The 52,282-nt window shown below is 60.1% G+C and carries 49 protein-coding genes; 30 read left to right on the top strand and 19 right to left on the bottom strand.

Going from position 1 to position 52,282, the window contains the following annotated elements; genetic code table 11:
- Positions 1–528 precede the first annotated feature (528 nt).
- Both AB5Y73_RS12075 and fabR read right to left on the bottom strand, forming a co-directional pair.
- Complete coding sequence (locus tag AB5Y73_RS12075; protein ID WP_019444675.1) at positions 529–894, bottom strand: YijD family membrane protein; 366 nt, start codon at positions 892–894, stop codon at positions 529–531.
- A gap of 19 nt (positions 895–913) precedes the next feature.
- A complete protein-coding gene (gene fabR, locus AB5Y73_RS12070; protein WP_005339921.1) occupies positions 914–1,534 on the bottom strand; it encodes an HTH-type transcriptional repressor FabR in 621 nt (206 codons plus the stop codon).
- A gap of 147 nt (positions 1,535–1,681) precedes the next feature.
- Between fabR and AB5Y73_RS12065 the strand changes: the two genes are divergently transcribed.
- A complete protein-coding gene (locus AB5Y73_RS12065; RefSeq protein ID WP_107682257.1) occupies positions 1,682–2,800 on the top strand; it encodes a fatty acid desaturase in 1,119 nt (372 codons plus the stop codon).
- A gap of 344 nt (positions 2,801–3,144) precedes the next feature.
- Here the strand turns inward: AB5Y73_RS12065 and AB5Y73_RS12060 are convergent, their stop codons facing one another.
- The gene (locus AB5Y73_RS12060; protein ID WP_107682256.1) at positions 3,145–3,300 is read right to left on the bottom strand and encodes a hypothetical protein; all 156 of its coding nucleotides are present in this window, start codon (positions 3,298–3,300) and stop codon (positions 3,145–3,147) included.
- A 175-nt stretch (positions 3,301–3,475) separates the two neighbouring features.
- Between AB5Y73_RS12060 and AB5Y73_RS12055 the strand changes: the two genes are divergently transcribed.
- A complete protein-coding gene (locus AB5Y73_RS12055; protein ID WP_107682255.1) occupies positions 3,476–4,102 on the top strand; it encodes a lysoplasmalogenase in 627 nt (208 codons plus the stop codon).
- Between the two features lie 77 nt (positions 4,103–4,179).
- Here the strand turns inward: AB5Y73_RS12055 and AB5Y73_RS12050 are convergent, their stop codons facing one another.
- Together AB5Y73_RS12050 and AB5Y73_RS12045 are read right to left on the bottom strand one after the other, a co-directional pair.
- Positions 4,180–5,733 (bottom strand): DHA2 family efflux MFS transporter permease subunit, encoded by a 1,554-nt coding sequence (locus AB5Y73_RS12050; RefSeq protein WP_118854370.1) that lies wholly within the window; start codon positions 5,731–5,733, stop codon positions 4,180–4,182.
- Positions 5,733–6,785, bottom strand: coding sequence for an HlyD family secretion protein (locus AB5Y73_RS12045; protein ID WP_118854369.1), 1,053 nt, complete (start codon positions 6,783–6,785; stop codon positions 5,733–5,735). The genes AB5Y73_RS12050 and AB5Y73_RS12045 overlap by 1 nt, the downstream gene beginning before the upstream one ends.
- 96 nt (positions 6,786–6,881) lie before the next feature.
- On the opposite strand from AB5Y73_RS12045, the gene AB5Y73_RS12040 reads away from it, so the two are divergent.
- Positions 6,882–7,784, top strand: coding sequence for a LysR family transcriptional regulator (locus AB5Y73_RS12040; RefSeq protein ID WP_019444678.1), 903 nt, complete (start codon positions 6,882–6,884; stop codon positions 7,782–7,784).
- Positions 7,785–7,793: 9 nt separating this feature from the next.
- Complete coding sequence (locus AB5Y73_RS12035) at positions 7,794–8,108, top strand: DUF2007 domain-containing protein (protein ID WP_005339933.1); 315 nt, start codon at positions 7,794–7,796, stop codon at positions 8,106–8,108.
- 11 nt (positions 8,109–8,119) lie between these two features.
- Here AB5Y73_RS12035 and AB5Y73_RS12030 read toward each other — a convergent pair whose 3' ends face one another.
- Positions 8,120–9,403: a dicarboxylate/amino acid:cation symporter gene (locus AB5Y73_RS12030; protein WP_040069539.1), complete on the bottom strand. Its 1,284-nt coding sequence runs from the start codon at positions 9,401–9,403 to the stop codon at positions 8,120–8,122.
- A gap of 209 nt (positions 9,404–9,612) precedes the next feature.
- Here AB5Y73_RS12030 and AB5Y73_RS12025 point away from each other — a divergent pair, with 209 nt between their 5' ends.
- Both AB5Y73_RS12025 and AB5Y73_RS12020 read left to right on the top strand, forming a co-directional pair.
- Positions 9,613–9,858: a YecH family metal-binding protein gene (locus AB5Y73_RS12025; protein WP_107682253.1), complete on the top strand. Its 246-nt coding sequence runs from the start codon at positions 9,613–9,615 to the stop codon at positions 9,856–9,858.
- A gap of 99 nt (positions 9,859–9,957) precedes the next feature.
- Complete coding sequence (locus tag AB5Y73_RS12020; RefSeq protein WP_013724175.1) at positions 9,958–10,557, top strand: YhgN family NAAT transporter; 600 nt, start codon at positions 9,958–9,960, stop codon at positions 10,555–10,557.
- A 76-nt stretch (positions 10,558–10,633) separates the two neighbouring features.
- Here AB5Y73_RS12020 and AB5Y73_RS12015 read toward each other — a convergent pair whose 3' ends face one another.
- Positions 10,634–11,602 carry a LysR family transcriptional regulator gene (locus AB5Y73_RS12015; RefSeq protein ID WP_005357635.1) on the bottom strand — a complete coding sequence of 323 codons (969 nt, stop codon included), beginning with the start codon at positions 11,600–11,602 and terminating at the stop codon, positions 10,634–10,636.
- Between the two features lie 276 nt (positions 11,603–11,878).
- Between AB5Y73_RS12015 and tatA the strand changes: the two genes are divergently transcribed.
- From tatA to AB5Y73_RS12000, 3 genes are all read left to right on the top strand, one after another.
- The gene (gene tatA / locus AB5Y73_RS12010) at positions 11,879–12,040 is read left to right on the top strand and encodes a twin-arginine translocase TatA/TatE family subunit (RefSeq protein ID WP_005339944.1); all 162 of its coding nucleotides are present in this window, start codon (positions 11,879–11,881) and stop codon (positions 12,038–12,040) included.
- A 16-nt stretch (positions 12,041–12,056) separates the two neighbouring features.
- A complete protein-coding gene (locus tag AB5Y73_RS12005; RefSeq protein ID WP_005339945.1) occupies positions 12,057–12,359 on the top strand; it encodes a YfcZ/YiiS family protein in 303 nt (100 codons plus the stop codon).
- Between the two features lie 229 nt (positions 12,360–12,588).
- Entirely contained in the window at positions 12,589–14,010 is a 1,422-nt protein-coding gene (locus tag AB5Y73_RS12000; RefSeq protein WP_021231555.1) for a lytic transglycosylase F, read from the top strand.
- On the opposite strand, the gene AB5Y73_RS11995 is transcribed toward AB5Y73_RS12000, so the two are convergent.
- Positions 13,988–14,164, bottom strand: a complete 177-nt coding sequence (locus AB5Y73_RS11995) for a hypothetical protein (RefSeq protein WP_005339947.1) — start codon at positions 14,162–14,164, stop codon at positions 13,988–13,990. The two genes, AB5Y73_RS12000 and AB5Y73_RS11995, sit on opposite strands and share 23 nt — an antisense overlap.
- A gap of 73 nt (positions 14,165–14,237) precedes the next feature.
- Between AB5Y73_RS11995 and AB5Y73_RS11990 the strand changes: the two genes are divergently transcribed.
- Positions 14,238–15,491 (top strand): phosphatidylserine/phosphatidylglycerophosphate/cardiolipin synthase family protein, encoded by a 1,254-nt coding sequence (locus AB5Y73_RS11990; protein ID WP_181497663.1) that lies wholly within the window; start codon positions 14,238–14,240, stop codon positions 15,489–15,491.
- Positions 15,492–16,011: 520 nt separating this feature from the next.
- Here AB5Y73_RS11990 and AB5Y73_RS11985 read toward each other — a convergent pair.
- The 6 genes from AB5Y73_RS11985 to AB5Y73_RS11960 all read right to left on the bottom strand — a co-directional run bounded on the left by AB5Y73_RS11985 (position 16,012) and on the right by AB5Y73_RS11960 (position 24,097).
- Positions 16,012–18,567, bottom strand: coding sequence for a TRAP transporter permease (locus tag AB5Y73_RS11985; RefSeq protein ID WP_005357644.1), 2,556 nt, complete (start codon positions 18,565–18,567; stop codon positions 16,012–16,014).
- 103 nt (positions 18,568–18,670) lie between these two features.
- A complete protein-coding gene (locus AB5Y73_RS11980; RefSeq protein ID WP_005339950.1) occupies positions 18,671–19,642 on the bottom strand; it encodes a TAXI family TRAP transporter solute-binding subunit in 972 nt (323 codons plus the stop codon).
- A 412-nt stretch (positions 19,643–20,054) separates the two neighbouring features.
- A complete protein-coding gene (locus tag AB5Y73_RS11975) occupies positions 20,055–22,208 on the bottom strand; it encodes a S9 family peptidase (RefSeq protein WP_162895414.1) in 2,154 nt (717 codons plus the stop codon).
- 234 nt (positions 22,209–22,442) lie between these two features.
- Positions 22,443–22,874, bottom strand: a complete 432-nt coding sequence (locus AB5Y73_RS11970) for a DUF411 domain-containing protein (protein ID WP_005339953.1) — start codon at positions 22,872–22,874, stop codon at positions 22,443–22,445.
- A 46-nt stretch (positions 22,875–22,920) separates the two neighbouring features.
- Complete coding sequence (locus AB5Y73_RS11965; RefSeq protein WP_107682248.1) at positions 22,921–23,244, bottom strand: hypothetical protein; 324 nt, start codon at positions 23,242–23,244, stop codon at positions 22,921–22,923.
- Positions 23,245–23,374: 130 nt separating this feature from the next.
- Positions 23,375–24,097 (bottom strand): SDR family oxidoreductase, encoded by a 723-nt coding sequence (locus AB5Y73_RS11960; protein ID WP_181294842.1) that lies wholly within the window; start codon positions 24,095–24,097, stop codon positions 23,375–23,377.
- Between the two features lie 142 nt (positions 24,098–24,239).
- Here AB5Y73_RS11960 and AB5Y73_RS11955 point away from each other — a divergent pair, with 142 nt between their 5' ends.
- The 5 genes from AB5Y73_RS11955 to AB5Y73_RS11935 all read left to right on the top strand — a co-directional run bounded on the left by AB5Y73_RS11955 (position 24,240) and on the right by AB5Y73_RS11935 (position 29,361).
- Positions 24,240–25,082: a LysR family transcriptional regulator gene (locus tag AB5Y73_RS11955; protein WP_107682246.1), complete on the top strand. Its 843-nt coding sequence runs from the start codon at positions 24,240–24,242 to the stop codon at positions 25,080–25,082.
- 101 nt (positions 25,083–25,183) lie between these two features.
- Positions 25,184–25,780 (top strand): NAD(P)H-dependent oxidoreductase, encoded by a 597-nt coding sequence (locus AB5Y73_RS11950; protein WP_042081420.1) that lies wholly within the window; start codon positions 25,184–25,186, stop codon positions 25,778–25,780.
- 67 nt (positions 25,781–25,847) lie between these two features.
- Positions 25,848–27,704, top strand: a complete 1,857-nt coding sequence (locus AB5Y73_RS11945; protein ID WP_058056285.1) for a monovalent cation:proton antiporter-2 (CPA2) family protein — start codon at positions 25,848–25,850, stop codon at positions 27,702–27,704.
- Positions 27,701–28,087: a SirB2 family protein gene (locus AB5Y73_RS11940; protein WP_042081419.1), complete on the top strand. Its 387-nt coding sequence runs from the start codon at positions 27,701–27,703 to the stop codon at positions 28,085–28,087. Before AB5Y73_RS11945 ends, AB5Y73_RS11940 begins: the two co-directional genes overlap by 4 nt.
- Before the next feature lie 287 nt (positions 28,088–28,374).
- The gene (locus AB5Y73_RS11935; RefSeq protein WP_005339987.1) at positions 28,375–29,361 is read left to right on the top strand and encodes a YafY family protein; all 987 of its coding nucleotides are present in this window, start codon (positions 28,375–28,377) and stop codon (positions 29,359–29,361) included.
- Positions 29,362–30,217: 856 nt separating this feature from the next.
- On the opposite strand, the gene AB5Y73_RS11930 is transcribed toward AB5Y73_RS11935, so the two are convergent.
- Together AB5Y73_RS11930 and rsmD are read right to left on the bottom strand one after the other, a co-directional pair.
- Positions 30,218–30,529 carry a DUF1145 domain-containing protein gene (locus tag AB5Y73_RS11930; protein ID WP_005348564.1) on the bottom strand — a complete coding sequence of 104 codons (312 nt, stop codon included), beginning with the start codon at positions 30,527–30,529 and terminating at the stop codon, positions 30,218–30,220.
- Positions 30,513–31,142, bottom strand: coding sequence for a 16S rRNA (guanine(966)-N(2))-methyltransferase RsmD (gene rsmD / locus AB5Y73_RS11925; protein WP_042081417.1), 630 nt, complete (start codon positions 31,140–31,142; stop codon positions 30,513–30,515). The genes AB5Y73_RS11930 and rsmD overlap by 17 nt, the downstream gene beginning before the upstream one ends.
- Positions 31,143–31,252: 110 nt before the next feature.
- On the opposite strand from rsmD, the gene ftsY reads away from it, so the two are divergent.
- From ftsY to hutH, 10 genes are all read left to right on the top strand, one after another.
- Complete coding sequence (gene ftsY, locus AB5Y73_RS11920) at positions 31,253–33,043, top strand: signal recognition particle-docking protein FtsY (protein ID WP_181497662.1); 1,791 nt, start codon at positions 31,253–31,255, stop codon at positions 33,041–33,043.
- An 89-nt stretch (positions 33,044–33,132) separates the two neighbouring features.
- Positions 33,133–33,801 carry a cell division ATP-binding protein FtsE gene (ftsE, locus tag AB5Y73_RS11915; RefSeq protein ID WP_005339995.1) on the top strand — a complete coding sequence of 223 codons (669 nt, stop codon included), beginning with the start codon at positions 33,133–33,135 and terminating at the stop codon, positions 33,799–33,801.
- Positions 33,801–34,754, top strand: coding sequence for a permease-like cell division protein FtsX (ftsX, locus tag AB5Y73_RS11910; RefSeq protein ID WP_005339996.1), 954 nt, complete (start codon positions 33,801–33,803; stop codon positions 34,752–34,754). The genes ftsE and ftsX overlap by 1 nt, the downstream gene beginning before the upstream one ends.
- A 451-nt stretch (positions 34,755–35,205) precedes the next feature.
- Positions 35,206–36,060: an RNA polymerase sigma factor RpoH gene (gene rpoH / locus AB5Y73_RS11905; protein WP_005339997.1), complete on the top strand. Its 855-nt coding sequence runs from the start codon at positions 35,206–35,208 to the stop codon at positions 36,058–36,060.
- A 125-nt stretch (positions 36,061–36,185) separates the two neighbouring features.
- Positions 36,186–36,845, top strand: a complete 660-nt coding sequence (gene can / locus AB5Y73_RS11900; RefSeq protein ID WP_042076162.1) for a carbonate dehydratase — start codon at positions 36,186–36,188, stop codon at positions 36,843–36,845.
- A gap of 11 nt (positions 36,846–36,856) precedes the next feature.
- On the top strand, positions 36,857–37,561 hold the full coding sequence (gene hutC, locus AB5Y73_RS11895) for a histidine utilization repressor (RefSeq protein ID WP_041202413.1): 705 nt from the start codon (positions 36,857–36,859) through the stop codon (positions 37,559–37,561).
- A 154-nt stretch (positions 37,562–37,715) separates the two neighbouring features.
- Complete coding sequence (hutI, locus tag AB5Y73_RS11890) at positions 37,716–38,951, top strand: imidazolonepropionase (RefSeq protein WP_181497661.1); 1,236 nt, start codon at positions 37,716–37,718, stop codon at positions 38,949–38,951.
- A complete protein-coding gene (hutG, locus tag AB5Y73_RS11885) occupies positions 38,944–39,906 on the top strand; it encodes a formimidoylglutamase (protein ID WP_107682242.1) in 963 nt (320 codons plus the stop codon). Before hutI ends, hutG begins: the two co-directional genes overlap by 8 nt.
- A 53-nt stretch (positions 39,907–39,959) precedes the next feature.
- A complete protein-coding gene (gene hutU, locus AB5Y73_RS11880; RefSeq protein WP_107682241.1) occupies positions 39,960–41,669 on the top strand; it encodes a urocanate hydratase in 1,710 nt (569 codons plus the stop codon).
- A gap of 4 nt (positions 41,670–41,673) precedes the next feature.
- A complete protein-coding gene (gene hutH, locus AB5Y73_RS11875) occupies positions 41,674–43,206 on the top strand; it encodes a histidine ammonia-lyase (protein WP_107682240.1) in 1,533 nt (510 codons plus the stop codon).
- A gap of 145 nt (positions 43,207–43,351) precedes the next feature.
- Here hutH and AB5Y73_RS11870 read toward each other — a convergent pair whose 3' ends face one another.
- Positions 43,352–44,449 (bottom strand): calcium:proton antiporter, encoded by a 1,098-nt coding sequence (locus AB5Y73_RS11870; protein WP_005357691.1) that lies wholly within the window; start codon positions 44,447–44,449, stop codon positions 43,352–43,354.
- 310 nt (positions 44,450–44,759) lie between these two features.
- Entirely contained in the window at positions 44,760–46,286 is a 1,527-nt protein-coding gene (locus AB5Y73_RS11865) for an EAL domain-containing protein (RefSeq protein WP_107682239.1), read from the bottom strand.
- Positions 46,287–46,790: 504 nt separating this feature from the next.
- Here AB5Y73_RS11865 and AB5Y73_RS11860 point away from each other — a divergent pair.
- On the top strand, positions 46,791–48,719 hold the full coding sequence (locus AB5Y73_RS11860) for an EAL domain-containing protein (protein ID WP_181294841.1): 1,929 nt from the start codon (positions 46,791–46,793) through the stop codon (positions 48,717–48,719).
- 76 nt (positions 48,720–48,795) lie between these two features.
- On the opposite strand, the gene AB5Y73_RS11855 is transcribed toward AB5Y73_RS11860, so the two are convergent.
- On the bottom strand, positions 48,796–49,719 hold the full coding sequence (locus tag AB5Y73_RS11855; protein WP_107682237.1) for a 1-aminocyclopropane-1-carboxylate deaminase/D-cysteine desulfhydrase: 924 nt from the start codon (positions 49,717–49,719) through the stop codon (positions 48,796–48,798).
- An 87-nt stretch (positions 49,720–49,806) separates the two neighbouring features.
- Between AB5Y73_RS11855 and AB5Y73_RS11850 the strand changes: the two genes are divergently transcribed.
- The 4 genes from AB5Y73_RS11850 to AB5Y73_RS11835 are packed head-to-tail and all read left to right on the top strand — an operon-like array spanning position 49,807 to position 52,232.
- Positions 49,807–50,670 (top strand): MSHA biogenesis protein MshI, encoded by an 864-nt coding sequence (locus tag AB5Y73_RS11850; RefSeq protein WP_107682236.1) that lies wholly within the window; start codon positions 49,807–49,809, stop codon positions 50,668–50,670.
- Complete coding sequence (locus AB5Y73_RS11845; RefSeq protein ID WP_107682235.1) at positions 50,670–51,263, top strand: PilN domain-containing protein; 594 nt, start codon at positions 50,670–50,672, stop codon at positions 51,261–51,263. Before AB5Y73_RS11850 ends, AB5Y73_RS11845 begins: the two co-directional genes overlap by 1 nt.
- Positions 51,263–51,910, top strand: a complete 648-nt coding sequence (locus tag AB5Y73_RS11840; RefSeq protein ID WP_107682234.1) for an MSHA biogenesis protein MshJ — start codon at positions 51,263–51,265, stop codon at positions 51,908–51,910. Before AB5Y73_RS11845 ends, AB5Y73_RS11840 begins: the two co-directional genes overlap by 1 nt.
- Positions 51,903–52,232 carry an MSHA biogenesis protein MshK gene (locus tag AB5Y73_RS11835; RefSeq protein ID WP_005342886.1) on the top strand — a complete coding sequence of 110 codons (330 nt, stop codon included), beginning with the start codon at positions 51,903–51,905 and terminating at the stop codon, positions 52,230–52,232. The genes AB5Y73_RS11840 and AB5Y73_RS11835 overlap by 8 nt, the downstream gene beginning before the upstream one ends.
- Positions 52,233–52,282: the final 50 nt, after the last annotated feature.

Here is a 52,282-nt window from a genome sequence, read left to right as displayed (position 1 = left end):
GGCCTGTCACGCCGGGGGTCGCGGGTTCGAGTCCCGTCCGCTCCGCCACTAATTTGAAGGCCTTCCCGATTGGGAAGGCCTTTTTGCTATGGGCGTTTTTGTCCATAAGACCCACAGGTTTGCATACCAGAACGAATACAAAAGCCCGGCTTCACGACCGGGCTTTTGTATTTTTAGCGCCTTAAACCACCAATATCTGGCTTTTCCCTGCCAAGTAAGAGTGCCAGATAGCCGGTTATTTCTACCATTTTCTGGCTATATCAGAGTCTTATCAGTTTCATTCACAGCAATTTGAACGACTCTGCAGGTGGTCAAATCAGGCTTCTGTCGCTTGCTGGCTACAGAGCAGTTCCATATTGACCACCCCCTCTTCCATTTGCACATCGATCTTGAAGCCCAGCAGCTTGGCTAGGTTGGGAATACCGAGATTGCCGGATTAATCAGGTACCGTTCAAGCAAAGAGGCCTTCCCGTCGGGAAGGCCTCTTTGCTTTATCTATCAACTGATTACCATCACTCGGTCGATTTATCAGCGCTTCTCTTTGTTGCCAATGCTCAGGCCGAGCTTGATGGAGAGGGCTGCCAGTAACAGCAGCATCATGATCAGGGAAAAGAAGTTGCTGCCAAGCTCCGGGTATTGCACCTTGAGCAGCGCGGAGTGGCCGAAGACACCGATAAAGAAGCAGAGCAGGGTACAGATGGGGGTGTTGCCCACCATGGGTTCATGGCGATAGTGCTGGAACAGCTGATAGGCCGCCAGCCAGAGGGCAATCAGCGGGAAGAAGGAGAAAGGCACGACCGAGTTGGTCAGCACGGCCAGAGAGGCATCGCCACAGATACCAATCAGCATGGCCATGGCGAGCGGTTTTTTCGGGATCATAAGCTGTTCAGTCATATCGTTCTCCATCCTGTGGTCATGGGTGAGGTTCACGGCGCTTCTGGTTTTGTACCTCGGCGCCCATGGCGATCATCCGCAGTTGGCGAATTGTTCGGTCGGAGAGTGCACGGCACTCTTCGCTGGTCATGTCGAGTGCATCGGCACCGGCACTGAAGACGATGGTGACCATGGCTTCTGCCTGGATGTAGGCATCTTCCCGTGGTGCTTCTGTGGTGGCTTCCAGATAATCGGTCAGCTCTGCGATAAAGTGCTGGATTTCGCGAGCTACCGCCTGACGAAAGGCGGCCGAGGTGCCGGAGCGTTCCCGCAGCAGCAGCCGGAAGATGTTGGGGTTGTTCTCGACGAACTCCATAAAGGTCTGCACCGAGGTGCTGATGACACTGCCACCACCGGCAATGCGCTGGCGTGCCTGGCGCATCAGTTGGCGCAGGGTGAGACCTCCTTCGTCAACCAGGGTCAGGCCCAGTTCCTCCATATCGCGAAAGTGGCGATAGAAAGAGGTGGGCGCGATACCCGCTTCGCGAGCGACTTCCCGCAGGCTGAGATTGGAGAAACTCCGATTGGCGCACAGTTGGCTGAATGCAGCATCGATCAATGTACGCCGGGTTTTTTCTTTTTGTTGAGCGCGAATACCCACGAAATCAGTCACCTTCAGCTTATTGAGGCCAAATGATAACCCGAAGGCGCCTCAGGATCAGGTTTGTATCCTACTTTTTTACCATTGACCGTGAGGAAATCACCATAGAAAATGGCTAACAGCTGTTCGCTGAAAGGATGCAATGAGATGGCCAGACCCCCCATTATTTTGACTAATACCTTGCTGTTCTCACTCTCCGGGATAGTGGCGTTGATTGTCGTACCCTGGTACGGCATGAGTCACGGTTACGATCTCTGGCAGTGGGCCAGTTTCCTGTTGTTGTTCTGCCTGAGTGGTCTCTCCATCACCGCAGGTTATCACCGGCTCTGGTCGCACAAGGCCTACAAGGCGCACCCCGCTTTGCAGTGGTTGTTTGCCATCGGCGGTGCGTTGGCGCTGCAGAATTCGGCCCTGCACTGGTCGGCCGATCACCGCCGTCACCATCGTCATGTGGATGACAACGATAAAGACCCCTACAGCGCGGGGCGCGGTTTCTGGTATTCGCACATCGGCTGGATGTTGCGGGAGCATCAGGGAGATCGCTATGGTGATTACAGCAATGTGCGTGATCTGCAGAACAACCGAGTGGTCGCGTTTCAGCACCGTCACTATCTGACGCTGGCACTGGCGGCTAATCTGGGGTTGCCGCTGCTGCTCGGCCTGTGGCACGGGGACTTGCTCGGCATGTTGCTGTTGGCGGGCGTGCTGAGGATGGTGATGACTCACCACACCACCTTCTTCATCAACTCGCTGGCCCACATCTGGGGCAGTCAGCCCTATACCGATCGCAATACCGCTCGCGATAACGGCATCCTGGCTTTTTTCACCTTTGGCGAGGGGTACCACAACTTTCACCACCTGTTCGAGAATGATTACCGCAACGGCATTCACTGGTGGCAGTTCGATCCGACCAAGTGGTTGATCCGGCTCGCCTCCTGGTGCGGTCTGGCGGGAGATCTCAGATCTTCGCCGGAGGAGCGTATCGAGCAGGCCCGGCTGCAGATGCAGCTGAAACGGGCACAAGCCAAGTTGCGCAAGCAGGAAGATCGCGAACTGTGGCAGGCGCTGCTGCAGGAGGAGTACGACAAGCTGAGCCAGCAGTTGCAACACTATTACGCCAGTCGCAAGCGGCTGCTGGAGCTGCGCAAGCGCAAGGCGCTGGCGCGCTATGACCGCCTCAAGCTGCAACTGGAGTATCGGGCCCTGCGGGACGGCTTTATCGCAGGTAAACGCAACTGGAGTCGCCTGCTGGCAGGTATTGCATGATGCCGCCCGGTTATCACAGAGACTAAAAGAGAAGACCGCCTGCTGGCGGTCTTCTCTTTTATGATTCAACTCAAGCTAGTCGGCTTGGCTCTGTTGTTGCTGCAATTGATCCAGTGCCTGTTGCTCCTGCTGGCTAAGACCCAGTTGTTCACAGGCCTGCTCAAAGCTGTCCCCAGATGGCACATCATGATATCCAATAACGGGAGGGCTTAGTTGGCTTGGCTCTGCTTTTGCTGCAGCAGAGCCAGTGCATGTTGCTCCTGCTGGCTGAGACCCAGTTGTTCGCAGGCCTGCCCAAAGCTGATCCCCAGATAGCGCATCATGATATCCAATAACGGGAGGGCTTAGTTGGCTTGGTTCTGCTGTTGCTGCAACAGATCCAGCGCCTGTTGCTCCTGCTGGCTGAGACCCAGTTGTTCGCAGGCCTGCTCAAAGCTGATCCCCAGATGGCACATCATGATATCGATGGCGGGCAGATAGTTCTTCATAGCTTCTTCCATGGTGATCCTCCAGACCCGTCACTTATGCCCTGAACCACTCGGTGCGGCAATTAGACTTTAGGCTTAGCCTGCCCATTTGATAAGCCCCCCTGCCACTGGGGGAGGGAATTTGTTACCCTGCACCATGATAAAAACGGTTGCCGTATGACTGCGAGCAACAGGTGAGGAGCAGGGCATGTTATTGAGTTTCTTGATCATCGCTTCAGGTTGGTGGCACATCCGTGCTGCCTACGGTTCAGACAGCCGCCAGTTCTATATCAGCAAGCCACTGACCATGTTGCTTATCATCGCGTTGGCGTTCGGCTACCAGAGTTATGACCACGACGGTTCACACGCCTGGATCCTGCTTGGCCTTTGTCTCTCGCTGGCGGGCGATGTGCTGCTGATGCTGCCAAGCGATCGCTTCATTCAGGGGTTGGCGGCATTTCTTGTCGCGCATCTCTGCTATATCGTCGGTTTTGCCCAAGGGCCATTGCTGCTCAATCTGGTGGATGGTTTGCTGCTGTTGCTGATCGCCGGCATGGTATTCGGCCTGTTGTGGGGCAAGCTTGGGGAGATGCGGATCCCGGTCTTCTGCTACATGCTGGTGATCATTGGCATGGCCTGGGTGGCCGCCGGTGCCTGGCACGCCTCTCTCACTGCTGGTTCTGCCGCCGCTCTGGTGGGGGCGCTGATGTTCCTCTTCTCCGACAGCATGCTGGCGCTCGATCGCTTCCGCTGCCCCTTTCCCCACGCCCGCGCCTGGGTGATGAGTAGCTACTTTGCGGCGCAATTCCTGATTGCGGGGTCGCTGGCGGGATAACGCCATGCGGTTGAGTACAGGCAACAGATAACGAAAAACGGGCGCTTGCCCGTTTTTCGTTTTATGCCCGGCGTTTTTCACGCCTCTAGCGGTTCGGCATCTGCTGCCCGTGGGGCGGGGGATTTGAGCAACAGCATCAGTGCGCTGGCGATCAGCAGGAAGATCCCCATGATGTAGAACACCTGGTTGTAGGCCATGATGGCCGCTTCCCGGTTGATGGTATTGGCCAGCATGGCGTGGGCTTGCTGCTGGGCAATCTCGGGGCCTGAACCCTGCGCCATCATGCTCTGGGCCAGCTGCAGCAGATAGCTCTGCCCCTCGATACTGCTGGCGGCCAGAGTGCTGCCAATCTGCAGCACATGGGTGCGGGTATCGTTATCGAGCATGGTCGCGATGATGGCGATACCGAACGCACCACCGAGGTTGCGCAGCACGTTGAGCAGGGTCGAGGAGGAGGGGATCTCGTCGTGGCTCAGGCTGGCGGTGGCGACCAGGGAGAGCGGCACCATAATGAAGGGCTGCCCCAGCGCTCGCACGATAAGCGACTGGATCAGCTGCGGCCCGGCGTAGTCAGCACTCATGTTGACGTTCATAAAGCAGCTGACGGCGAAGATCAGGAAGCCGAAGCTCACCAGATAGCGCGGGTCTATCTTGTGGGTCAGTTTGGGCACCAGCGGTAGCACCAGCAGTTGCGGCAGCCCCATCCACATCAGGACTTCGCCGATCTCCAGCGCGTTGTAGTTGTGGATCTGGGTCATGTAGAGCGGCAGTACATAGATGGAGCCCATCAGCGCCATGCCGAGGATCAGATAGGCGAAGCAGGCCAGCGCGAAGCGCGGGTTGTGCAGCAACCGCAGATTGACCAGCGGGTGACGGCGGATCAGCTGGCTGATGACGAAGAACAACAGCGCCACCGCCGAGATGACCGCCAGTCGCACGATGAAGCTTGAACCGAACCAGTCCTCCCGGTTGCCCTCCTCCAGTACCACCTCCAGCAAGCCGAGGCCAAGCGCCATGGTGACAATCCCGATGAGATCCACCCGCTTGATCACGGCCCAATCCACCGGTTTTTTATCAAGCCCGTGGGCCAGCATGGCCATCACCAGCAGTCCCGGCGGCACGTTGAGATAGAAGATGTAGTGCCACGACATCTGCTCGGTGAGCCAGCCGCCGAGGGTCGGGCCGATGGCGGGGGCGAAGGTGGCGCAGAGGCCAAACAGCGCCATGCCGGTGGCCCGCTTCTGTAATGGCAACAGGGTGACGATGAGGGAGAAGGCCATCGGGATCAGCGCCCCGCCAGTGAAGCCTTGCAGCGCCCGGAAGACGATCATGCTGGTGAGGTTCCAGCTGAACGAGCAGAGCACGGAGGCGGCGATAAACGCACCGGTGGTCCAGAGCAGGTAGCGGCGCACGCTCAGCCCCCGGCTTAACCAGCCGCTCAGGGGGATGGCGATCATCTCCGCCACCAGATAGGAGGTGGAGATCCAGGAGCTCTCGCTCAGGGTGGCCGACAGGGCCCCCTGAATATCCTTCAGGGAGGCATTGGTGATCTGGATATCGAGGATGGCCATGAAGGCGCCGATAAGCCCCCCCATGACCGCGATCCAGTTACGACGTGGAATGGGTTCCATCAGTTGGCAGCCACCACGGGATCAGGAGTGCGGGTATCCACGATCACTTCGGTGGAGAGACCCGGCAGCAGCTTGCCTGCCAGCGGGCCCGGCTCGGGGATGCGGATCTTCACCGGCACCCGCTGCACGATTTTGGTGAAGTTGCCGGTGGCATTCTCTGGCGGCAGCAGAGCGAACTTGGCGCCGGTGGCCGGGGCCAGGCTGTCGATGATCCCCTCGACCGGTTGATCCGGGTAGGCATCGAGCACCACTTCGACCTTCTGGCCCGGCTGCATATGGGCGAGCTGGGTCTCCTTGAAGTTGGCTTCGACCCACACCTGCTGCAGCGGCACCAGGCTGGCGACCTGCATACCGGACTGGACGTAGAGCCCTTCCCGCAGACTGCGCTTGCCAATTATGCCGTCAGCAGGCGCCCGCAGTTCGGTGTAGCCGAGCTCCAGCTTGGCCTGCTCCAGTTGTGCTTCGCTCAATGCCAGCTTGGCCTGATTCTGTTTACGTTCGGCATCCAGTACCAGCAGTCGCTCACGGGCCGCTTGCAGGGCGGCTTGGGCCTCCCGGGCTTGCGCCTGATTGACCTGCAGGCCGGCACGCACCTCGTCCAGACTGTCTTGCGAGCTGTAGTGGCGCTGGTTGAGCTGACTGATCCGGTTGACCTGCTGGCTGGCGCGCAGCTGTTCGGCCTTGGCGGAGGCGACCTTGGCCTCGGCCTGCTGGATCAGGCTCAGTTGTTGGGTGCGGGTGGCCGCCAGATTTTCGGCCGTCGCCTGATTGAGGCGCAGGTCGGCTTCGGCCTCCGCGACCTTGGTTTTGTATTCGCGATCATCGAGACGGGCGATCAGTTGGCCCGCTTTGACCGGCTGGTTGTCGGTGACCAGCACTTCGCGGATATAACCGGGCAGCTTGGAGCTGATCCCGGTCACTTCACTTTGCAGATAGGCGTTGTCGGTGCTTTCAAAATAGCGGCCGTGAAGATACCAGTAACCGGCGAACAGCAGACCGAGCAGAGCCAGTATCATGGCTGCCAGCAGGGGAATTTTCTTGTGTTGACTCATTTTTGTGATTCCTGAACTTAAGGGGCGCAGGCTAACACTGGTCAACTGTTTCGATTAGTATTGGTTCACGAGATATACAGTTTCACTGGTGCAACAATGGATCTCAATGCCGCGTTAATTCTGGTGCGTATCGTCGACAAGGGCTCGTTTACGGGGGCCGCCCGCGAGCTGGGGATGACCAAGGCGATGGTCAGCCGCCGCATCGCCGAACTGGAACAGCGGCTCGGAGTGCGTCTGCTCTATCGCTCCACCCGTCAGCTCACGTTGACCGAGGAGGGGGAGAAGTACTACCTGCACTGCAGCAAGGCGGTCGATGCTCTGACCGAAGCCGAGCTGATGCTGAGCGCCAGCCAGCAGGAGGTGACCGGCACCCTCAAACTGGCGGTACCCATCGAGACGGGGCAACTGGTGGTCGGGCGCCTGGTCGCCAAGTTTTTGCAGGCTTATCCCGCCTTGCAGGTGGAGCTGGAGCTGACCAACCGGGTGGTGGACCCCATCAGCGAAGGGCTGGATGCGGTGGTGCGGATTGGCGACATGAGCGACTCCAATCTGGCGGCGCGCCGACTCTGGAGCACCGGGCGGCTGCTCTGTGCCAGCCCGGACTATCTGGCCCGTAGTCCGGTCATCGAGCGGCCGGAGGATCTGGCCAACCACGAGCGAGTGACGGTGAGCAGCGGGTTTCTCGCCTCTCACTGGTGCTTCGAGCTGGATGGCAGAGAGGTGCTGGTTGACCCCCCATCCCGTTTTCGGGTCAATAATATTACCTGTGCCCGGGAGGCTGCGAAGGCGGGGCTGGGGTTGGCTTCGTTACCCGCTATGCTCTGTCAGGATGAGCTGGCCAGCGGCGAGCTGGTGATCCTGCTGCCAGAGTGGCAGCAACCCAGGGTGCCGATTTATTTGCTGTTTCCGGAGCGGCAACTGATGCCGCGCAAGTTGCGGGCATTCATCGATTTCATGATTGAAAATGGCGCCGAGTTTGGCATCGACAAGTTGTTGTAAGGGGGAGCTATGGATAACTGGATCAATCTCTATCGCGCCTCACACACCCTGGAGGCACACGCGTTGAAAGGGGCGCTGGAGGCGGAAGGGGTGCTGGTGCGCCTCAATGGCGAGGGGCTGTCGGGCGCCCTTGGCGAACTGCCGGTCGACATGTTGCAGGTGACCCTGATGGTGCGGGCCGAGGATCGCAGCAAGGCAGGACGGGTCATCGAGCGTTACCAGCAGCGTCAGGGTAATGGCTGGCTGTGCGGCCAGTGCGGGGAGGAGAACGGCGCCAACTTCGATGTCTGCTGGCGCTGTCACCACGATCCCCACGACAGCTGAGCTTTCTTCCGCTAGCGCGGCGGGAACTCGATATCTTCCCCTGCGCTGGCATCGTGATAGGTCGCCAGATCCAGTTCGTTTTCGCTGCGGGCGATCAGCACCGACACCAGAATATCCCCCGATACGTTGACCGTGGTGCGCGCCATGTCGAGGATCCGGTCAATGCCCGCAATCAGTGCCACCCCTTCCAGCGGCAAGCCCACCGCCGTCAGGGTCAGGGTCAGCAGCATCAACCCGGTGCCCGGGGTGCCTGCGGTGCCGATACTGGCCAGGGTGGCGATGCTGATGATGGTCAGGTAATCGACCATGTGCAGATCCACCCCGAATGCCTGAGCCACGAACAGCGCAGTCACTCCCTGATAGAGGGCGGTACCATCCATGTTGATGGTGGCGCCGATGGGCAGCACCTTGGCGGTGATGGCGGGGGAGACTCCCAGCCGCTTCTCGGCGCAGGCCAGACTGATGGGCAGGGTGGAGTTGCTGGAGCTGCTGGTGAAGGCCACCGCCTGAGCGTCAACGATGCTCTTGAAGTAGTGCAGCGGATTGAGCCGTGCCAGCAGGAGCAGCAGGGTGCTGTAGACCCCGAGCACGTGCAGCAGGCAGCCGAGGTAGACGGCGCCGATCACCTTGAGCAGCGGCAGCAGCAGGTCGAGACCGTACTTGCCGGTCATCCAGGCCATCAGGGCGCAGACACCGTAAGGGGCGAGCGCCATCACCATCTGGGTCAGCTTGAACATCCCCTCGGCCAGCGAGGTGAAGAAGAGGATGGCGGGGCGGCCACGGCGACCGCTGGCATTGAGGGCGACCGCCAGCGCCACCGCAAAGACGATCACTTGCAGGATCTTGCCATCCACCATCGCCTGTACCGGGTTGCTCGGCACCAGATGGCTCAGCACGCTGGCCAGGGTAGGTGGTTCCGACATACCGATCCGCTCATAGGGGCCCATGTCGGCACCCATGCCGGGCTCCAGCAGCCAGCCCATCATCAGGCCGATGCAGATGGCGATGGCGGTCGAGCAAAAGTAGAGGCAGATCGCCTTGCTGCCGATGCGATCGAGGGCCTTGCCCTTGAGCAGCGAGGTGAGACCGGCGATGACCGAGCAGAAAATGAGGGGCACCATCAGCATCTGGATGGTGTTGACGAACAGGACGCCAAGGGGCTTGAGCAACAGGGCTTGCTCTTCAAAGCCGACGCCCAGACCCACCCCTGTCAGCATGCCGATCAGGGTCTTGAGCCAGAGTGGTCGGCGGGTCCAGATCTGCCAGGGCTTGAGAGCCTCTCCATGGAACAGCATGACGCCAATATCCTTATACATTGTCTGCGATGGCCAAAAAGGGGCGCCAGTGTAGCGATCCCTGACGCGGGTTGCCACATTATCGACAAAGCGGTGGCGGTGACCACTCCCCTGACCAGGTAATGCGCAATTTATTGGCCTATATCAAGATCCCTCCGGGCGGGGAGATATTTAATTGGCATTAAATATGTTCATTATTGAGGTGAGAGATGTCGCAATCGGTTCATGGTCATGAAGTGATGGAGATGATGTTGACACAAGGGGGGCAATTTACCCGTGCCAGCCTGAAACAGGCGATGGCCGAGCGGTTCGGTGCCGAGGCCCGTTTTCATACCTGTAGTGCCAACGAGATGGATGCGGAGGCGCTGATCGACTTTCTGGCTGCCCGCGGCAAATTCATCGACTCGGCCGAGGGTTTCCAGACCCGCGCCGACAAGATCTGCAACCACGGTTAATCCCGCTGCGAGCGCATCATGGCGCTCGCTCAATTCTTCGCCCTTTGCTATATTTCGCCCCCTCTCTTTTCCCTATTCAGGGCGTAGCCCGGGCGTTGTATGGATACTTTCTCTGCCGCAGTCATGCTGTTTCTGATCATGGACCCGCTGGGCAACCTGCCGGTTTTCCTCTCTATCCTGCGTCATATCGATCCCAAGCGACGTCGCAAGGTGATGGTACGCGAGCTGCTCTTCTCGCTGGCCATCATGATGCTGTTCTTGTTCGTCGGTCAGCAGATCCTCGGCTTCCTCAACCTGCGGCAGGAGGCGGTCAGCATTGCGGGGGGCATTATCCTGTTCCTGATCGCCATCAAGATGATCTTCCCAAGTGAAGGGGGCGTGACCGGGCTGGCGGCGGGCGAGGAGCCCTTCCTGGTGCCGATGGCGATCCCGATGATTGCCGGCCCCTCGATCCTCGCCTCCTTGATGCTGCTGGCCAATCAGGAGCCGACCCGGATGGTGGACTGGTCGCTGGCACTCTTTCTGGCCTGGGCTGCCAGCGCGGTGATCTTGATGTTCTACGAGGTATTCAACAAGCTGCTGGGTGAGCGGGGACTCACTGCGGTGGAGCGGCTGATGGGTATGCTGCTGGTGATGATCTCGGTCCAGATGCTGCTGGACGGGGTACATCACTATCTGGCAGTGACCGGTCAGGGCTGAGCGGTTTACATCTTGAAGTGAATGAAACGGGGCTACGCAGAGCCCCGTTCTTTTTTGTTGACGAGAAGGCGTGCCGTCACCCGTGAGTGGTCGCTGCAGGTTCCAGTTTGCTCATGATGAGGGAGAGCAGCAGCTCCCGCAGCCAGCGGTGGCCCGGATCCTCGCTGTGACGCTGATGCCAGATGAGCAGATGGGAGATGCTGTCCAACCCAATGGGCAGCGGCAGCTGCAACAGCGGATAGACCTGGGTAGCGTGGCGAGCGTAGAGCCGGGAGAGCGTTACTATCATGTCGGAGTGCATCCCCATCCGCAGCGCCGCCTCGAAGGAGGGCACGGTTGCCTCGATACGCCGGTAGAGATCCTGCTCTGCCAGCTTGTGATCCAGCATCCAGCGGTCCCGCCCCTCGCAGTAAGTCTGTACATGGGGATAGCTGAGGTAGTGCTCCAGATTCCAGTTGGGCTCCCGCAGCGCGGGGTGGTGCTGCTGCACCAGACAGGTGAGATCATCGACCGCCAGCACTCGCTGACAGATGCTGTCGGGCAGGGTATCGAGCCGATAATCGGAGCTGATGCAGTTCTCTCGCACCGCGAAGGCGATGTCCACCTGTCCCTGACTCATCTCGGTCAGACTGTTCTCGGTCCACTCCTCGTAACGCAAGCGGATCCTTGGTGCCTGCCGCTTCAGCTCGCTCAGGTAGAGAGGGGCAAACAGGGTAAAGGCGCTGTCCATGCTGGCGATGACGAACTCCCGCTCCGAGCTGGCGGGGTCGAACTCGGGCGGCTGGATCAGGTTGTCCAGCGACAGCAGGATGGGTTGCAACTGCTGCTGCAGCGCAAGGGCTCGGCCGGTGGGTTCCAGCCCGTAGGCAGAGCGGATGAAGAGGGGATCATTGAAGGTATCGCGCAGACGGCCGAGGGCTTTACTGACCGCGGACTGGCTCAGATGAAGGCGGCGTGCCGCCTTGCTGCCGTTGCGCTCCTCCAGCAGCACCTGCAGGATAATCAGCAAATTGAGGTCGATGCGACCCAGTTGTTCCAGCAGCATGATATGAATCCTCTTCAATTCTAAGATGAATTTATACCATTTGTTTTCATATCTTGGCGATCTTATCCTCGAATGGTCTCAGGTTCGCATGAACCACTGGTACAGGATGTAGCGGTTGAGGGGACATGTAGCACAATCAATATGGCGACCTCAGGGTCGCCCTATTTTTTGGCTATGATTTATTTGCTCACTTGCACCTGCCTTGATTTTGCCCAACAATCCCTGCGCTCTATTTTGATACAAGTAACAGATATCTCTTTGTGAGGGAGTATCCCTATGGGACTCGGTGGAATTCATATCTGGCATATGTTGATCCTCTTGCTGGTTGTTGTGCTGGTCTTCGGCAGCAAGCGTCTTGCCAGTGCAGGTGAGGATCTGGGTACCGCCATCAAAGATTTTCGCAAGGCGATGCGTGACGACGCAAATCATCCGAAATAAGCAGTAGGAGTAGAAAATGTCTGTAGACGAGAAAGTTGAACTGAACGAAACCTGTGACAGCTGCGGCTGTTTTGCCGAGATTGGCACCATCATCGGCGAAGGCGACGATGTGATGGATCTGGTTATTGAAGCTGCTGCCGAGGCGGATGCCCGCGCCAAGCTGGCTGCCTATGAAGCACTGGCCAAACAGGTCACTGCCGAAGCTCAAGTGAGCAGCGAACTGACCCAGGGTGCCAACGGCGTGATCCTGAAAGCCCGCCTGCAATTCACCTGCACTGCCGAAAAACTGATTTTCGAAATGCGGGCCCGCTCTATCTGAGTTGTCTGATAACGCGGCAGGTTTGCCTGCCGTGTTGACCCTTCTGCTGTGGGTCGGCGTTCTATAGTTACTCTATCCCACAGACGTTTTTGCCCGGCGCGAGTCGGCCAACAGAAGGCGCAAACATCATGACGCAGCGATGGATCTCTGCCCCCAATCCCACCCTCTATCGTGATCCGTGCTGCCAACAGGCAGCAGGTGTGACGTCAGCACAGGGGCAGCCATCGTGATGCGACGCTGGATCTGGGCTCTGCTGGCCCTCTGCTGTTTTCCCCTGCTGGCGGCTGAACTCAAGCCACAGCGTCTGCCCCAACCCGGGGACCTCGAAAGCATTCTGCAAAAGCGCGAACTCAGGGCTCTGGTGGTCTATGAGCGCGGCTTCTACTTTCTCGATCGCGGCGCCCAGTACGGCATTCTGGTCAATCAGCTGCAAGGGTTCGAGCGCTGGCTGAACAAGACCTATCTCGCCAAAGAGAAGGTCAAACTCAAGGTGGTCTACATCCCGGTGCGCCAAGACAAGCTGCTGGACTATCTGACCGAGGGGCGCGGCGATCTGGTGGCGGCGACCATGACGGTGACTCCGACCCGGCGTGAACAGGTGGCCTTCTCCCGGCCGCTCATTTCATCCATAGAGGAGTGGGTGGTGAGCCAGCAGAGCCTGCCCGCCTTCAGCCGCATTACCCAGCTCTCCGGCAGGCGGGTCTGGGTGCGCGCCAGCTCCAGCTACTACGAGAGTCTGCGTCAGCTCAACTGGTTGTTTCGCGAGTTGGGGTTGCCCCCCGTCTATATCGAAACGGTGCCCGAATACCTGCAGGATGGCGATCTGCTGGAGATGGTGGCCGCCGGCATTATTCCCCTGACGGTGACCGACAGCTACAAGGGGCGGATCTGGCTGGGTGGGATGATCTCCGGCCTCAAGGCTCACAAGTTGATCCCCCTGCGCAGCAACGGCACCAGTGCCTGGGCGCTGCGCAAGAACAGCCCCGAGCTGCTCAAGGCGGTCAATGGCTATCTGGCGAGTGTCAGCCGCAACAGCCTTTACAGTGACATGACCCTGCGCCGGTTGCTGGTTCGCAGCGATCAGATGAGCAATATCCTGGCGCCGGATCCTATGGGGCGCCTCGCGACCATTCGCAAGGTGCTGGAGAAGTACGCCAATCAATACGATCTCGACTGGCTGATGCTGGCGGCGCTTGGCTACAAGGAGTCCGGCCTCAATCCCAAGGCGCGTTCGCCCAAGGGGGCCGTGGGTCTCATGCAGCTGCTGCCCAGCACAGGGCGGGAAGTCGGCATCAACGGCGCCAGACTCACCACGCTGGAGGGAAATGTAGAGGCCGCCTGCCGCTACATGCGGTTGATCCTCGATACCTACTTCAATGATCCCAAGCTGGATCGGCTCAACCGCCACCTGTTTGCCCTCGCCGCCTACAACGCCGGGCCGAACCGGGTGCAGGCGCTGCGAGGCAAGGCGGAGAAACTGGGGCTCGATCCCAACGTCTGGTTCGGTAACGTGGATCAGCTGGTGGCCAACGAAGTCGGACAGGGGCCGATCAACTATGTCGGCACCATCTACAAGTACTACGTAGCCTATCGTTTCAGCCTGCCTCAGATCGAGGGCAAGGCTGCCGCTATCGAAGCGGCTCAGCCCTGAGCCGGTTGACCGGCAGGGTCGCCTGCACGGTCGGCAATTGCCAGCCACCGTCCCTGTGTTGCAAAAACCAGTGAGCAGGGCCGGTGGCCGGGATGAGATCTGGCTGGCTGAGCTGGCCCAGATAGCGCAACATCGGGGTATCATGCAGTTCCATCAGCAACTCCTTTTGAATATGTGAAGAGGCTCGCCAGCGTTATGACACCCGGCCATGACAGCAGGATGACACCATGATCCCCGGATCCTTTGCCCTGATCGACGATCCCCTGCTGGCGCTCAAGGTGCGCTGCCACTGGATCCGTCATGCCCGCGAGCGGATCCAGGCGCAGTACTACAGCTGGGAGGAGGACAGCAGCGGCAAGCTGCTGCTGAGCGAGCTGCTTCACGCCGCCCGGCGTGGTGTCAAGGTGCAGCTGCTGGTGGATGATCTCTATGCCGGTGACAACCGCTTTCTGGAGATGGTGGCTCACTACCCGGGGATCGAGGTGCGGCTGTTCAACCCCTTCTGGCTGCGGGGCTGGCGCCCTCTGGCACTGCTGCTGGAGGGGTTGCTCAGCTTTCGCCGCATCAACCACCGGATGCACAACAAGCTGCTGCTGGTGGATGGCAAGCTGGCGCTGATCGGCGGGCGCAACATCGGCGATCGTTACTTCGGTCTGGAGCCGCAGGCTCCCTTCGTGGATCTCGATCTCGCCTGTCAGGGGGGGCTGTGCCAGCAGATGGCGCAGGGGTTCGAGCAGTTCTGGCACAGCCGCTGGAGTCACCCCATCCGCCATCTGCTGCGCCGCGAGCTGCTGCCCGCCGAAATAGAGGTGGTCAACGACTTCCTGTTCACCATGACGGATCCGGCGGTGGCGACGGTCTACGATCTGCCTGCGGCGCTGTTTGACGAGCGCGATTTGCCGCTGCAGTGGCATGAGGGGCGGGCCGAGGTGTGGTTCGACCGTCCCGGCAAGGGGCTGATCTCCCGCCCCACGACTGCCCGTCAGCTCTGGCGCCAGCTGGCTGACAATCCCGGCTCGCTGGGGTTGGTGACCCCTTACCTCATCCTTACTCGCGGGTTTCGGCACCGTCTGGCGCGGCTGCGCCAGCAGGGGGTCGCCATCGACATTCTCACCAACTCGCTGGCCAGCACCGATGTGCCGCTGGTCTATGGCGCCTATCAGCGTTATCTCGGCTGGTTGCTGCGGCGCGGGATCCGGGTCGCCGAGTTTGACCATGGCCACGGCAGCCTGCACGCCAAGCTGATCCTGCTGGGGGAGGATCGAGCGCTTTTTGGCAGCCTCAACCTCGATCCTCGCTCACTCTTTCTCAATACCGAGCTGATGCTGCATCTGCACTGCCCGCCGATCTGCGAGGCGCTGCGAACGTGGCTGGCTCGCTGGCAGGAGCAGGCGGGTGGATTGCCGCGCAAACCCGAAGGGTGGTCAAGGCGACTGATAGCACGCCTGAGTGACTGGTTGCCCCTGCGCCGTTGGCTGTGAGGCGGTCATTTTTTGTGCGAGATCTCGCAAAGCCTTGTAAGCCATTGCTGATACCCTTTGCGGGTGAATAACCATGCATGAATCTATCTTGCTGTTTTATAACAATTTAGTGGTGATGATAAGGCTGTTTTTTGTACTCTGATGTGAATGGAATTAGCATAAAAACGTTTTTTATTTTGTTTTTATGCGTAATATTTCAGTTGCAAGGATAAACACGGCGGCTTGTCTGCCGTGTGGACGAAGGTTGTAACGGGTTGCTGGCCAGTTGCATCGCTGCAATTGGCGCTCACTTCAGATGGGTTGCGAACTATCGGAAAGTGAAACAGAGACCCGGCGTGGCCGGACTCCAATATGGAACATGCTATTTGCGAGGGGGTGACATGGACATGTCACCCCACTTTTTTGGCCGCTCGCCACCGTTTACCTTTTCCATGACTGTTGCTCATCGCAAGAGCCACAGAGGGCAAGGCAATAAAAAGAGGGCCGCAATAGCGGCCCTCGGTCTCATCTGCTCGGTGGATTAACCGGCCTTGACGCTGCGGCGACGCTGCAGCCAGACGATCGCCCCGAACAGCAGGAAGCCTGGGATCCACATCCACTCCTTGGTCCAGCGCTCGGTCGGCGCCTTGACGGTGAGGATCTCCTGATCGAACTCCAGTCCCATGGTGGCGGCCGGGCTGCCAAAGGCGACGTTGTCGATCAGCGTCTTGCCATCCTGTTCATAGAGGCTCAGCCCTAGATTGGCCAGTCGCTCTTCGCCATTTGCCCCATCCGGTACGGCGACCAGCAGGGTGAACTTGCGTGGCTTGCCCACTGCATCTTCACCGAGGATCCGCAGCCGCAGGGTGCTCTCCGCTTCCACTTCACCCATGGTTTGGGCCAGCTGGGCAGGCGGGGTCTCGCGATAGGGGTCGTGCACCATGTCCATCCAGAAACCCGGGCGGAACAGGGTAAAGGCGACTAGCAGCAGCAGAACGCTCTCGTACCAGCGGCTCTTCACCAGGAACCAGCCCTGAGTGGCGGCGGCGAAGATCAGCATGGCGATGGTCGCCACGATGAAGATCAGCACCCCGTGGGCGAAGTCCACGTCGATCAACAGCAGGTCGGTGTTGAAGATAAACAGGAACGGCAGCGCCGCGGTACGCAGGCTGTAGTAAAACGCCGTGATCCCGGTCTTGATGGGATCGCCCTTGGAGACAGCGGCAGCAGCGAAGGAAGCTAGCCCCACCGGCGGCGTCACATCCGCCATGATGCCGAAGTAGAAGACGAACAGGTGCACTGCGATCAGCGGCACGATCAGCCCGTTTTGCTGCCCCAGCGTCACTACCACTGGTGCCAGCAGGCTGGAGACGACGATGTAGTTGGCTGTGGTCGGCAGCCCCATGCCAAGGATCAGGCTCAGCAGGGCGGTGAGCAGCAGCATCAGCAGCAGGTTACCCATGGAGAGGAACTCCACCAGATCCGCCAGCACCAGACCGACCCCGGTCTGGGAGACCGCACCCACGATAATCCCCGCGGTGGCGGTGGCAATGCCGATACCGATCATGTTGCGGGCACCGGCAACCAGCCCTTCCCGCAGATCCACCACGCCGTCAGCGACGGTGCCGTAGTCGTGCTTGCCGTCCTTGCGCAACCAGTTGAGCAGCGGGCGCTGGGTCAGCAGGATGATCACCAGCATCACGGTACCCCAGAAGGCCGACAACCCCGGCGAGAGGCGTTCCACCATCAGGCACCACACCAGTACCACCACCGGCAGCAGGAAGTGCAGGCCGGAGAGCAGCACGGCGCGGGTGTTGGGCAACTCGGTGAGCGGCTTGTCGGGATCTTCGGCAGGCAGCGGTTCATTGCTGGCGGCGATCTTCAACAGAGCCACATAGGTGGCAGCCAGCAGTACCGAGATCCCCGGCAGTGCGTAGTCACCCAGTGCAGGTTTGAGCCAGCCGAGGCCATAGTAGACCGCCAGTGACAGGCCGCTGATGAGGGCCGCGCCAAAGGCAAAGCCGGTCAGGCGGCGCAGCCAGGGTTTGGGTTGATGGTTGCCGATGGGCTGCATGCCCAGTTTTAGCGCCTCCAGATGGACGATGTAGAGCAGCGCTATGTAGGAGATGGCGGCAGGCAGGAAGGCGTGCTTGATGATCTCCACATAGGGGATGCCCACGTATTCGACCATCAGGAAAGCCGCAGCCCCCATCACGGGTGGCATGATCTGGCCGTTGACCGAGGAGGCCACTTCCACTGCCCCCGCTTTCTCTGAACTGAAGCCCACCTTCTTCATCATCGGGATGGTGAAGGTGCCGGTGGTCACCACGTTGGCAATCGACGAGCCGGAGATCAGGCCGGTCAGGCCGGAGGCGACCACTGCCGCCTTGGCCGGGCCGCCACGAAGGTGACCGAGCAGGCTGAAGGCGAGCTGGATAAAGTAGTGACCGGCACCGGCACGCTCCAGCAGGGCGCCAAACAGCACGAACAGGAACACGAAGCTGGTGGAGACGCCAAGGGCGATGCCGAACACCCCTTCGGTAGTGATCCACTGGTGGTTGGCCAGCGCGGTAAAGCCTACCCCGCGGTGTGCCAGCAGTCCCGGCATCCAGGGGCCCGCCAGACTGTAGATCAGAAAGACGATGGCGATGACCGCCAGTGCTGGCCCCAGGGCGCGGCGCGCCGCTTCCAGCAGCAGCGGAATGCCGATGCAGGCGGTTACCAGATCGGCGGTGGTGAGGGTGCCGGGACGCAGCGCGAGTGCTTCATACATCACGAACAGGTAAGAGGCGGCGCCAGCAGCGATCAGACCGAGGGCGATATCGCCGAGGGGGACCCGATCCCGCGGCGAGGAGCGAAATGCCGGGAACACCAGAAAAGCGAGCAACAGGGCAAAGGTGAGGTGAATGGAGCGGGTTTCGGTGTCATTGAGTACGCCAAACCCCACCATAAAGGGGAGTGGCGAGGCGATCCAGAGCTGGAACAGGGACCAGGCCAGCGCCAGTGCTGTGATGAGCCAGCCCATGATGCCCAGCGGCAGGCGAGCGCCCACATCCTGGGCGATCAGTTCCTCGGTAGAGAGTTGTTTATCTTGCATAGGGTTAACTTGTGCCAACGAGTACAACAAGAGCGACACCCGCCCCCGCAATCAGGCGGCAGACGGGTGTCGAAGAGAGTGACAAAGGCCCCGGGGCCTTCAATCAGAGCCAGCCGCGCTCTTTGTAGTAGCGGGCAGCCCCTTCATGCAGCGGTGCAGAGAGACCTACCTTGATCATGTCGGCCTCTTTCAGGTCGGCAAAGGCTGGGTGCAGGCGCTTGAAGCGATCCAGGTTGTCGAACACCGACTTGACCAGCTGATAGACCACTTCCGGATCGGTTTTGGCGCTGGTGGAGAGCACCGCTTTGCCACCGATGGAGGGGGTCGGCTTGTCGCTGCCCTTGTAGATGCCGCCCGGGATCTCGGCCTTGCTGTAGTAGCTCTTCTCGGCCAGCAGCTTGTCGATGTCGGCGCCGGTCACAGGTACCAGTACCGCATCTGTGGTGGTAGAGGCTTCCTGAATGGCGCCGTTCGGGTGACCGACGAAGTAGCTCATGGCGTCGATGTTGTTGTCACCGAGGGCGGAGGCCTGTTCGGCCGGCTTCAGCTCGGAGACCAGACCGAAGTCACCCTTCTTCCAGCCTTTGACCGCCATGATCTCTTCCATGGTGTCACGCTGGCCGGAGCCCGGGTTGCCGATGTTGACGCGCTTGCCCTTCAGATCGTCGAAGCTGGCGATCTTGGCATCGCGGCGAGCCAGGATGGTGAACACCTCGCTCTGCAGGGAGAAGACGGCGCGCATATCGTCCATGGCCCCTTCGGCCTGGAACGGTGGCAGCCCCTTCATCGCCTTGAACTGGTGGTCGGATTGCATGATGCCGAAGTTGAATTCACCGCTGCGGATGCCGTTGACGTTGGCCACACCACCGCCACTGGCCGGGGCGTTGCACTTGATCTGGTGATCGGCGGCGCCGCGATTGAGGAAGCGGCAGATGGACTGGCCAGCGACATAGTAGACGCCGGTCTGACCGCCGGTGCCTATGGTCACGAAGCGCTCCTGCGCTTGTACCGGACCACCGAATGAGACACCGACCAGAGCCGCCGACAGGGCGCATGCCAAAGTTAATCCTTTCATTTTTTCTCCCTTTTCTTTGATTTTGTTTATCCGATCCCCGGATAAATTGATGGCAATCCCGTTCTGCGCCGGGCTTGCCCGCTCTTCTCGTTGCGCGAAAGCGGGGGAGTTGATTACCCCCTTTCCGGCAGTCACCCCATCCTGTGGTGAGGCTACCGACCTCCTGTCGGTCGAAGATAAATTGGCCCCTGAGGGGCCAAATAAAAAGTTGCAAGCACTCCGATTAAGCACATTCACCCAACATAAATCAAACGAAATGGCAAAATAGCGGAGTTAAATCTTGAGAAACATGACCTCGATCATTCATTTTCTTGCCGAAGATTAATTTGATATGGAGGGAAATGGAAGAGGGAAAAACTACGAGAGGATTCTTATGCGGCCCTTGAATGACAAGGGCCGGAGTCATGAGAGATCAGTTGGCCGGGGTGGCCAGATCCAGGATAAAGGCGTATTCCAGCGCGATATCCTCGTAGGCTTTGAAGCGGCCGGACTTGCCGCCGTGGCCGGCGTCCATGTCGGTGTTCAGTAACAACTTGTTATCATCTGTCTTCAGTTCGCGCAGCTTGGCGACCCACTTGGCGGGCTCCCAATACTGCACTTGCGAGTCGTGCAGCCCGGTGGTGACCAGCAGGTTGGGATAGGCTTGCGCCTTGACCTGATCGTAGGGGCTGTAGCTCTTCATGTAGTCGTAGTAGCGCTTCTGGTTCGGGTTGCCCCACTCGTCATACTCCCCGGTGGTGAGGGGAATCGACTCGTCCAGCATGGTGGTGACCACATCGACGAACGGCACCTGCGCCACCACGCCGCGATAGAGTTCGGGCGCCTGATTGATGACCGCCCCCATCAGCAGGCCGCCGGCGCTGCCGCCCATGGCGTAGACCTGATCCCTGGCCCCGTAGCCTTGCTCAACCAGCGCCTTGGTGACATCGATAAAGTCATTGAAGGTGTTCTGCTTTTTCAGCAACTTGCCATCTTCGTACCAGTGACGGCCCAGCTCTTCGCCACCCCGGATATGGGCGATGGCGTAGACGAAGCCGCGATCCAGCAGGCTCAGGCGCGAGCTGCTGAAGTCGGGATCCATGCTGGCGCCGTAGGATCCATAGCCATAGACCAGCAGCGGATTCTTGGGCGCATCGGCCTGCTCTTTCTTGAACTTGTCCTTGCGATAGACCAGCGACACCGGCACCGATACGCCGTCGCGGGCGGTCACCCAGAGTCGCTCGCTGGCGTACTGGTCGGCCTTGAAGCCGGCCACCGGTTGCTGCTTGAGCAGGGTGCGCTTGCCGCTCGCCATGTCCAGCTCATAGGTGGAGGCGGGGGTGGTCATGGAGGAGTAGCCATAGCGCAGGGCGCTGGTATCCGGCTCCGGGTTGTAGGCGAGCCAGGTGACGTAGGCTGGGTCGTCGAAGGCGATCTCCTTCTCGTCGCCGCTCTGCCAGTTGATCTGGCGCAGTCGAGTCAGCCCCTTGTTGCGCTCTTCCAGTACCAGCCAATCCTTGAACAGGGCGTAGCTCTCCAGCAGCACGTCCGGATTGGGGGCGATCACCGCCTTCCAGCGATCGACCGGGCTCTCCTTGGTCTCGTAGAGGCCGAAGTTCTTGCCATCCTTGTTGGAGCGCACATAGAAGCGGCCGCGGTAGTGATCCAGGCTGTATTCGTGATCCACCTGACGGGGTAGGAACAGGCGGGGGGCGTGCTCCGGCTGGTTGGCATCGATCAGCCGTGCTTCGCCTGTGGTGGTGCTGGAGAGGGCGATGACGATGAAATCTTCCGAGGTGGTGGCGTAGAGGCTGATGTAGAAGGAGTCATCCTTCTCCTCGTAGACCAGCTTGTCCGTGGCCGGATCCGTCCCGAGCGTGTGGCGATAGACCTGATAGGGCAGCAGGGTCTGCGGGTGCTTGCGCACATAGAAGACGGTCTTGTTGTCGTTGGCCCACACCAGATTGCCGGAGGTATTTTCCAGTTTGTCGGTGGCCCACTGGCCACTCTCCAGATCGAGGAACTGGATCTGGTACTGACGACGGGAGAGGAAATCTTCCGCCACCGCCAGCCAGCGGTTGTTGCGGCTCACCTCAAGGGCGCCGAGGGCATAGAACTCGTGCCCTTCTGCCCGCTGGTTGCTGTCGAGCAACAGACTCGCCTGCTCTTCACCGAGCTTGGTGCGCGAGTAGATCCCGTACTCCTTGCCCGGCTCATAGCGGGTCTGGTAGCGGTAGCCATTTTTCACATAGGGTACCGACTCATCCTGCTGGGGGATGCGGGCGACCATCTCTTTATAGAGTTGTTCGCGCAGGGGCTGGGTCGGCTTGAGCATGGCCTCGGTATAGGCGTTCTCGGCCTTGAGATAGTCCAACACCTCGGGCTTCTGCCGCTCGTCGTCACGCAGCCAGTAGTAGTTGTCGATGCGGGTGTCCCCGTGCTTTTTCAGTGTGCGGGGATGTTTGGCGGCCACGGGCGGCTGGATTGGATGTTCGCTTGTCAGCATGGCGGGCTCTTCATTGGCATAAGTGGGGGGGAGAACTGTCAGAAAGGCTAGCAGCAGAACTCCTCGGGAAAAGGTAAACATGTCGCATCCTTGGCGCTGGAAAGGGTTGGTAGACCTGAGCATCGGCTCCATGAATTGGCGTTAAATCTGCCCCTTGTTGCCGGTGGTTGCAAGCAATCCCTTGTTATTGCAGGAAATGTAATCAAAAAAAGCCGCTATCTCGCGATAGCGGCCTTCTTTCTGGCCATGAGCGGCAAGAGTCCGCTCAGGTGTGCCTCACATGATATGGGAGTGCCCTCTCATGACCAGTTCTCGTCAGCCTGGGTAGCTCGACCAGCGGTTGGTCGCGCCCTCGTTGCTGATACTCAGTACCTCATAGGGATGGCCCGGAATATCCATGCCCGGCGCACTCTGGGGCATGCCCGGAATGGTCAGGCCACGGATCGCCGGTTTTTCCCTGAGCAGCTTCTGCACATCGGCGGCCGGTACATGCCCCTCGATCACATAGCCATTTACGATACCGGTATGGCAAGAGGCCAGTTCCGGCGCGATACCGTATTGCTGCTTCACTGCGCCGAGCTGCTCGGTTTCGATGACCTCCAGTTCGAAGCCATTCTGCTCCATGTGCTCGTTCCAGCTTTGGCAGCAGCCACAATATTTGGATTTGTAGACGGTCATCTTCTCGGCCGCGAGAGCCGAAAAGCTGACGGTACCGGCCAGCATGGCCAGTAACAGGGGTTTGTACATCACTCACCTCAGATTGAAAGAAAAGATGCCCGATACGGGATGCGTTTCAGGTCTGGGGGCGTGGGGGACGTTCGAGCCGCTCGCACGGAGCGTCCGGCATAAAGAGAGAGGGGGAGGCGAAGTCGGGGGTATCCGGTTCCAGCACGGCGACCGTCAGGCTGTCGCTGCCTACCAGCGTCATCGAGAGGGCGGTGGTAAAGCTGCCGCAGGGCATCGCTTTTTCCAGGGTACGCTCGCTCTGGCTGCAGTGGGTAGTCAGGGTACAGAGGTCGGTTGCGGCCCGGCTGCCAAACGACATCAACACCAGCACCAGACTCCACAAGGGGAGCCAGCGACGGGCGTGAGCGAGTTGGCGAGGGGTGAGAACCATGGAATGACTCGGAAAAAACAAGGGGCACATGGTAACCCTGTGCCCCGGGGGAGGGTCAAGCCCTCCCCATGTGGTAACCCTGTGCCCCGGGGGAGGGTCAAGCCCTCCCCATGGTGTCAGTCAGCCAGGATTAAGGTTGCTGACGGGTCGCCGCCAGCACGATCTCGCGCACGCAGACGTTGGCAGGCTGGTTCCAGGCGTAGAGCACGGCATCGGCGATCACTTCCGGCGCAATGACGCCGCCCATCTGATCTTTCCAGTCGTGGTAACCGGCCTTGATGCTCTCGTCAGTGGTGTGGCTGAGCAGCTCGGTCTCGACCGCACCCGGGGCAATGGTCACCATCCGCACGCCGACATCGGCCACCTCTTCCCGGATGTTCTCGGTCAGGGCGTGCACGGCGAACTTGGTGGCGCAGTAGGCAGCATGGTTCGGGAAGGTCTTGCGACCGGCGATGGAGCTGATGTTGATGATGGTGCCGCTGCGGCGCTCCTTCATGCCTGCCAGCACCGCGTGGACGCCGTTCAGTACCCCCATCACGTTGATGTTGAGCATCTGCTGCCACTCGGCGGGATCCTGCACATCGGCCTGACCCAGCAGCATGACGCCGGCGTTGTTGACCATGCAGCCGACCGGGCCAAATTTGGCTTCTGCCTGCTGGACGGCGGCCTTCATGGCGGCGGTGTCGGTGACATCGACACCGATGCAGAGGGTATTCGGCAGACCGAGAGCCTGCATCGGCTCGACCCGGCGGGCCAGCAGCAGCAGGGGATGACCGGCGGCAGAGAAGGCGCGGGCGATGGCGGCACCGATCCCGGCGGAGGCACCGGTGATCACGACGAGAGATTTGGACATAGGTCTTTCCTTCTGATTCAAGAGTCGGTTTGAGCAAACAGGTGGCTGGCCAGCACGGAACCCAATCACTATAGTCACTGTATCTATAAGTGATAAATATTGTTTTCCGCTGGTTATCATCTGAAAAAACTATGGTTGGTTTATGCTGGACTTGAGATTGCTGCGTTTCTTCATCGCCATCTATGAAGAGAAGAACATCACGGCGGCGGCCGAACGCTGCCACGTCAGCCAGCCCTCACTCTCGGCGGGGCTGCGCCAGTTGGAAGAGGCGCTCGGCGACAGCCTCTTCATTCGCGGCAAGAAGGGGGTGGAGGCGCGCGATCCTGCCCACTATCTCTATCCCCATGCGGTCAAGCTGGTGGAGGAGGCGCGTCGTCTGCCGGAGCTGTTTCGCCAGAAAGCGACGCGTGCGAGGCTCAATATTGCCATCATGCCCGACCTGAGCCGCCGTCGGGTGGCGGGGTTGTTGCAACGGGTACAGACGGTACTGCCAGAGCTGGATCTCACCCTCTCCGACTACGCTACGCCCGCTGACTGCCGCTTGACGCTGGATGCCTTGCGCCGGGAGGACGAGATCTTTCTGCCGTTGTGGGAGGAGGATTACGTGCTCTGCGTGCCGGTCGACCATCCCCTTGCCAGTCGCGAAAGGATCGAGCTGGCCGAGCTGCAACATTATGATTTTATTGAGTGCCCGCCCTGCGAAGCCCATCAGCAGACTATCGGCCTGCTGGCCTGTGACCGCCTTACCCTCAATCTGGTGGCCAAGGCCGAGAGCAAGGGGCTGGTGATGGCGCTGGTGCTGGCGGGGGTCGGCATCAGTTTTCTGCCGGACGGGCTGGTCGAGGATGAGGCGGGGCTTTGCACCCTGCCGGTGAGCGGACCGCGGATGTTTCGCCGGATTGGGCTCTGCTATCCCGCCCACCAGACCCTCAATCCGGCGCTGCGGGAGCTGATCCCCGAGTTGGCAGGCTATGGCGCTTCCTGATAAGGTCGCTTTCCTGTGCACCTTTACGATGCAGCTCCCCAGACTCCCCTTTTCTGTTTACCGCGCCTTGCACCGCAAGGCTTTGTTCGGGTGATTTGGTCATGAAACGCATTCTGGTTATTTTTTCCCATCCCGCGTTGCAGAGCTCGCGGGCCAACAAGCAGCTGTTGCAGGCGATTGAGGGGCTGGAGGGGGTCAAGGTTCACGACCTCTATCAGCACTATCCCGACATGTTTATCGATGTGAAGCGGGAGCAGGCGCTGCTCTCTGAGCACGATATCATCGTCTTTCAGCACCCGTTTTACTGGTACTCCTGCCCGGCCATCATGAAAGAGTGGATGGATCTGGTGCTGGAGTATGGCTACGCCTACGGCCCCGAAGCCCACGCCCTCAAGGGCAAGCAGTGGCTGAGCGCCATCACCACCGGCGGGGCGCCGGAGTCCTACTGCAGCGAGGGGTACAACAGCCGACCGCTGCTCGATTTTCTGCTGCCATTTCAGCAGGCGGCCACCTTGTGCGGCATGAACTGGCTGCCCCCTTTCGTGCTGCACTCCTTTCACAAGATCAAGGATCCCGCCGCCCTGCGCCGCTGTGGGCAGGACTACCGTCAGCTGCTTTGCGCCTTGCGTGACGATCAGCTGACTCCGGAGCAGCTGGCCGGGCGTCCTTATCTGCGCGACTTGCTGGAGGTGCTCTGATGACACACGGGCAGCTTGTTGGCCGAGCTCATGAGCCGGATCAGATGTTCATGCGGAGGGCCGACTGATGGGCCACGGGATCCTGTTTGATGCCTTTATCTACCTCTCCGCCGCCGTCATCGCGGTGCCGCTGGCCAAGCGCTGGGGGTTGGGCTCGGTGCTCGGCTACCTGCTGGCGGGGATCATCATAGGCCCCTTTCTGCTGGGGCTGGTGGGGGAGCAGAAGGATGTGATGCACTTCGCCGAGTTTGGCGTGGTGCTGATGCTGTTTCTGGTCGGTCTTGAATTGCGTCCTGCCCTCTTGTGGCAGTTGAAGGGGCCGATCCTCGGCACCGGCGGCCTGCAGGTGCTGCTCACCACGGCGGCACTGACCGGCGTGGCGCATCTGATCGGTCTGCCGTTGCAACAGGGGCTGGCCATCGGCCTCATTCTGGCGCTCTCCTCCACCGCCATCGTTCTGCAGAGCCTGCAGGAGCGCAAGCTGATGCAGAGCGAGAGTGGTCGCTCTGCTTTTGCTGTGCTGCTGTTTCAGGATATTGCGGTCATTCCGATCCTGGCGCTGCTGCCGCTGCTGGCCATGGCGCCGGTCGCCAGCAATGGCGGTTCCGAGCTGGCGGGGTGGCAACATGGTCTGCTGGTGGTCGCGGCCATCTCAGGCATCGTGCTGGGTGGCCACTATCTGATGCGGCCGGTGTTTCGTGCCATCGCCCAGTCCCACATGCGGGAGATCTTCGTCGCCGCCGCTCTGCTGCTGGTGATCGCCATCGCGGTGCTGATGGAATCGGTGGGGCTCTCGCCCGCTCTCGGCTCCTTCCTCGCCGGTGTGGTGCTGGCCGACAGCGAATATCGCCATGAGCTGGAGGCAGACATAGAGCCGTTCAAGGGGCTGCTGCTCGGCCTCTTCTTTATGTCGGTGGGGGCGGGGATCGACTTCGGGCTGTTTGCCGAGCACCCCTTCCTGATACCCACTCTCGTCGTTGGCCTGATGGTGCTCAAATGGCTGGTGCTGATGGCGCTCGGCTTCATCATCCGCATCTCGCCGAGTCAGCGCTGGACCTTCGGGCTGGCGCTCGCACAGGGCGGTGAGTTTGCCTTCGTGCTCTTTTCGTTTGCCGCGCAAAATCGGGTGCTGCCCGGTGAGACCATCTCGCTGCTGACGCTGGTGGTGGCGCTCTCCATGGCGCTGACCCCGCTGCTGCTGATCCTCAACGATCGGGTGATCCAGCCCTGGTTCGATTACCGTAACCAGAGCGACGCACCGCAGCATGAGCAACCTGAGCTGGTGGAGCATCCGGTGATCATCGCGGGCTTCGGCCGCTTCGGTCAGATCGTGGGGCGTCTGCTGCACGGTCACGGCATCGGTACCACCATCCTCGAGCAGGATGCCAGCCAGATAGAGACCCTGCGCAAGTATGGCTATCAGGTCTTCTATGGCGATGCCAGCCGGATCGACCTGCTCCATGCCGCCGGGGCGCACAAGGCGAAGCTGCTGGTGCTCTCCATCAACGATCCGGCTACCTCGCTGGCGGTGATCGAGATGGTGCAGAAGCACTTCCCGCACCTGAAGATCCTGGCGCGAGCGCTGGATCGACCCCATGCCCACGAGATCCTGCGCCACGGGGTCGAGAGCGTGCACCGGGAAACTCTGGGCTCGGCGGTCGATCTGGGGGTGGAAGCCCTGACCCAGCTCGGTTTTCGGGCCAACCAGGCCTGGCGGGCGGGGCAGACCTTCAAGCAGCACGATAACTGGCTGTTGCGTGAGCAGGTCAACTATCTGGACGACGAACACACTTATATCAACAAGAGCCTTCAATACCGGGAGATCCTCTCCGATCTGTTGCAAGACGACGAGGAGGGGCAGGAGCGTATCCATGCCCACAACTGGAATAGCGGGCTACCCGACGACGACAAGGAAGCAAAATGATTGCCTATTACCCTATGTTCAAACACCTGCATATGACGCTGGCGCTGGTCAGTCTGCTGCTCTTTATCTATCGCTGGAGTCTGGCGCTGGCCGGCAGCGATCGGTTGCAGCAGAAGTGGCTGAAGATCTTGCCGCATATCAACGACACCTTCCTGCTGCTGTTTGGTGTGTTGCTGGCGGTGGCCTTGCAGTTGAGCCCGGGTCAACAGCCCTGGCTGATGGCCAAGCTGATTGCACTGGTGCTCTATATCGGTCTGGGGGTCATGGCGCTCAAGCGCCCGGCCCGCGGTCAGAAGCTGGTGGCCGGTGTGGCGGCACTGGCGGTGTTTGGCTACATGGTCGGTGCGGCCATCACCAAGTCAGCCTGGTCGTGGCTGATGTGAGCAAAAGGGGAGAGCCATGCTCTCCCATGAAATCATATTCTGAGATGAATTAATTAATCGGAGTTTTATGCTGACAATAAATCGCAACATAGAACTTTCATTTGAGGGATTTTTGGCTAATTTTAGCCTCTAGCGGCTCCTTTTTTGAGTGTATTGTCTTTATAAATCAGTTGCTTAGTGTGTTTTGTATGAAAATGGCGACAGTTGTCGCAGCAAAACTTGCGACATAGACTGTCGCAAGTCACGACTAGCATACAGTCAACGCTAAACCAGTGAAGGCAAGCACCATGAGCAAGAAGCTGTTACGACAACTGACCTTGGCGCGTTGCATCCCGCACCGCCCTTACAAGCTGACCGCCAGCCAACTCCAGGTAAAACTGGAAGAGGAAGGTATCCACGTCAGTCTGCGTACCGTGCAACGGGACCTGGAGGAGATGTCCGGCATGGGACTGTTCGACCTCACCTCGGACGAGCGCAGCAAACCCCATGGCTGGTGCTTCGAGCGCCACGGCCTCAACGACTTTGCCAATATCATGCCGCTCTCGCTGGCGGTGGCCCTGAAAACCTGGAGTGATCAGGCGAGCCAACTGTTGCCGGCGAGTGTACTGACTGAATTGAACCCGCTGGTCGACAAGGCGAGCCAGGTGATCCGCGACAGCCAGAGTGAACTGGCCGAACGCTGGCTGGAGAGTGTCCACCAGTCACCGCGTCCGTTTGCCGGCAACCCGGAGATCCGCCGCAGCACCCTGATCCGCGATGCGCTCTGGCGTGGTCGCAAGTTCAGTGCCGAGATCCAGCGCGTGATCAAAGAGCGCACCGTATGGCTCTGCTACGACCGTATCAACCCGCTCGGCATTCTCAATCAGCCGGACGGTCCGATCCTGCTCTGCACTCTGTCCGAGCTGGATCCCAAGGTCTACGGCATCCCGTTTGACCATATCAAGAACGTGGAGCTGACCAACTTCAGCGCCACCCAGCCGAAGGATTTCAACATCCAGAAGCTGATCCGCGATCAGGGCTATCAGGATGTGAGCGGCCCGATCCGCTTCGTCGGCCGGATCGATGCTAACAGCCAGTCGCTGGTGGATAACCAGATCCCCGGCAACAATCCGCGCATGACCCGCTATGACAAGCGTAGCGTGGTGGTGGAGACAGAGGTGCAGGACACCCCGGAGTTTCGCAGCTGGTTGAACAACATCGGCGGTGAACTGGAGGTGCTGGCACCGGAATCGCTGCGCAAGGCCTATCTCAATCCGGCCAACCGCTTGAGCTGATTAAAAAATTGGAATGTTGAAGAGTCGAGCCTGGCCTCGGCTCTTTTTTTTGCGGTTTTTTTAAGCATATTTATTCAACTAATTTTTAAGTCTTAACGTCAGGATTGAACCGTTTTCCTGCCCCGTTTTTGGGGGCGAAACCCGTGTAAGAGATCTGCCATAGCGACTGTAAGAGGCTGGCGCTTTGAGCCGTACGCGAAGCCATGCCAGAATGATCGAGCTTTCCCGTGAAACTAAATAACTAACTGATATTAAAGGGTTAGTTTTTAAGTTCGTTTTTTGAGATGGGAGCCGCATCGGATCTTTATCATCGGATGGCCCTTGTTCGGGGTGCGCATTTCCTTAGTATGGGTCTCACAAGGACGGAGCTGGTCCGGCAGGATGCAGGACAGCGCATAAAGATGGAATAGTCCGCAGGATGTGGACAAGGGACTCCTCAGGATGAGCTCGATAATCAGGATGATTATCGTCACGGATGAATAAAGGAACACCGCGGGATGCGGCAGGACACTCTCGGGATGGGAGCAGAACGAACGGAACATCGTTCTTCAGGATGAACAGGACCTCGCCGGATGCGAGAGGAATACTTCAGGATGAAGTGAGATAACCCGGATGGTTATCTGTCAGGAAGACGCAAGGAACCCCCACAGGACGTGGTAATGGACACCTCCAGGATGGAGACAGGGAAGCAGTTCAGGATGAATTGCCAGGCTAGGAACGCCGCAGGACACGCCAACGGATTGGAAAGGGGATATTCCAAAGGATTAGGATAACGTCAGGGATTGCAGGGAGCATTGCAGTTCTACGGACAGGACGACACGACTCTAGGGGACGGCTACCGCCGTCCCCTTTTCTTTTATGGTTTGCCCGAGAGATTGCCGCGCTGGGCGGCGTTGACGATCTCTTGCAGGCGCTGACGAATGTCGACCATGCCAAACACACCAAAGATCAGCACAGTGACAAATTCGGCCTTGGTGACAGCGAAGTAGCGTTTGCAAGCTGCCTTGATCATGCTGGCCTGCAGCCAGTGCAGCAGGGCGACGATCACGCCGCAGACCGGCAGAAAGCCGTTGAGTTTGCCGGGTAGCGGGGCAATCAGGCTCACCAGTACGCCAAACCAGAAGAACAGTATCAGCCCCATCGCCAACAGATTAAAGACCCGCTTCATTGTTTACCTCCCGTAGATAGAGTTGATAACAGACCTGACCTGCTTGTTTGTCCTTGAGTAGTTGCCAACTGGCGGGCAGCGCCAGATCGGCCATCTCTTTTTCCCGCTCCAGATAGATGAGGGCGTCCGGTGCCAGCCAGCCGCGCTGCTCCAGCAGTTCGCACACCTGCGGCAGCAGCTCGCGGCGAAACGGTGGATCGAGGAACACCAGATCAAACGGCGTGGCCGGGCCTTGCAGCCAGCTCACTGCATCTGACTGGATCACCTGACCCTGACTGCTGCCGAGGGCGGTCAGGTTCTTCTTGATCTGATCGGCGGCCCCTTTGTCCATCTCGATCAGGGTCACCTGCTCGGCATAGCGCGACAGCGCCTCCAGACCAAGGCCACCGCTGCCGGCAAACAGATCCAGGCAGCGGGTGCCGCGAATGTGGGGGGCCAGCCAGTTGAAGATGGTCTCCTTGACGCGATCCGTGGTGGGTCTGAGCCCCTCCACATCCTTGACCGGCAATTTGCGGCCTCGCCACTGGCCGCTGATGATTCTTACAAAGCCCGATTTTCCTTGCGGGGCGGGACTCTTGCTCGGGTTGCTACGGCTGGATTTCACTCTGGGCATCGCGTTTCATCGTCAGAAAATAAAGTGGTAGTATAAGGCGGTTCATTTTTATGCCGACCCGCCAAGGGACGGCTATCTTAGCAGTCAGCCTTTGATGTGAGTATTTTTAGATGGCAAAAGGTTTGTTTTCCTGGCTGGGTTTCGGCCGCAAGAAAGAAGAGGCTGAGGCTGTCCAACCACAGACACCCCAAGCCACCCCCGTTACCGTTGAGCCCGAGGTCACTGCTACCCCCGCTCCCGTTTCCGATACAACTGTTTCCGATAGTACGCCGGCCGTTGCCCCCGAAGTGCCTGCCAGCGCACAGAATCCCGTTTTGCAAGATGATTGCTGCCTGCCGACCGAGCTGGACGACCACGGCCCGCTGGTGGTGGAGGAGTGCGCTTCCGATCTGGAGCCGGTGATCGTCAACGAAGCGCTGATCGCCGAAGAGGAGCGTGCCGCTGAAACCGCTCGCATTGCTGCCGAAGCCCGCGCTGCAGAAGATGCTCGTATCGCCGCCGAGGCTCGCGCCGCAGAAGAGGCCCGCATCGCCGCCGAAGCTCGTGCTGCGGAAGAAGCTCGCATTGCTGCCGAAGCCCGCGCTGCGGAAGAAGCTCGCATTGCTGCCGAGGCTCGCGCCGCAGAAGAGGCCCGCATCGCCGCCGAAGCTCGCGCCGCGGAAGAATCTCGCATTGCCGCCGAAGCCCGCGCCGCGGAAGAGGCTCGTATCGCCGCCGAAGCCCGCGCTGCGGAAGAAGCTCACATTGCTGCCGAAGCCCGTGCTGCGGAAGAAGCTCGTATTGCTGCCGAGGCTCGTGCTGCGGAAGAGGCTCGCATTGCCGCTGAAGCTCAGGCTGCGGAAGAAGCCCGTATCGCCAAAGAGGCCCAGCGAGCGGAAGATATGCGCCTGGTCGCCGCGATGGAGGCTGAGGCCGCCGCCCTGGCAGCCCTGCCGCTGGCCGCCAAGGTAGACGACGACACCCAGGACAAACCGCAGCGGGAGGGCTTCTTTGCTCGTCTCAAGCGCAGTCTGGTGCGCACCAAGGAGAATATCGGCTCCGGTTTCTTTGGCCTGTTCCGTGGCAAGAAGATCGACGACGAGCTGTTTGAAGAGCTGGAGACCCAGTTGCTGACCGCCGATCTCGGCGTCGACACCACCACCCGCATCATCGAGGGGCTGGTGCAGCACGCGGATCGCAAGCAGCTCAAGGATGCCGAGGCGCTCTACGGCCTGCTCAAGCAGGATATGGGCGAGATGCTGGCCAAGGTCGAGCAGCCGCTGGTGATCGACACCAGCAAGAAGCCTTATGTGATCCTGATGGTCGGCGTGAACGGCGTCGGCAAGACCACCACTATCGGCAAGCTGGCCAAGCAGTTCCAGGCTGAAGGCAAGAGCGTGATGCTGGCGGCGGGTGACACCTTCCGTGCCGCAGCGGTCGAACAGCTGCAGGTTTGGGGTCAGCGCAACAACATTCCGGTGATTGCCCAGCATACCGGTGCCGACTCCGCTTCCGTCATTTATGACGCCATCGAGGCCGCCCGCTCCCGCGGGGCTGATGTGCTGATCGCCGACACCGCCGGTCGCCTGCAGAACAAGAGCAACCTGATGGAAGAGCTCAAGAAGGTGGTGCGGGTGATGAAGAAGCTGGATGAAGAGGCGCCCCACGAGATCATGCTGACGCTGGATGCAGGCACCGGCCAGAACGCGCTGAGCCAGGCCAAACTGTTCAGCGAGGCGGTTGGCCTGACCGGCATCACCCTCACCAAGCTGGATGGCACGGCCAAGGGCGGCGTTATCTTTGCGGTGGCCGACAAGTTCCAGATCCCGATCCGCTATATCGGGGTGGGTGAGGGGATCGACGATCTGCGTCCCTTCGTTGCCAACGACTTCATCGAGGCGCTCTTCAGCCGCGATGAATAAGTCCGGCCGTGATGAGTCAGCTCAGCCGTGATGAGTAAGTGTTCCATGCCCCGACTCCGGTCGGGGTTTGTCAATTTCAGGGAACCGTTATGATTCGTTTTGACAAGGTCAGCAAGGTATACAGCGGCGGCCATCAGGCGCTGCAAAAGGTCAGCTTTCACCTGCGCAAGGGAGAGATGGCCTTTCTGACCGGGCACTCGGGGGCGGGCAAGAGTACCCTCCTCAAACTGATCAGCGTGATGGAGCGTCCGACCGATGGTCGCGTCTTCTTTCATGGCGATGATGTCAGCCATATCCAGCGCAGCCAGATCCCCTATGTTCGCCGCCAGATCGGGATGATCTTTCAGGATCACCGCCTGCTGATGGACAGAACCGTGTTCGACAACGTGGCGCTGCCGCTGGTGATCGATGGTTACAGCCATGCGGACATCAACAAGCGGGTGGCGGCGGCGCTGGACAAGGTGGGGCTGCTTGGCAAGGAGCGTTACCAGCCGCGGATGCTCTCCGGTGGTGAGCAACAGCGGGTCGGCATCGCCCGTGCCATCGTCAACAAGCCGCCGCTGCTGCTGGCGGATGAACCGACCGGCAACCTGGATCCCCAGCTCTCCATGGATATCATGCGGCTATTTCAGGAGTTCAACAATTTTGGGGTCTCGGTACTGATTGCCACCCATGATCTGGGGCTGATCGCGCGCATGCGCTATCGCACCCTGACCCTCAAGGCGGGTCGCATGTATTCGGCCGGGGAGGAGCTCTGATGGCTATCGTTCGTCATAAACAACCGCCGCTGCGCCGTCTGATGATGTACGGGGTTGACCATGTGCGGCAGGCATTTGCCAGTCTCGGGGAGTTGTGGCGCAATCCGCTCGCTTCGCTGATGACGCTGGCGGTGCTTGGCGTCAGTCTGGCACTGCCCTCCTGTTTCCATGTGCTGCTGAAAAACGCCGAGGTGGTGGAGGGGAGCTGGCAGAGCAGTTCCCAGATCTCTCTTTACCTGCGCAAGGATCTGCCGGAGCAGAGCATTCTCGATCTGCAGCACAGGATCCTACTCTATCCCGAGGTGGATTCGGTCACCTACCTGAGTCGTGACGACGCGTTGCGGGAGTTTCGCGAGATCTCCGGCTTCGGCGATGCCCTCGATTATCTGGACAGCAACCCGCTACCGCCGGTGCTGAGCGTCATTCCGGATCCACGCTGGCAGAACCCGGAAGGGGCCGCCGAGCTGCTCAGCAAGCTCAACAACGAGGTGGGGGTCGAACAGGGCAAACTGGATCTGCAGTGGCTGACGCGGTTGCAGGGGATCATGAACCTGCTGCGCCACACCATTACCGGTATCGCGGTGCTGCTGCTCTCCGCCGTGTTGCTGATCGTCGGCAATACCCTGCGTCTCAACATCCTCAACCAGCGTTCCGAGATTGAAGTGCTCAAGCTGGTGGGGGCGACCGACTCCTTCATTCATCGCCCTTTCCTCTATACCGGTATCTGGTTCGGGGTGATCGGCGGCATGCTGGCCTGGTGGCTGACCGAAGTGATGGTGATCTGGAGCGAAGGGGTGGTGAAGGAGCTGGCGGGCTTGTATAACAGTAACTTCCGGCTTGTCGGCATGGGGGCGGTAGACGGGATCAATCTGATCTTGCTGGGCGCCCTGCTGGGGCTGATTGCCTCCTGGTTCTCGGTCCATCGCCACATTCGCGACATCGAACCATCCTGATTACTTTGTCATCAAAGTAAATCGCTGGATTTTGAGAGGCGGATCAAGTAAAAGAGGGGCCGTTTCTGGCTTGGCCCCCATAGTCAGAGTATTCTGAATAACAATGATCTTCCGGATCTTCGCTAGATCCAGTGAACCTTCTGATTTATAAGCAGTCTATTAAAGCTGAAGCATTTATACGGGTGTGGCCCCTCTGCCTTGCTCGTCAGACTTGGCAAGCATGTGAAGGTTGCGAGCTCCGCAACAATGGACTTAGCATGCTACTTTTCGGGGGTCCTTCATTGTGACCCCCTTTTTTTGACTGTTCATTCATGATTCATCCTGCAGGCTTAAGATAAGCCGGTCTAAAACTGGGCATGTTCTTTGATACACGCCGCAGAATGGCATCCGGTCAGTAGACAGACCCTCTCAGGGTGTTAGACTGATTCGATTGAAAAGTAAGAGGTAACAGATGGGAACTTCATTGCAGCGCACTATGGCTCTGATTCCGCAAGGTAGTCTGGAAGGCTATATCCAGGCAGTAAACTCTATTCCTGTGCTGAGCGCAGAGGAAGAGCGTGAACTGGCTGAGCGTTTGCAGCAGGATGGCGATCTTGAGGCTGCTCGTCAGCTGGTTATGTCGCACCTGCGCTTTGTCGTTCATGTCGCCAAGAGTTATGCCGGTTACGGCCTGCCTCAGGCCGATCTGGTTCAGGAAGGCAACATCGGCCTGATGAAGGCGGTCAAGCGCTTCGACCCGACGGTCGGCGTGCGTCTGGTCTCCTTTGCCGTGCACTGGATCAAGGCCGAAATCCACGAATATGTCCTGCGCAACTGGCGCATGGTCAAGGTGGCGACCACCAAGGCCCAGCGCAAGCTCTTCTTCAACCTGCGCAAATCCAAAAAGCGTCTGGGCTGGCTGAACCACGAAGAGGTTCAGGCCGTGGCGGCCGATCTCGGCGTCTCTGCCGCTGACGTGACCGAGATGGAAGCGCGGATGGCCAACTACGATCAGGCGTTCGATCTGGTTGGTGACGATGAGGAAGAGGGCGGTTTCGCTCCGGTTCACTATCTGGAGGACAAATCCTCCGATCTGGCAGCGACCATCGAGAATGACAACTGGGACGATCACGCGACCCGTCGTCTGAGCTCGGCCCTCGCCACCCTGGATGAGCGCAGCCAGCACATCATCCGCGCCCGCTGGCTCGATGATGACAGCAAGACCACTCTGCAGGAGCTGGCCGATACCTACGGCGTCTCTGCCGAGCGTGTGCGTCAGCTTGAGAAAAACGCACTCAAGAAGCTGAAAGATGCCATGGAAGCCTGATGCTTCCTCTCATAAAAACAGGGCCTGATGGCCCTGTTTTTGTTTCGCAGGGATCTGGTCGGCCTTGCTTTGGTTACCCTTGAGTGTGTTATGTTGCCGCCACTGCCACATTAGGGAGAGCAGAAGTGAAACTGTTGAACGACCTGTTTACCAACAACCGTGAGTGGGCCGAACGGATCAAAGCCGAAGATCCCAATTTCTTTGCCACTCTTTCTGCCCAGCAGGCCCCCGAATACCTCTGGATTGGTTGTTCCGACAGCCGGGTCCCCGCCAACCAGCTGATGGGCTTGCTGCCGGGGGACGTCTTCGTCCACCGCAACGTCGCCAATCTGGTGGTACATACCGATTTCAACTGCCTCTCCGTGCTGCAATACGCGGTAGAAGTGCTCAAGGTGAAGCACATCATCGTCTGCGGTCACTACGGTTGCGGTGGCGTCAAGGCCGCGATGCAGAACCAGGAGCTGGGTCTCATCGACAACTGGCTGCGCAACATCAAGGATGTCTACTTCAAATACGGTGAAGAGCTCGAGGCCATCGAGGATGAGCATGAGCGCTTCGACTACCTGTGCGAGCTGAACGTGGCCGAGCAGGTCGCCAACGTCTGCCACACCACCATCATCCAGAACGCCTGGCGCAAGGGGCAGGAGCTGGCGGTGCATGGCTGGATCTACGGGATTAAAGACGGTCTGCTGCACGATCTCGATCTCTGCATCAGCGGGCCGGATCAGATCCCCGATGTCTACCGCGCCTGGCCGGACATGCGTCCGCCCCACCGTCGGCGCTAGGGAGCTTCATGGTGGCGCCAGCCCTCTATCTGCAGATCAAACAGCATATTCTGGACGGGATCCGCGAACGCCACTATCAGGCGGGGGACAGGATCCCGACCGAAGCGGCCCTGTGCGAGCAGTTCACCGTGAGCCGGATGACGGTCAACCGGGCGCTGCGGGAACTGGTGGCTGAGGGGTGGCTGGTGCGTACCGCCGGTTCCGGTAGCTTCGTGGCGGACAGGCGCACCGAGTCGCCGCTGCTGGCTATTCGCAATATTGCCGACGAGATCGCCGAGCGTGGCGGCGAGTACAGCGCCCGGGTGATCCGGCTGCAGCGACTGGCCGCCGACGAGAAGGTGGCGGTACAACTGGGGCTACGGGTTGGCGCCCCCATCTTTCACAGCCTGATCGTCCATCAGGCCGATGGGGAGCCGTTGCAATTGGAGGAACGCTTCGTCGATGCCGGGCGCTTGCCGGGCTATGGCGAGCAGGATTTTACCCAACAGACCCCCAACCGCTATCTGATGGATGTCTGCCCCCTCTCCGAGATGGAGCACGTGGTGGAAGCCGTGTTGCCCAGCGCCGGTGAGGCGGGATTGTTGCAGATCCGCGTAGATTCCCCCTGTCTGTTGTTGCACCGGCGTACCTGGTCGGAGGGGCATCTGGTCTCCTACGCCCGTTTGCTCTCCCCCGGTTCCCGCTACAAGCTCAGCTCCAAGACTCAGCTGGAGTGAATGTATATACAGCTCGATTTTGCAAAGCCCACCTCCTCGTGGGCTTTTTTGTGTTTAAACTCTAAGTTTGATGCTGTTATCAGGATGTGAATTTCGCTCTTTCTTTCGTCATAGAGATCGACTATAAGAATATGTATATACATTTGAGGTCGCTATGAACAAGGAACTGTTGAACTGCGAGCGTGTCTGGCTCAACGTAATACCCGCCACCCTGAATGATGAGCTGGCCGACTACGGCCTGCTGCCGCTCCACGCCATCGGCGTGAAGGATGGCAAGATCCATGCGCTGGTGCCGATGGCCGAACTGAAGGGGCAGTATCCCGCTCACTGGCATGATATGCAGGGCAAGCTGGTCACCCCCGGCCTTATCGATTGCCACACCCATCTGGTCTTCGCCGGCAGCCGTGCCGAAGAGTTCGAGCTGCGTCAGCAGGGAGTGCCCTATGCCGAGATCGCCCGTCGGGGCGGTGGCATCATTAGCACGGTGCGTGCCACCCGTGCCGCCAGCGAAGAGCAACTGTTCGAGCTGGCGCTGCCGAGGGTGACATCCCTGATCCGCGAAGGGGTCACTACGGTGGAGATAAAATCCGGCTATGGCCTGACGCTGGATGACGAACTCAAGATGCTGCGGGTGGCCCGTCGACTGGGAGAGGCGTTGCCGATCCGGGTCAAGACCACTCTGCTGGCGGCCCATGCGGTGCCGCCGGAGTATCGCGACGATCCCGACAGCTGGGTCGAGACCATCTGTCAGGAGATCATCCCGGCCGCCGCCGAGGCGGGTCTGGCCGATGCGGTAGATGTCTTCTGCGAGCACATCGGCTTTTCGCTGGCCCAGACCGAGCAGGTCTATCTGGCGGCGGATCAATACGGCCTGCCGGTGAAGGGGCATATGGATCAGCTCTCCAACCTCGGTGGCAGCAAGCTGGCCGCCAACTTTGGCGCCCTCTCGGTGGACCATCTGGAGTATCTGGATCCGGAAGGGATCCTGGCGCTGGCCCACCGTGGCGTGGTCGCCACCCTGCTGCCCACCGCCTTCTACTTCCTCAAGGAGACCAAGCTGCCGCCGGTTGCCGCGCTGCGCAAGGTGGGGGTGCCGATGGCGGTCTCCTCCGACATCAACCCGGGCACGGCCCCCATCGTCTCGCTGCGGATGGCGATGAACATGGCCTGCACCCTGTTTGGCCTGACCCCGCTGGAGGCCATGGTCGGGGTGACCCGTCACGCCGCCAAAGCACTTGGCGAGCAGGATCGCCTTGGTCAGCTCAGGGTCGGCATGGCAGCCGATTTCCTGATCTGGCACTGCGCCCATCCGGCCGAGTTGAGCTACATGGTCGGCGTCGATCAGTTGGCAGGCCGCATCTTCAACGGCGAGGAGACCCTCCATGGATAAGTTCAACCCGATCGACATGGCGCTCTGGCAGGGGCGGCAGGATCCGGAAGATGGCGAACTGGCCCTGCGCTGGCATGACAAAGTTCTGCCTTGGCAAGAGGCGCAGCCCTGGGCTGCCGGGGCACAAGAGGCTGCTGGTGTAGTGCTGCTCGGCTTTGCCTGCGATGAAGGGGTTCGCCGCAACAAGGGGCGTGTCGGTGCTGCCGGGGCGCCGCTGGCGGTGCGCAAGCTGCTGGCCAACACCGCCTGGCACCTGAATCTACCCGTCTACGATGGCGGGGATGTGAGCTGTACCGATGGCAATCTCGACGCCGCCCACGGCCATCTGGCCGAGCGGGTCGCCGCTGCGCTCGATCTGGGCCACTTCCCGCTGGTGCTGGGGGGCGGCCACGAGGTGGCCTTCGGCAGCTGGAGCGGCCTTAACCGTCATCTGGGCGGCAGTGGCAGGGTCGGCATTATCAATTTCGATGCTCACTTTGACCTGCGCATGAAGCAGGAATTGGCAAGCTCCGGCACCCCCTTCTTCCAGATCGCCGAGCAGTGCGCCGCTCAGGGCACGCCGTTTCACTACGCCTGCCTTGGGGTGGCCGAGACAGCCAATACCCAGGCGCTGTTTGCACGGGCCGACGAGTTGGGGGTCTGGTATGTGAAAGATGAAGCCATGAGCGAGCGTGCTCTGCCCACCTTGCTAAGCGGACTGGATGCCTTTATCGCCGATTGTGATCACCTATATCTGACCATCGATCTCGATGTGCTGCCCGGAGCCGTGATGCCGGGAGTGAGTGCCCCCGCCGCCCGTGGCGTGGAGCTGGCGGTGATCGAACCACTGCTCGCCCATATCCGGGCCAGCGGCAAGCTCAGGCTTGCCGATCTGGCCGAGTACAACCCGACGCTGGATCAGGACAACCGCAGTGCCCGCGTGGCCGCGCGACTGGTTCATCTGTTGACCCGTTAACCCTTTGGCCGCCCGTCGCCGAAGGCACCCTATTGATACAACAAGGAGTGTGTATGTCTGTGCAACAGCAGGATCCCCGTCATGATCCGAACCGCGTGATCCGTGCCCCGCGCGGCACTGAACTGACCGCCAAGAGTTGGCTCACCGAAGCGCCGCTGCGGATGCTGATGAACAACCTGGACCCCGAGGTGGCCGAGCATCCCCAGTCGCTGGTGGTCTATGGCGGCATCGGTCGCGCCGCCCGCAACTGGGCCTGCTTTGACAAGATCGTCGAGGTGCTGACCCGGCTCGAGGAGGATCAGACCCTGCTGGTGCAATCCGGCAAGCCGGTCGGGGTGTTCCAGACCCACAAGGATGCGCCGCGGGTGCTGATTGCCAACTCCAATCTGGTGCCGCACTGGGCCAACTGGGAGCACTTCAACGAGCTCGATAAGAAGGGCCTGATGATGTACGGCCAGATGACCGCGGGTTCGTGGATCTACATCGGCACCCAGGGGATCGTGCAGGGCACCTACGAGACCTTCTTTGCGGTGGCCAATCAGCACTTCAACGGCGAACCCAAGGGGCGCTGGATCCTGACCGGTGGTCTCGGCGGCATGGGCGGCGCCCAGCCGCTGGCCGCCACCATGGCCGGCTTCTCGATGATCGCCGTGGAGTGCGACGAGACCCGCATCGATTTTCGTCTGCGCACCCGTTATGTGGACAAGAAGGCCCACAGCCTGGATGAGGCGCTGGCCATGATCGAAGAGGCCAAACGCAGCGGCACCGCCATCTCCGTCGGTCTGCTTGGCAACGCCGCCGACGTCTTTGCCGAGCTGGTGGCCCGAGGCATCACCCCGGATGTGGTGACCGACCAGACCTCCGCCCATGATCCGATCCACGGCTACCTGCCGCAGGGTTGGAGCGTTGCCAAGTGGCGCGAGCTGCAGCAGAGTGCCCCGCAGGAGGTGAATCTGGCCGCTCGTCGCTCCATGGCCCGTCAGGTGGAGGCGATGCTGACCCTGCAGGCTCGCGGTGCGGCGACTCTGGATTACGGCAACAACATCCGTCAGATGGCGCTTGAGGAGGGGGTTGCGAACGCCTTCGACTTCCCCGGCTTCGTCCCCGCCTACATTCGCCCGCTGTTCTGCGAGGGGATTGGCCCGTTCCGCTGGGTGGCCCTCTCCGGCGATCCGGAAGATATCTACAAGACCGATCAGAAGGTGAAAGAGCTGATCCCCGATGATCCTCACCTGCACAACTGGCTCGACATGGCTCGCGAGCGCATCGCCTTCCAGGGCCTGCCGGCGCGGATCTGCTGGGTCGGGGTCAAGGATCGGGTACGGCTCGGCCTGGCCTTCAACGAGATGGTGAAAAACGGCGAGCTGAAAGCGCCCATCGTCATTGGCCGCGACCATCTGGATTCCGGCTCGGTGGCGAGCCCGAACCGCGAGACCGAGTCGATGATGGATGGCTCCGATGCCGTCTCCGACTGGCCGCTGCTCAACGCCCTGCTCAACACCGCTGGCGGCGCGACTTGGGTCTCCCTGCACCACGGCGGTGGGGTCGGCATGGGCTTCTCCCAGCACTCCGGCGTGGTGATCGTCTGTGATGGCTCCGATGACGCGGCTCGCCGGGTCGGTCGGGTACTGCGCAACGACCCTGCCACCGGGGTGATGCGTCACGCCGACGCCGGCTACGAGATTGCCATCAACTGCGCCCACGAGGCGAAACTGGATCTGCCGATGATTGACGGCGCCAACGGTGTCAAAGGAAAGGTATAACACCATGTTTGAATTGACTATTACCCCGGGCGAGCTGGATCTTGCCACCCTGCGCCGCGTCAGCCGCGAGCCGGTACATATTGCACTGGATCCGGCGGCGTTGCCGGCGATCCACGCCTCCGCAGCTGTGGTTACCAAGGTGATCGAACAGAACCGGGTGGTGTATGGCATCAACACCGGCTTTGGCCTGTTGGCCAACACCCGCATTCCGGTGGAGCAGCTGGACGAGTTGCAGCGATCCATCGTGCTTTCCCATGCGGCAGGGATTGGCGAGTACATGGATGACGCCACCGTGCGGCTGATGATGGTGCTCAAGCTCAACTCGCTGGCGCGGGGCTTCTCCGGCATCCGGCTGACGGTGCTTGAGGCCCTGATGACCCTCATTAATGCCGAAGTCTATCCGGTGGTGCCGAAGAAGGGATCCGTCGGTGCCTCCGGCGATCTGGCGCCACTGGCCCATATGAGCTGCCTGCTGATCGGGGAGGGCAAGGCCCGCCACAAGGGCGAGCTGATCGACGCCGCTACTGCGCTGAAAATTGCCGGGCTCGAGCCCATCGCACTGGCGCCGAAAGAGGGGCTGGCCCTGCTCAACGGCACCCAGGCGAGCACCGCCTTTGCGCTGGAAGGGCTGTTCCATGCCGAGGATCTCTACGCCGGTGCCATCACCATCGGCGCCATGAGCGTGGAGGCTGCGCTCGGCAGTCGCCGCCCGTTCGATGCCCGCATCCACGCGGTGCGCGGTCAGCGCGGCCAGATCGACGCTGCCGCCTGCTATCGCCACCTGCTGGTGGATGGCAGCGAGATCGGCATGTCCCATCACAACTGCGAGAAGGTGCAGGATCCCTACTCATTGCGCTGCCAGCCGCAGGTGATGGGGGCCTGCCTGACCCAGATCCGTCAGGCCGCCGAGGTGCTGGTGTGCGAGGCCAATGCGGTCTCCGACAACCCGCTGGTGTTTGCCGATGATGAGGAGATCATCTCCGGTGGCAACTTCCACGCCGAGCCGGTGGCCTTTGCGGCTGACAATCTGGCGCTGGCCATCGCCGAGATCGGCTCCCTTTCAGAGCGGCGGATGGCACTGCTGATCGACTCTCGGATGTCCGGTTTGCCGGCGTTTCTGGTCAACAACGGCGGGGTGAATTCGGGCTTTATGATCGCTCAGGTCACCTCGGCGGCGCTAGCCTCTGAGAACAAGACCCTGGCCCATCCCGCCTCGGTGGATAGTTTGCCCACTTCCGCCAATCAGGAGGATCACGTCTCCATGGCGACCTTCGCCGGTCGTCGATTGGCTGACATGGCGGAGAATACCCGCGGCATTCTGGCAGTCGAACTGCTGGCGGCGGCACAGGGGCTCGATTTCCGCGCGCCGCTGCGCAGTACCGAGCTGATCGAGCTGGCCAAGGGACGACTGCGGGCAGAGGTGAGCTTCTACGACAAGGACAGGTACTTCGCGCCGGATATCGAAGCGGCCGCCGCCCTGCTGGGCCGTGCCAGCTACAACGACCTGATCCCGGCCGGGGTGCTGCCCAGCCTGTAAGCCTTGATCACCCTTCTCCCCTGGCGGGAGAAGGGTGGGGGATGAGGGGGAAGCCGCTTCACAGGCGCCGGTGAGAGCCGGGAGCAGATGACAAAAGACCGCCCAATCGGGCGGTCTTTGCGTGTCTGACGTTGGTTGAACGCGGTTATTCGTGTTCGAACATCAGGAACAGATAAACCACGAACAACACCAGATGGGTCGCACCATGGAGCACATTGGTGCGGCCGCTGCTGAAGGTCACTTTACAGACCATCAAGGTCGTGACCAGCAGCACCATATCGGCGGGGGAGAGGCCGAGGCGTACCTCCTGACCCAGCATGGAGCCGATAAAGAGCACGGCAGGCACGGTGAGGGCGATGGTAGCCAGCACAGATCCGAAGTAGAGGTTCATTGCCCGCTGCAGCTGGTTGTTGAAGGCGGCCTTGATGGCGCCGACTGCTTCGGGGGCCAGCACGATGCAGGCCACGATAAAGCCGCCCAGTGCGGCGGGCGCGTCCATCACATGCACCCCGTAGTTGATGGGGATGGCCAGGGTCTTGGCCAGCAGGATTACCACCAGCAGGTAGGCGAGCAGCAGGATGGTGTGATAGACGTTGCTCTGCAGCGGGCCGTGGTGCTCCTCGTAATCCTCGTGATCGCTGTCGACGAAGAAGTGGCTGTGGCTGCGGGTCTGGATCAGCAGAAAGACCCCGTAGAGCAGGATCGAGATGATGATCAGCATCCACGACATGGCGCGCGACATACTGCCGATTGCACCACCCTCGGTGAAGTTGGGTAGCACCAGACAGAGCAGGGCCAGCGGGATGATGGCCACCAGATAGGATTTGACCCCGTCCAGATTGAAGCTCTGGGTGTGGTAGCGCCAGCCGCCAAACAGCAGGGTGAAGCCCACCAGACCGGTACTCACCAGCATCACTACCGCAAACATGGTATCGCGGGCCATGGTGGGGTTGGGCTCGCCGGTCAGCATCACCGAGGAGATCATCACCACCTCCAGCGAGATGACCGATAGGGTGAGGATCAGGGTGCCGAAGGGCTCGCCCAGCTTGATGGCGAGGGCATCGGAGTGGCGCACCACCGAGAAGATGGCCCAGGTGACGATGGCCAGTAGTGCCGCCGAAACAGGAAGATAGATCCCGAGCGGAGTTGTCTCTGTCAGCAGGTCACTGCCCAGGGTCTTGAAAAAGAGCAGGGTCAGCAGGCCAACGGGCAGGGCAATCTCTTGCCGGATAACTGTCTTCATAGGCAATGGTTCTCTATTGGGGGTCTTGATGACCGGATGACATAAACAGGCTGCACGGTTATCGGTTGCGCAATAACCGGCTCCTTATGATAAAGGTTGTTATCCCCGTCAGGGCAGATCATTTTGTTGCTGAATGTAAATAAGGGGTGGCAGGAGACGGTTTGATTTCACCATGGAGCCAGGCCTGGGTCTGCAGGGGGATTTACCCGCCTGATGGCCGGGCTGGGTTACGGCGCTACCGCCAGCATCAACCTGATGATGTCGAGCCGCTGGCCAAACCGTTTCACGGCCAAATCCTGCCATCTCTGTGTTAGCTGGCCTTCTGGTGTTGCAACTGCCACTCCCGTTGCCAGTGGGTCAGTATCTTCAGCGGCATGGGTTTGCCGAAGAAGTAGCCCTGGATCAGATAGACGCCGTGCTGGCTCAGATAGTCGACCTGCAGCTGGCTCTCGACCCCTTCGGCGATCATCTCCATGCCCGATTCCCGACCGAAGACGATGATGGCATCCAGTACGCTGCGCTTGAGGTCGTTGGTGCCTATGGTATCGACGAACATCTTGTCGATCTTGATCTGGCGGATCCCCAGGCTCTGCAGGTAGGCAAAGCCGCCGTAGCCGGTACCGAAATCATCCAGCTTGAAGTGATACCCCATCTGTTGCAGCAGGGTGATCTCCTCGGTGGCCGCCTTGATGTCGAGGATCGGCTTGCGCTCCGTCAGCTCGAAGGTGAGCCGGGTGGGTGAGGGGTTTTGGCTGTGAGCGAGCAAGGTGCGCAGCAGGGGCTGCTCGATATGGGCCGCCACCAGATTGACGCTGACCCACTGCTCCGGTGCCAGCTGCGGCAGGTCAGTGATCACCTGCTCCAGCAACTGTTCGGTCATCGGCAGGATCAGTCCCTGCTCCTCTGCATATTCGATAAAGGTGCCCGGGGGGATCAGCTCGCTTCCCCGCTGCCAGCGCAGCAGCGCCTCGAATCCCACCACTTGATGGGTACGGGCATCCACTATCGGCTGGTAGAGGGGAATAAATTCCTTGCGTATCAATCCTGTTTGCAGCAGTCCCTTGAGGGAGCGCCGATAGCTGCGCAGCAGCCAGTATGTGACGCTTAACAGGGCACCGAGCGCGATACCGAACCAGAGACCGTAGTGATTGAGTTGGTCATGGGCATATTGCTCCAGCGCTTTTCCCGCCCAGACCGTCTGTTTGGTGAGTTCATTGGGATCGAAGAAACTGAGGCTGATATTGCTCTCTTCCTGTTTGATCTCCTGGTCGCCACGGGGAAAGTGGACTGTGCTTGCATCGGTATCCTGTCGGCTGAACTCCAGATAGAAGCAGTGGCTGCAGGGGTGTTGCAGCAGGTCGTGGCTCCAGCTGTTATCCAGCACCCAGTAGGCGAGGTTGTCGCCGGATCGGTAAAAGGCCACCAGCTCCTGTTCGGTATTGTATTTGGCCACTGTAGCGGTAATCCCCAACTTGCCAAACTTCTGCCCGCTATTCTGGAGCTCTTTGATCAGCGGGATCTCCACCCCCAGGCTGGAGCAGCTGTTGCCGGAGGCGAGCTCCAACCCTTGCAGGCGGATATGAGCGCTGTAGAAGCGCGGATCGCGCAGCAGCTCCATGTCTTTGGCGCCGCAGTTGAACTCAAATTGTGCCAGTTGTTTGTTGATGGCGGCATCCAGCTCCCGGTGACGTACGGCCATGGCTCCCTTGAGCTCGGCAACCTTCTCTTCCAGCAGATGAAAGGCCATCGGCTTGGCAAACCACAGGCCGAGAAACTGGCTGCCCACGACAGGCAGGACGAACAGCAACAGAGCGATCCAGACGGGTGATTTACGCAAAGGAAGTACCTGCCAGTTTCATGAGACACAAATGGACTTTGCCATCATAGAGCATTAGTGCAATCAATTTGAGTCCGAGTTGTCACACTTGTTGATTGATTTTTTAACTACATGATTTTAAATGTTTTTATTATTAACTTTGGCTAGATTCAATCGCTGACCTGTCATAAATGACAATTGCTCAGCTTATCCGAACTGCATTAGAGTAGCCCTGCGGTTTGACTCACCGTGTGTTCAATACTCCTGTATCTGTTTTTTGTCAGTAGCACAGAGTGTTAGTTTTGATATGAGTGTTCCTTTTGGTCCCCTTTGAGGGACCATTTTTCTGTCTGTCATCCCGCCCTTTCCCGCGTCTGCAGCCCGTCATCCTTGGTATTCTCCCTCTGCTTTGGGTTATGCTTGCCCGCTTAAATTGCAGAAGCGGGATCTTCATCCATAGCTGTGGCCCGATCGCCGCTGCTACCATGAGGCGACATGGATGATGCTGGGCATACGGAAAGGCGCATGAAACTCACTACACAGCTTGTCTCATTTATCACCCTTTGCGTGATCGCAGCCATGGCGACCGTGCTGATTGGCGGGGTGTTCAGCTTTCGCGAGCTGGGCATGGAGTTGCAGCAAAAGAAGGTCGATGCGCTGGTCGAAGTGATCGACAAGCAGCTCGATGTTGCTCACGACATGGAAGATATGAGCCACTGGCTGCCTACCCTGCTGCGGGCTGCCCATGTGGTAGAGCTGGAGGTGCGCCAGAATAACCAGCGGGTCTACTGGTTCCGCGATGTGCGCAATCCGGTCGACGAGCAGATGCTGGTGCCATACAGCCACCCGCTGCCCCATCAGGCCGGCATGCAGGCCAACTTCAAACTGGAGCGCCCCTTCAAGGAGGCGGAATACTCCATCAAGGCGATGTCCGGCATCTCGCTGGGCATCTTTATCGTGGTGTTCGGTCTCTGGTACTCCATCCGCTGGCTGCGCCAGCAGTTGCGCGGGGCCGAGCTGCTGGGCATTCGCGCCCAGCTGATCCTCGATGACAAGCTCTCCAAACTGAGTCATGACCCCGCTGAAGAGTGGCCGGTGGCCGCCAGTCAGGCCCTCGATCATCTGCTCGCCGAGCTGGCGGATGCCCGCAAGGAGCGCAGCCGCTTCGACAACTTCATTCGCAGTAACGCCTTCGTCGACAAGATGACCGGCATCGGCAACCGGCTGTTTTTCGACAACCGGCTGGAGAGCGCCATCATGGAGGCGAGTGTGATGAGCGGCGGCGTGCTGCTGATCGATCTCGCCTGTCTGGAGGAGCTGGAGGCCGATCAGTTCGAGTTGCTGGGGCACGATTTGATGATGGAGGCGAGCGCCACCATCGGTGCCTTCGTGCGCAAACATAACGGCGCCCTGCAGGCCCGCTACGCCGGTCAGGTTTTTGCGGTGTTGCTGCCCAATATGTCCGAGAGCGAGATGGTGGATAGCGCCAGCCAGCTGCTCAAGAGCCTGCAACGGCTGCATTGGCCGCAGGAGGTCAACCCGGAGACTGCGGTCTATCTCGGCGCCGTCTGTTATCAGGCAGAAGACAGCCTGCTCAAGGTGCAGGAGGAGGCGGAGCTGGCCCTCAAGAGCGCCCGTCTGCAAGGGCACAACGGCTGGTTCCTCTACGAGAAGCAGCTGGATGAGGAGCAGAGCAGCAAGGGCACGGTACGCTGGCGCACCCTGATCAGCCGCCGTCTCGAAGAGCACGGCATCGAATTTTACACCCAGCCGATCCAGCAGGATCGGGGGCAGGTGGTGCTGCAGCAGGAGTTGCTCACCTATCTGCACGACGAGCAGGGGCGTGCCCTGCAGGCGGGTATTTTCATGCCGATGGCGGAGAAGGTGGGCTTGTTGCTGCAACTGGATCGGCTGGTGGCGGAGCAGACCCTCACCCTGCTGCGCCAGCGCTCCGAGCAGAGCTGCCCCATCAGCCTGACCCTCAGTGCCCAGAGCCTGCTCAACCGCGAGTTCCAGCGCTGGCTCTTCTTCGCCCTGTTCCAGCTGCCGCGCAGCACCAACGAGCGGTTGATCCTGCAACTCTCGGAATCCCAGGTGACCCGCCACTTCGAGGCGCTCAAGCGGCCGCTGCGCTCCCTGCGGATGCTGGGCTGCCAGCTGGCCATCGATCATGCCGGTCAGGATGTGGTGAGCACCCAGTACATCAAGGAGTTCGAGATCAATTTCCTCAAGCTGCACCCCAGCCTGGTACGGGAGATCCATGCCCGTCAGGTCAACCAGATGGCGGTCCGCAGTCTGGTCGGCGGCTGCGCCAATACCCGCACCCGGGTGCTGGCAGTGGGAGTGGAGAGTGGCGACGAGTGGAAGATGCTGCGCCACCTCGGGGTGCATGCCGGGCAGGGGCCCTGGTTTGCCGAGCCCCAGCGGCTAGTGCTGGAACCGGCTGGTGATTGAGATAAACAACAGAGGGTCGCCTTGGGGCGACCCTCTGTTGTTTGCGATGTTGTTTGCGGTTGCCGTCAGGCGGGGATCACAGTCGCCCCTGCTCCCGCAGCCCCGCGAGCCCTTGCATGCCGCCAGTGTGGATAAAGACGATTTTGCTGCCGGTGGCGATGCGGCCTGCCGCCAGCTCGCGAAACAGACCCCACATTGCCTTGCCGCTGTAGATAGGCTCAAGGGGCAGATCGGTTGTGGCGCTGAAATCCTGCACCCACTGCCAGAGGGTCGGGCTGAACTTGGCATAGCCACCATCGTGGTGATCGAGCGCGATGCGCCAGCCGGGGATATGGGCAGCCGCGGGATGGAGGCGACACACCTCGTCAGCGATAAAGCCGCCTCCTTTCAGTACCGCAATGGCGAGGATCTGCTCCCGATCCCGTTTGCCAGCGATCAGGCCCGCCAGAGTGCCGCCGCTGGCGCAGGGCAGTACCCAGAGATCCGGCGAGAAGGGCACTTCGCTGACCAGTTCCGCCACGCCGGGTATGGCCAGCGGGCTGCTGCCCCCTTCCGGCACGATCAGGGTATCGGGGGCATCGAATTGGGCCAGCCAGTCGGGATCCTGCCGTCGCCGGTAACTCTGGCGGTCGACAAAAACGAGAGCCATGCCCCAGCGCTGGGCATCCCGCAGGGTAGAGTTACTGACGGCGTCATATTCGCCCCGTATGATACCGGTAGTACGAAGACCAGATTGGCACCCCGCTGCCGCCAGCGCGTGGATATGATTGGAGTAGGCGCCGCCAAACGAGAGCAGATGCCGTTTGCCGTGATCTTTGGCATGCAGCAGGTGGTACTTGAGCTTGCGCCACTTGTTGCCGGAGATGGCTGGATGGATCAGATCATCCCGCTTGCACCACAGCTCGACACCATAGCGGGTCAGCAACGGATGGTGGAGGCGTTGCAGGGGGGAAGGGAGGATGGCTTGACCCTCTGATTCGGCGGAAAGGCTGGCTTGCAATGGTGAGTCCGTCTTTTAATCTGGAGGCTAATCTGCTGTTTATGTTAATATTTCATACATTTAATCACTATTGATGGGCGGGCTTACATGAAACAACTGTTCAGACGGTCGACGCCAAGCCGCCAGGTCGGGCTCTTGCTGGCCAATGACAGGATCATGTTGGCTGCGGTGGGCAATCCCCCCGTCTTCGCGACGCGCACCATCAACGGCCCACAGGAGTGGGCAGTGGCCATGAACGAGCTGTTCAGCCGCCATGGGCTGGCCAAGTCTACGGTGCGGGTGGCCCTCGCCGCCAGCCTTTATCAACAGATCCAGATCGACAAGCCCGCCGTGCCTGACGCCGAGATGGCGGGGGCGCTTCCCTGGGCCATCAAGGACTATGTCAGCGAACCCGTACTGCAACTGGCGATGGATTATGTGGACTTGCCCACCCCGCCTGCCGGTCGCCCGCGCATCAATGTGATCTGCCTGCCCAAGAGCCGGGTGCAACAGCTGGCCGATGCCATCAACGGCATCGCCACCCTGCAATCCATCATCAGTGACGAATTGGCGCTCACCTCTCTCTATGACGCTGACGAGACGGTGCGCATGCTGCTGTGGCAGCCCAAGGGGCAGGATCTGCAACTGCTGGTCTTCCATCAGGGCGGGCTCTGCTTCTCTCGCCAGCTGCGCGGTTTTACCAGCCTGACTGGCGAACATGAACCGGAGAGTATGTTGCTCGATTCGCTGGCGCTGGAGATCCAGCGCTCCCTCGACTATCTGGCGGGCCAGCTGAAATTGCCCGAGCTGGGGCAGATGCAGTTTGCCGTCGCCTCGCCCTTTATCGGTACCCTGGTGCGTCACATGGAGCAGACCTTCGGCTTTGCCGTCTCCGCCATGGCCAACAAGGCGATCCTGGCCGGTGTCGAATACCTCTCGGCCTACGCAGCCGCCATCGGGGAGGATGCGTGATGAAACGTCAGATAAACCTCTATGGCGCCGAGTTTCGCCCCAAGCGGCAGTGGGCCAGCCTCAATCAGATGGCGCTGGTATGGGGCTTTGCGCTGCTGCTGATCCTGTTGACGGGTGTCGGTTACAGCTGGCAGCAGCAGCAGGTCAGCCGGGAGCTGGCGCAGCGCTCTGCCGAGCTGGAACTCAAGCGCAGCGAGGCGCAGCGGCTCGATGCCGAGCTGGCGCGCCATCAGGCAGATCCCCGGCTGCAACAGCAACTGGTCAACAAGCAGGATGAGCTGACAGCCAAGCAGGGACTGATGCGCCAATTGGGCAGCCTGACCCTGCAAAAATCCCAGGGCTACGCCAGCGTGATGGCGGATCTCTCCCGCATTCGCAACAGCAACCTCTCGTTGCAGCGCATCGAGATCAACGAAGGGCGGATCAACCTCTCCGGCTTTGCCGGACGCAGTCAGGATGTACCGGCCTGGGTCAACCGCTTCAAGCAGACCCCGAGTCTGGTAGGCAAGGAGTTTGGTGAACTGACCCTCGGCCGTGACAAGGAGGGTCGCCTGACCTTCCAGTTGAGCGGCATTGTGCGGGAGAAACCCTGATGAATCTGAAAGCACAATGGCAGGCATGGGGCCAGCGTATCGCCCTGTTGAGCCAGCGGGAGCGGGTGTTGATCCTGCTGACTGGTCTGGTGCTGCTGGGCGCGGCCGGACTCTACGGCTGGCTCGATGGCGCCGATACCCGCCTGCAGCAGGATCGCATGGCCCTGAGTGCCGCCGAGCGTGACCTCGAGATCATGGAGTTGGAAAACCTCGGCAAACAGGCCCGGCTCAAGCGGGATCCCAATCAGGGAGTTCGCGACCAGCTGGCGCAAGTCGAGGCGGATCTGGCCCGGATCGACGATGAGCTGAAGGCCCAGACCGTTGATCTGATCCAGGCGCACGAGATGCCGCTGGTGCTGGAGGCGCTGCTCTCCCGCTCCGCCAATCTCCATATGCTGGCCCTCAGTTCGCTGGAGCCTACCCCGCTGATGGCGGGGGAGCAGAAGGTCAATCTCTACAAGCATGGTATCCGGCTTCAGCTTGAAGGCGGCTATTTCGATGTGTATCAATATCTTAAAGCGCTGGAAGCCTTGCCGCGACACTTTTACTGGAAGCAGTTCGACTATCAGGTCAAAGCCTATCCCGGCGCGGTGGTGGAGATGGAGATCTACACCCTGAGTACCAGCAAGGAGTTTATCCGTGGCTAGAGTGTTTGCGTTGTGCTGTTGCCTGTTCAGCTTGCTGGTACAGGCGGAGCAGGTCGAGGTATTGCAGGATCCCACCGCGCCGCTGGCTGATGTGGCGGTTGGCGCCCGTGCGACCGGCGAGAGCAGTGCCGGTTTGCCGAAGCTGCAGAGTGTCGTCTTGGGCAATGGCCCGGCACTGGCGGTACTCAATGGCAAGAGTTATCGGGTCGGGCAACAGGTGGACGGCTATACGCTGGTGGCCATCAATGCCGATGCCGTGGTGCTGGAAAAGGCGGGAAAACGCCATGCGGTAACACTGTTTGCCAGCAAGATCCGGGTTTGAGTCGTGCTTGCCTCTCGAGAGGTGAATCGGCTTTATCGAGTTTAATTGCA

Origin of the sequence: Aeromonas sp. s7(2024), from assembly GCF_040907825.1 — a bacterium.
Lineage (GTDB): Bacteria > Pseudomonadota > Gammaproteobacteria > Enterobacterales > Aeromonadaceae > Aeromonas > Aeromonas veronii.
The sequence above is the reverse complement of the archived record's forward strand: the minus strand, read 5'-3'. Positions and strand labels throughout refer to the sequence as shown.

What these genes read in the sequence shown, in the direction of transcription:
- AB5Y73_RS12075 (WP_019444675.1), bottom strand. Translation starts at nt 894, where the DNA reads ATGACTGAACAGCTTATGATCCCGAAAAAACCGCTCGCCATGGCCATG.
- AB5Y73_RS12065 (WP_107682257.1), top strand. Translation starts at nt 1,682, where the DNA reads ATGGCCAGACCCCCCATTATTTTGACTAATACCTTGCTGTTCTCACTC.
- AB5Y73_RS12060 (WP_107682256.1), bottom strand. Translation starts at nt 3,300, where the DNA reads ATGGAAGAAGCTATGAAGAACTATCTGCCCGCCATCGATATCATGATG.
- AB5Y73_RS12055 (WP_107682255.1), top strand. Translation starts at nt 3,476, where the DNA reads ATGTTATTGAGTTTCTTGATCATCGCTTCAGGTTGGTGGCACATCCGT.
- AB5Y73_RS12050 (WP_118854370.1), bottom strand. Translation starts at nt 5,733, where the DNA reads ATGGAACCCATTCCACGTCGTAACTGGATCGCGGTCATGGGGGGGCTT.
- AB5Y73_RS12045 (WP_118854369.1), bottom strand. Translation starts at nt 6,785, where the DNA reads ATGAGTCAACACAAGAAAATTCCCCTGCTGGCAGCCATGATACTGGCT.
- AB5Y73_RS12040 (WP_019444678.1), top strand. Translation starts at nt 6,882, where the DNA reads ATGGATCTCAATGCCGCGTTAATTCTGGTGCGTATCGTCGACAAGGGC.
- AB5Y73_RS12035 (WP_005339933.1), top strand. Translation starts at nt 7,794, where the DNA reads ATGGATAACTGGATCAATCTCTATCGCGCCTCACACACCCTGGAGGCA.
- AB5Y73_RS12030 (WP_040069539.1), bottom strand. Translation starts at nt 9,403, where the DNA reads ATGCTGTTCCATGGAGAGGCTCTCAAGCCCTGGCAGATCTGGACCCGC.
- AB5Y73_RS12025 (WP_107682253.1), top strand. Translation starts at nt 9,613, where the DNA reads ATGTCGCAATCGGTTCATGGTCATGAAGTGATGGAGATGATGTTGACA.
- AB5Y73_RS12020 (WP_013724175.1), top strand. Translation starts at nt 9,958, where the DNA reads ATGGATACTTTCTCTGCCGCAGTCATGCTGTTTCTGATCATGGACCCG.
- AB5Y73_RS12015 (WP_005357635.1), bottom strand. Translation starts at nt 11,602, where the DNA reads ATGCTGCTGGAACAACTGGGTCGCATCGACCTCAATTTGCTGATTATC.
- tatA (WP_005339944.1), top strand. Translation starts at nt 11,879, where the DNA reads ATGGGACTCGGTGGAATTCATATCTGGCATATGTTGATCCTCTTGCTG.
- AB5Y73_RS12005 (WP_005339945.1), top strand. Translation starts at nt 12,057, where the DNA reads ATGTCTGTAGACGAGAAAGTTGAACTGAACGAAACCTGTGACAGCTGC.
- AB5Y73_RS12000 (WP_021231555.1), top strand. Translation starts at nt 12,589, where the DNA reads ATGCGACGCTGGATCTGGGCTCTGCTGGCCCTCTGCTGTTTTCCCCTG.
- AB5Y73_RS11995 (WP_005339947.1), bottom strand. Translation starts at nt 14,164, where the DNA reads ATGGAACTGCATGATACCCCGATGTTGCGCTATCTGGGCCAGCTCAGC.
- AB5Y73_RS11990 (WP_181497663.1), top strand. Translation starts at nt 14,238, where the DNA reads ATGATCCCCGGATCCTTTGCCCTGATCGACGATCCCCTGCTGGCGCTC.
- AB5Y73_RS11985 (WP_005357644.1), bottom strand. Translation starts at nt 18,567, where the DNA reads ATGCAAGATAAACAACTCTCTACCGAGGAACTGATCGCCCAGGATGTG.
- AB5Y73_RS11980 (WP_005339950.1), bottom strand. Translation starts at nt 19,642, where the DNA reads ATGAAAGGATTAACTTTGGCATGCGCCCTGTCGGCGGCTCTGGTCGGT.
- AB5Y73_RS11975 (WP_162895414.1), bottom strand. Translation starts at nt 22,208, where the DNA reads ATGTTTACCTTTTCCCGAGGAGTTCTGCTGCTAGCCTTTCTGACAGTT.
- AB5Y73_RS11970 (WP_005339953.1), bottom strand. Translation starts at nt 22,874, where the DNA reads ATGTACAAACCCCTGTTACTGGCCATGCTGGCCGGTACCGTCAGCTTT.
- AB5Y73_RS11965 (WP_107682248.1), bottom strand. Translation starts at nt 23,244, where the DNA reads ATGGTTCTCACCCCTCGCCAACTCGCTCACGCCCGTCGCTGGCTCCCC.
- AB5Y73_RS11960 (WP_181294842.1), bottom strand. Translation starts at nt 24,097, where the DNA reads ATGTCCAAATCTCTCGTCGTGATCACCGGTGCCTCCGCCGGGATCGGT.
- AB5Y73_RS11955 (WP_107682246.1), top strand. Translation starts at nt 24,240, where the DNA reads ATGCTGGACTTGAGATTGCTGCGTTTCTTCATCGCCATCTATGAAGAG.
- AB5Y73_RS11950 (WP_042081420.1), top strand. Translation starts at nt 25,184, where the DNA reads ATGAAACGCATTCTGGTTATTTTTTCCCATCCCGCGTTGCAGAGCTCG.
- AB5Y73_RS11945 (WP_058056285.1), top strand. Translation starts at nt 25,848, where the DNA reads ATGGGCCACGGGATCCTGTTTGATGCCTTTATCTACCTCTCCGCCGCC.
- AB5Y73_RS11940 (WP_042081419.1), top strand. Translation starts at nt 27,701, where the DNA reads ATGATTGCCTATTACCCTATGTTCAAACACCTGCATATGACGCTGGCG.
- AB5Y73_RS11935 (WP_005339987.1), top strand. Translation starts at nt 28,375, where the DNA reads ATGAGCAAGAAGCTGTTACGACAACTGACCTTGGCGCGTTGCATCCCG.
- AB5Y73_RS11930 (WP_005348564.1), bottom strand. Translation starts at nt 30,529, where the DNA reads ATGAAGCGGGTCTTTAATCTGTTGGCGATGGGGCTGATACTGTTCTTC.
- rsmD (WP_042081417.1), bottom strand. Translation starts at nt 31,142, where the DNA reads ATGCCCAGAGTGAAATCCAGCCGTAGCAACCCGAGCAAGAGTCCCGCC.
- ftsY (WP_181497662.1), top strand. Translation starts at nt 31,253, where the DNA reads ATGGCAAAAGGTTTGTTTTCCTGGCTGGGTTTCGGCCGCAAGAAAGAA.
- ftsE (WP_005339995.1), top strand. Translation starts at nt 33,133, where the DNA reads ATGATTCGTTTTGACAAGGTCAGCAAGGTATACAGCGGCGGCCATCAG.
- ftsX (WP_005339996.1), top strand. Translation starts at nt 33,801, where the DNA reads ATGGCTATCGTTCGTCATAAACAACCGCCGCTGCGCCGTCTGATGATG.
- rpoH (WP_005339997.1), top strand. Translation starts at nt 35,206, where the DNA reads ATGGGAACTTCATTGCAGCGCACTATGGCTCTGATTCCGCAAGGTAGT.
- hutI (WP_181497661.1), top strand. Translation starts at nt 37,716, where the DNA reads ATGAACAAGGAACTGTTGAACTGCGAGCGTGTCTGGCTCAACGTAATA.
- hutG (WP_107682242.1), top strand. Translation starts at nt 38,944, where the DNA reads ATGGATAAGTTCAACCCGATCGACATGGCGCTCTGGCAGGGGCGGCAG.
- hutU (WP_107682241.1), top strand. Translation starts at nt 39,960, where the DNA reads ATGTCTGTGCAACAGCAGGATCCCCGTCATGATCCGAACCGCGTGATC.
- hutH (WP_107682240.1), top strand. Translation starts at nt 41,674, where the DNA reads ATGTTTGAATTGACTATTACCCCGGGCGAGCTGGATCTTGCCACCCTG.
- AB5Y73_RS11870 (WP_005357691.1), bottom strand. Translation starts at nt 44,449, where the DNA reads ATGAAGACAGTTATCCGGCAAGAGATTGCCCTGCCCGTTGGCCTGCTG.
- AB5Y73_RS11860 (WP_181294841.1), top strand. Translation starts at nt 46,791, where the DNA reads ATGAAACTCACTACACAGCTTGTCTCATTTATCACCCTTTGCGTGATC.
- AB5Y73_RS11850 (WP_107682236.1), top strand. Translation starts at nt 49,807, where the DNA reads ATGAAACAACTGTTCAGACGGTCGACGCCAAGCCGCCAGGTCGGGCTC.
- AB5Y73_RS11845 (WP_107682235.1), top strand. Translation starts at nt 50,670, where the DNA reads ATGAAACGTCAGATAAACCTCTATGGCGCCGAGTTTCGCCCCAAGCGG.
- AB5Y73_RS11840 (WP_107682234.1), top strand. Translation starts at nt 51,263, where the DNA reads ATGAATCTGAAAGCACAATGGCAGGCATGGGGCCAGCGTATCGCCCTG.